General features: G+C 67.1%; 52 protein-coding genes and 1 tRNA gene. 22 read left to right on the top strand and 31 right to left on the bottom strand.

Going from position 1 to position 56,193, the window contains the following annotated elements; translation table 11 throughout:
- Positions 1 to 274 precede the first annotated feature (274 nt).
- Together ACP96_RS09860 and ACP96_RS19210 are read right to left on the bottom strand one after the other, a co-directional pair.
- On the bottom strand, positions 275 to 505 hold the full coding sequence (locus ACP96_RS09860) for a DUF7543 family protein (RefSeq protein WP_050025459.1): 231 nt from the start codon (positions 503 to 505) through the stop codon (positions 275 to 277).
- A 58-nt stretch (positions 506 to 563) separates the two neighbouring features.
- The gene (locus ACP96_RS19210; RefSeq protein ID WP_200895699.1) at positions 564 to 707 is read right to left on the bottom strand and encodes a hypothetical protein; all 144 of its coding nucleotides are present in this window, start codon (positions 705 to 707) and stop codon (positions 564 to 566) included.
- A 96-nt stretch (positions 708 to 803) separates the two neighbouring features.
- Between ACP96_RS19210 and ACP96_RS09855 the strand changes: the two genes are divergently transcribed.
- From ACP96_RS09855 to ACP96_RS09845, 3 genes are all read left to right on the top strand, one after another.
- A complete protein-coding gene (locus ACP96_RS09855) occupies positions 804 to 1,940 on the top strand; it encodes a M24 family metallopeptidase (protein WP_050033181.1) in 1,137 nt (378 codons plus the stop codon).
- A gap of 190 nt (positions 1,941 to 2,130) precedes the next feature.
- A complete protein-coding gene (locus ACP96_RS09850; RefSeq protein ID WP_050025460.1) occupies positions 2,131 to 2,427 on the top strand; it encodes a DUF5789 family protein in 297 nt (98 codons plus the stop codon).
- Between the two features lie 111 nt (positions 2,428 to 2,538).
- A complete protein-coding gene (locus ACP96_RS09845; protein WP_050025462.1) occupies positions 2,539 to 2,985 on the top strand; it encodes a DUF302 domain-containing protein in 447 nt (148 codons plus the stop codon).
- Between the two features lie 579 nt (positions 2,986 to 3,564).
- On the opposite strand, the gene ACP96_RS09840 is transcribed toward ACP96_RS09845, so the two are convergent.
- A complete protein-coding gene (locus ACP96_RS09840; RefSeq protein ID WP_050033184.1) occupies positions 3,565 to 4,764 on the bottom strand; it encodes a cation:proton antiporter in 1,200 nt (399 codons plus the stop codon).
- 78 nt (positions 4,765 to 4,842) lie between these two features.
- Entirely contained in the window at positions 4,843 to 5,322 is a 480-nt protein-coding gene (locus ACP96_RS09835; RefSeq protein WP_050025483.1) for a cation:proton antiporter regulatory subunit, read from the bottom strand.
- Positions 5,323 to 5,453: 131 nt separating this feature from the next.
- On the opposite strand from ACP96_RS09835, the gene ACP96_RS09830 reads away from it, so the two are divergent.
- The 5 genes from ACP96_RS09830 to ACP96_RS09810 all read left to right on the top strand — a co-directional run bounded on the left by ACP96_RS09830 (position 5,454) and on the right by ACP96_RS09810 (position 10,853).
- The gene (locus tag ACP96_RS09830; RefSeq protein ID WP_050025464.1) at positions 5,454 to 5,795 is read left to right on the top strand and encodes a DUF7562 family protein; all 342 of its coding nucleotides are present in this window, start codon (positions 5,454 to 5,456) and stop codon (positions 5,793 to 5,795) included.
- Positions 5,796 to 5,831: 36 nt separating this feature from the next.
- Positions 5,832 to 6,695 carry a hypothetical protein gene (locus ACP96_RS09825; RefSeq protein ID WP_050025466.1) on the top strand — a complete coding sequence of 288 codons (864 nt, stop codon included), beginning with the start codon at positions 5,832 to 5,834 and terminating at the stop codon, positions 6,693 to 6,695.
- A gap of 98 nt (positions 6,696 to 6,793) precedes the next feature.
- Complete coding sequence (locus ACP96_RS09820) at positions 6,794 to 8,095, top strand: ribonuclease catalytic domain-containing protein (RefSeq protein WP_050033180.1); 1,302 nt, start codon at positions 6,794 to 6,796, stop codon at positions 8,093 to 8,095.
- Positions 8,096 to 8,338: 243 nt separating this feature from the next.
- Positions 8,339 to 9,418, top strand: a complete 1,080-nt coding sequence (locus ACP96_RS09815; RefSeq protein ID WP_200895700.1) for a sensor histidine kinase — start codon at positions 8,339 to 8,341, stop codon at positions 9,416 to 9,418.
- 55 nt (positions 9,419 to 9,473) lie between these two features.
- The gene (locus ACP96_RS09810; RefSeq protein WP_050033179.1) at positions 9,474 to 10,853 is read left to right on the top strand and encodes an MmgE/PrpD family protein; all 1,380 of its coding nucleotides are present in this window, start codon (positions 9,474 to 9,476) and stop codon (positions 10,851 to 10,853) included.
- Between the two features lie 37 nt (positions 10,854 to 10,890).
- On the opposite strand, the gene ACP96_RS09805 is transcribed toward ACP96_RS09810, so the two are convergent.
- The 6 genes from ACP96_RS09805 to ACP96_RS09790 form a co-directional block, all read right to left on the bottom strand.
- On the bottom strand, positions 10,891 to 11,229 hold the full coding sequence (locus ACP96_RS09805) for a universal stress protein (RefSeq protein ID WP_235271488.1): 339 nt from the start codon (positions 11,227 to 11,229) through the stop codon (positions 10,891 to 10,893).
- Positions 11,230 to 11,390: 161 nt separating this feature from the next.
- On the bottom strand, positions 11,391 to 12,665 hold the full coding sequence (locus ACP96_RS09800) for an MFS transporter (protein ID WP_050025471.1): 1,275 nt from the start codon (positions 12,663 to 12,665) through the stop codon (positions 11,391 to 11,393).
- A gap of 23 nt (positions 12,666 to 12,688) precedes the next feature.
- On the bottom strand, positions 12,689 to 12,817 hold the full coding sequence (locus tag ACP96_RS19745; RefSeq protein ID WP_272913226.1) for a hypothetical protein: 129 nt from the start codon (positions 12,815 to 12,817) through the stop codon (positions 12,689 to 12,691).
- A 62-nt stretch (positions 12,818 to 12,879) separates the two neighbouring features.
- Positions 12,880 to 13,008 carry a hypothetical protein gene (locus tag ACP96_RS19740; RefSeq protein WP_268762300.1) on the bottom strand — a complete coding sequence of 43 codons (129 nt, stop codon included), beginning with the start codon at positions 13,006 to 13,008 and terminating at the stop codon, positions 12,880 to 12,882.
- A gap of 206 nt (positions 13,009 to 13,214) precedes the next feature.
- Positions 13,215 to 14,213 carry a ferritin-like domain-containing protein gene (locus ACP96_RS09795; RefSeq protein WP_082222498.1) on the bottom strand — a complete coding sequence of 333 codons (999 nt, stop codon included), beginning with the start codon at positions 14,211 to 14,213 and terminating at the stop codon, positions 13,215 to 13,217.
- Between the two features lie 554 nt (positions 14,214 to 14,767).
- A complete protein-coding gene (locus tag ACP96_RS09790; protein ID WP_050033178.1) occupies positions 14,768 to 15,535 on the bottom strand; it encodes a hypothetical protein in 768 nt (255 codons plus the stop codon).
- 247 nt (positions 15,536 to 15,782) lie between these two features.
- On the opposite strand from ACP96_RS09790, the gene ACP96_RS09785 reads away from it, so the two are divergent.
- From ACP96_RS09785 to ACP96_RS18655, 3 genes are all read left to right on the top strand, one after another.
- Entirely contained in the window at positions 15,783 to 16,247 is a 465-nt protein-coding gene (locus ACP96_RS09785) for a type IV pilin (protein WP_050033177.1), read from the top strand.
- Between the two features lie 723 nt (positions 16,248 to 16,970).
- Complete coding sequence (locus ACP96_RS09780; protein ID WP_050033176.1) at positions 16,971 to 17,978, top strand: tyrosine-type recombinase/integrase; 1,008 nt, start codon at positions 16,971 to 16,973, stop codon at positions 17,976 to 17,978.
- A gap of 626 nt (positions 17,979 to 18,604) precedes the next feature.
- Positions 18,605 to 19,309 carry a hypothetical protein gene (locus tag ACP96_RS18655; protein WP_154020447.1) on the top strand — a complete coding sequence of 235 codons (705 nt, stop codon included), beginning with the start codon at positions 18,605 to 18,607 and terminating at the stop codon, positions 19,307 to 19,309.
- Between the two features lie 461 nt (positions 19,310 to 19,770).
- On the opposite strand, the gene ACP96_RS18650 is transcribed toward ACP96_RS18655, so the two are convergent.
- A complete protein-coding gene (locus ACP96_RS18650) occupies positions 19,771 to 19,926 on the bottom strand; it encodes a hypothetical protein (RefSeq protein WP_154020446.1) in 156 nt (51 codons plus the stop codon).
- Between the two features lie 83 nt (positions 19,927 to 20,009).
- Here ACP96_RS18650 and ACP96_RS09775 point away from each other — a divergent pair, with 83 nt between their 5' ends.
- On the top strand, positions 20,010 to 20,642 hold the full coding sequence (locus ACP96_RS09775) for a hypothetical protein (protein WP_050033175.1): 633 nt from the start codon (positions 20,010 to 20,012) through the stop codon (positions 20,640 to 20,642).
- A 1,179-nt stretch (positions 20,643 to 21,821) separates the two neighbouring features.
- On the opposite strand, the gene ACP96_RS09765 is transcribed toward ACP96_RS09775, so the two are convergent.
- Positions 21,822 to 21,893 (bottom strand) — tRNA-Ala (locus ACP96_RS09765).
- A gap of 264 nt (positions 21,894 to 22,157) precedes the next feature.
- Here ACP96_RS09765 and ACP96_RS09760 point away from each other — a divergent pair.
- From ACP96_RS09760 to ACP96_RS09750, 3 genes are all read left to right on the top strand, one after another.
- Complete coding sequence (locus ACP96_RS09760; RefSeq protein WP_050033173.1) at positions 22,158 to 22,910, top strand: DUF120 domain-containing protein; 753 nt, start codon at positions 22,158 to 22,160, stop codon at positions 22,908 to 22,910.
- Entirely contained in the window at positions 22,910 to 23,641 is a 732-nt protein-coding gene (gene ribB / locus ACP96_RS09755; protein WP_050033172.1) for a 3,4-dihydroxy-2-butanone-4-phosphate synthase, read from the top strand. Before ACP96_RS09760 ends, ribB begins: the two co-directional genes overlap by 1 nt.
- A gap of 455 nt (positions 23,642 to 24,096) precedes the next feature.
- On the top strand, positions 24,097 to 25,026 hold the full coding sequence (locus ACP96_RS09750) for a branched-chain amino acid transaminase (RefSeq protein WP_050027136.1): 930 nt from the start codon (positions 24,097 to 24,099) through the stop codon (positions 25,024 to 25,026).
- Between the two features lie 25 nt (positions 25,027 to 25,051).
- On the opposite strand, the gene ACP96_RS09745 is transcribed toward ACP96_RS09750, so the two are convergent.
- Together ACP96_RS09745 and ACP96_RS09740 are read right to left on the bottom strand one after the other, a co-directional pair.
- Positions 25,052 to 25,774 carry a DUF502 domain-containing protein gene (locus ACP96_RS09745; protein WP_050033171.1) on the bottom strand — a complete coding sequence of 241 codons (723 nt, stop codon included), beginning with the start codon at positions 25,772 to 25,774 and terminating at the stop codon, positions 25,052 to 25,054.
- Between the two features lie 155 nt (positions 25,775 to 25,929).
- Complete coding sequence (locus tag ACP96_RS09740) at positions 25,930 to 26,769, bottom strand: proline dehydrogenase family protein (protein ID WP_050027134.1); 840 nt, start codon at positions 26,767 to 26,769, stop codon at positions 25,930 to 25,932.
- 125 nt (positions 26,770 to 26,894) lie between these two features.
- On the opposite strand from ACP96_RS09740, the gene ACP96_RS09735 reads away from it, so the two are divergent.
- Both ACP96_RS09735 and ACP96_RS09730 read left to right on the top strand, forming a co-directional pair.
- Positions 26,895 to 27,437, top strand: coding sequence for a CDP-2,3-bis-(O-geranylgeranyl)-sn-glycerol synthase (locus ACP96_RS09735; RefSeq protein ID WP_050033170.1), 543 nt, complete (start codon positions 26,895 to 26,897; stop codon positions 27,435 to 27,437).
- An 83-nt stretch (positions 27,438 to 27,520) separates the two neighbouring features.
- A complete protein-coding gene (locus tag ACP96_RS09730) occupies positions 27,521 to 28,534 on the top strand; it encodes an aldo/keto reductase (protein WP_050033169.1) in 1,014 nt (337 codons plus the stop codon).
- 10 nt (positions 28,535 to 28,544) lie between these two features.
- Here ACP96_RS09730 and ACP96_RS09725 read toward each other — a convergent pair whose 3' ends face one another.
- From ACP96_RS09725 to ACP96_RS09680, 10 genes are all read right to left on the bottom strand, one after another.
- On the bottom strand, positions 28,545 to 30,287 hold the full coding sequence (locus ACP96_RS09725; RefSeq protein WP_050033168.1) for a hydantoinase B/oxoprolinase family protein: 1,743 nt from the start codon (positions 30,285 to 30,287) through the stop codon (positions 28,545 to 28,547).
- Positions 30,284 to 32,419, bottom strand: coding sequence for a hydantoinase/oxoprolinase family protein (locus ACP96_RS09720; protein WP_050033167.1), 2,136 nt, complete (start codon positions 32,417 to 32,419; stop codon positions 30,284 to 30,286). The genes ACP96_RS09725 and ACP96_RS09720 overlap by 4 nt, the downstream gene beginning before the upstream one ends.
- 15 nt (positions 32,420 to 32,434) lie before the next feature.
- A complete protein-coding gene (hisH, locus tag ACP96_RS09715; protein ID WP_050033166.1) occupies positions 32,435 to 33,094 on the bottom strand; it encodes an imidazole glycerol phosphate synthase subunit HisH in 660 nt (219 codons plus the stop codon).
- A 120-nt stretch (positions 33,095 to 33,214) separates the two neighbouring features.
- A complete protein-coding gene (gene phnE / locus ACP96_RS09710; protein WP_050026975.1) occupies positions 33,215 to 34,303 on the bottom strand; it encodes a phosphonate ABC transporter, permease protein PhnE in 1,089 nt (362 codons plus the stop codon).
- Between the two features lie 22 nt (positions 34,304 to 34,325).
- Positions 34,326 to 35,111, bottom strand: coding sequence for a phosphonate ABC transporter ATP-binding protein (locus ACP96_RS09705; RefSeq protein ID WP_050033165.1), 786 nt, complete (start codon positions 35,109 to 35,111; stop codon positions 34,326 to 34,328).
- 28 nt (positions 35,112 to 35,139) lie between these two features.
- Positions 35,140 to 36,276 carry a PhnD/SsuA/transferrin family substrate-binding protein gene (locus tag ACP96_RS09700; RefSeq protein ID WP_050033164.1) on the bottom strand — a complete coding sequence of 379 codons (1,137 nt, stop codon included), beginning with the start codon at positions 36,274 to 36,276 and terminating at the stop codon, positions 35,140 to 35,142.
- A gap of 102 nt (positions 36,277 to 36,378) precedes the next feature.
- Complete coding sequence (locus tag ACP96_RS09695) at positions 36,379 to 36,993, bottom strand: uracil-DNA glycosylase (protein ID WP_050033163.1); 615 nt, start codon at positions 36,991 to 36,993, stop codon at positions 36,379 to 36,381.
- A 415-nt stretch (positions 36,994 to 37,408) separates the two neighbouring features.
- Entirely contained in the window at positions 37,409 to 38,851 is a 1,443-nt protein-coding gene (locus ACP96_RS09690; protein WP_050033162.1) for a glycerate kinase type-2 family protein, read from the bottom strand.
- A gap of 69 nt (positions 38,852 to 38,920) precedes the next feature.
- Positions 38,921 to 39,508 (bottom strand): endonuclease dU, encoded by a 588-nt coding sequence (locus ACP96_RS09685; RefSeq protein ID WP_050033161.1) that lies wholly within the window; start codon positions 39,506 to 39,508, stop codon positions 38,921 to 38,923.
- Between the two features lie 4 nt (positions 39,509 to 39,512).
- On the bottom strand, positions 39,513 to 39,695 hold the full coding sequence (locus ACP96_RS09680) for a DUF5786 family protein (protein ID WP_050025766.1): 183 nt from the start codon (positions 39,693 to 39,695) through the stop codon (positions 39,513 to 39,515).
- 122 nt (positions 39,696 to 39,817) lie between these two features.
- Between ACP96_RS09680 and ACP96_RS09675 the strand changes: the two genes are divergently transcribed.
- Entirely contained in the window at positions 39,818 to 40,459 is a 642-nt protein-coding gene (locus ACP96_RS09675) for an MBL fold metallo-hydrolase (protein ID WP_050033160.1), read from the top strand.
- Between the two features lie 422 nt (positions 40,460 to 40,881).
- On the opposite strand, the gene ACP96_RS09670 is transcribed toward ACP96_RS09675, so the two are convergent.
- From ACP96_RS09670 to ACP96_RS09655, 4 genes are all read right to left on the bottom strand, one after another.
- Entirely contained in the window at positions 40,882 to 43,800 is a 2,919-nt protein-coding gene (locus ACP96_RS09670; RefSeq protein ID WP_202593937.1) for a DEAD/DEAH box helicase, read from the bottom strand.
- Positions 43,801 to 43,907: 107 nt separating this feature from the next.
- Positions 43,908 to 46,526 (bottom strand): PAS domain-containing protein, encoded by a 2,619-nt coding sequence (locus ACP96_RS09665; RefSeq protein ID WP_050033159.1) that lies wholly within the window; start codon positions 46,524 to 46,526, stop codon positions 43,908 to 43,910.
- A gap of 209 nt (positions 46,527 to 46,735) precedes the next feature.
- Positions 46,736 to 49,420 carry a leucine--tRNA ligase gene (leuS, locus tag ACP96_RS09660; protein ID WP_050033158.1) on the bottom strand — a complete coding sequence of 895 codons (2,685 nt, stop codon included), beginning with the start codon at positions 49,418 to 49,420 and terminating at the stop codon, positions 46,736 to 46,738.
- A 111-nt stretch (positions 49,421 to 49,531) separates the two neighbouring features.
- Positions 49,532 to 51,781 (bottom strand): hypothetical protein, encoded by a 2,250-nt coding sequence (locus ACP96_RS09655; RefSeq protein ID WP_050033157.1) that lies wholly within the window; start codon positions 51,779 to 51,781, stop codon positions 49,532 to 49,534.
- Between the two features lie 187 nt (positions 51,782 to 51,968).
- Between ACP96_RS09655 and ACP96_RS09650 the strand changes: the two genes are divergently transcribed.
- On the top strand, positions 51,969 to 52,382 hold the full coding sequence (locus tag ACP96_RS09650; protein WP_050033156.1) for a hypothetical protein: 414 nt from the start codon (positions 51,969 to 51,971) through the stop codon (positions 52,380 to 52,382).
- 3 nt (positions 52,383 to 52,385) lie between these two features.
- Here the strand turns inward: ACP96_RS09650 and hisE are convergent, their stop codons facing one another.
- From hisE to ACP96_RS09635, 3 genes are all read right to left on the bottom strand, one after another.
- Entirely contained in the window at positions 52,386 to 52,736 is a 351-nt protein-coding gene (gene hisE, locus ACP96_RS09645) for a phosphoribosyl-ATP diphosphatase (protein WP_050033155.1), read from the bottom strand.
- Entirely contained in the window at positions 52,733 to 53,326 is a 594-nt protein-coding gene (pdxT, locus tag ACP96_RS09640) for a pyridoxal 5'-phosphate synthase glutaminase subunit PdxT (RefSeq protein ID WP_050025753.1), read from the bottom strand. The genes hisE and pdxT overlap by 4 nt, the downstream gene beginning before the upstream one ends.
- 107 nt (positions 53,327 to 53,433) lie before the next feature.
- Positions 53,434 to 53,598 (bottom strand): preprotein translocase subunit Sec61beta, encoded by a 165-nt coding sequence (locus tag ACP96_RS09635; RefSeq protein WP_050025751.1) that lies wholly within the window; start codon positions 53,596 to 53,598, stop codon positions 53,434 to 53,436.
- 160 nt (positions 53,599 to 53,758) lie between these two features.
- Here ACP96_RS09635 and ACP96_RS09630 point away from each other — a divergent pair, with 160 nt between their 5' ends.
- The 3 genes from ACP96_RS09630 (at position 53,759) to cysS (ending at position 55,950) form a co-directional block, all read left to right on the top strand.
- Positions 53,759 to 54,028 (top strand): thioredoxin family protein, encoded by a 270-nt coding sequence (locus ACP96_RS09630; RefSeq protein ID WP_050033154.1) that lies wholly within the window; start codon positions 53,759 to 53,761, stop codon positions 54,026 to 54,028.
- A 111-nt stretch (positions 54,029 to 54,139) separates the two neighbouring features.
- On the top strand, positions 54,140 to 54,289 hold the full coding sequence (locus tag ACP96_RS09625) for a 50S ribosomal protein L40e (protein WP_004049145.1): 150 nt from the start codon (positions 54,140 to 54,142) through the stop codon (positions 54,287 to 54,289).
- 164 nt (positions 54,290 to 54,453) lie between these two features.
- Complete coding sequence (gene cysS / locus ACP96_RS09620) at positions 54,454 to 55,950, top strand: cysteine--tRNA ligase (RefSeq protein WP_050033153.1); 1,497 nt, start codon at positions 54,454 to 54,456, stop codon at positions 55,948 to 55,950.
- Positions 55,951 to 56,193 lie beyond the last annotated feature (243 nt).

Below are 56,193 nucleotides of genomic sequence, written 5' to 3'. Positions count from 1 at the left end.
GGGGGGGGGGGCCCCCCCCCTCTCCCCCCCCCCCCCCCCCCCCCCCCCCGAACCCGCCGTTCCCGGGCGTGTCGTCTTCGCCGGATCCGCCGGTGTCGAGGGCGGAGCAGCCGGCCAGTCCCGCGACACTCGCGGTGCTCGCGGCACCGAGCACCCGCAGCCACTCCCGACGCGATCGTTCGGTCATGATGGGTTGCTACCCGCAGCGACAATAAAAAGCCACGCTCCTCGGCGTCGTGCTCGCGAGACGCTTTGGTGACCCCAATACTAACGGTCAGTCGTCGATGTCGCGGGCCTCGCGCCACGCCGCCGCGCGGTCGAGCGCGGCCTCGCGGTCGTCGAACCGCTCGCGCTCGTAGGCCGACTCGTCGTCGGCCTGTTCCATCACGTCGAGGCGGGCGACGAACCCGCCGTCGCCGCGCTCGCGGATCCGGACCGTCGCGTAGCCGTCGGAGCGCTCCCACTCGGTGATCACGTCGTCCTCCCGTCCCAGTGACCAGGGCATACCGGAGAGCGCGCGCGACGCGGCTAAAGCGGCGCGGTTTGCGGCCGGTTTCGATCGCTCAGGAATCGTCACTCGTCGGCGCCGTCGCGTGCGAGCAAACCGGACAGACCGCGTAGCCGAGGGCGTCGTACGGCACGGACGCCGAGGGGGCGGTCACGTCACACTCGGGACAGTCGAACGTCGACTCCGTCTGGATGCTCATACCGATCCGTGCGACCGCTTCGCATATCGTTATGCGGCGCTTGCCGTCCCCGCAACGAGTGCCTACTTATAAGCGACCGCCGGTCCGAGTGCGACCGTGACCGAAGACATCCACGCGGAACGGCGCGAGCGCGCGGCGGCGCGGCTCCGGGAGACCGGCGCCGACGGGCTCGTCTGTTTCCCAAGTCGGAACCTCCAGTACCTCACCGGCTTCGCCGAGGAGCCGGGCGAGCGACACCTCCTGCTCGTCGTGCCGGCGGGCGACCGCACTACAGACGCGGGTACCGCCACCGAGCCGACCCTCCTCGTCCCGGCCCTCTACGAGACGCAGGTTCGCGAGGAGACCACCGTCGACGCGGTGCGGACGTGGGCCGACGGCGACGACCCGACCGCCGCCGTCAGGGAGCTGCTCGGCGGCCTCGGGCTCCGCGAGGGTCGGCTCCTCGTCGACGACACGATGTGGGCGACGTTCACGCAGGACCTCCGGGCCGCCGCGCCCGACACGGAGTGGGGACTCGCGAGCGAGGCGCTCGCCGACCTCCGCGTGCGCAAGGACGAGGCCGAGCTGGACGCGATGCGCGCGGCCGCGGCGGCCGCCGACGAGACGGTCCGGGACCTCCGCGACCTCGGCGCCGACGCGGTCGGGATGACCGAGCGCGACCTCGCCGACCGGATCGCCGACCGGCTGGCCGCCCACGGGGGCGCAGGGACTTCCTTCGGGACGATCGTCGGCGCGGGGCCGAACGGGGCGAAGCCCCATCACGGCTGTGGCGACCGCGAGATCCGGGCGGGCGAACCCGTCGTGCTCGATTTCGGCACGCGGGTCGACGGCTACCCCTCCGACCAGACGCGGACGCTCGTCTTCGACGGCGAGCCGTCGACCGAGTACGAGCGGGTTCACGAGACGGTCCGGGAGGCGCAGGCCGCCGCCGTCGACGCGGTCGAACCGGGAATCGCCGCCGAGGCGGTCGACCGAGCCGCCCGCGAGGTCGTCGAGGACGCCGGGTACGGCGACGAGTTCTTCCACCGTACCGGCCACGGGGTAGGGCTCGACGTTCACGAGGAGCCGTACATCGTGGCCGGTAACGACCGGGAGCTGGAACCGGGAATGGTCTTTTCGGTGGAACCGGGAATCTACCTCGACGGGCGGTTCGGCTGTCGGATCGAGGACCTCGTCGTCGTCACTGAAGGCGGCTGCGAGCGGCTGAACGACACCGACAGGGGCTGGCGGTGAAGCCGAGTGTTCTCGAAAAAGCAACGCGGGAACCCCGCGCGCCGATCCGACACGCGGTTGCGGGAGTCGTGTGCGTGATCCCAATCAAAACACACTGTCGGATCACATAATCCTAGTCCCGAATTATTTCGGGTGAACTGATCCGGTTCGCATCGAAACCATTAGTGTCGCCGGAGCGAAAGCGCGGGGTATGAGCGACACCGACGAGTCCGATGCGGAGGAGGCGGAGGAGCCGGCCGTCGAGCTGGGCGAGGGGCCGGACGTGGCGGGCGAGCCGATCGCTCGCGTCGCGTCCCGGCTCACGTGGCCCGCGAAGCGCAGCGACCTGCGCGCACAGGAGGGCGACGCGACGATCCGGACGCCCGAGGGCGCCCGGGACCTCGACGACGTGCTCGCAGAGTCGGACGTTCCCCTCTTCGAGAGCCGGAGCGAGTTCGTGACCGAGGTCGAGGCGGTCGTCGGGCGCGGCCCGGTCGCGACCGAGTAACCGTCCGGTTCTCTCTTTCGTCCTTCCGCTTTCGCTCCGCTCTCACCGCCTTCTTCCGTTCGGTCTCCCGACCGCCGCGGGCTTTTTGTCCGGGCGACGCGCATTCGGCGTATGACGATCCCCTTCGATCCGCACGAACTCGACCCCGAGGAGTACGGCGAGACGCAGACGACGCTCGAAACTGACCACGAGTCGGCGATCGAGCGCGTCCGCGAAGTGTGCCTCGACGAGGGGTTCGGAATCCCCGTGGAGTTCTCCCCGTCCGACATGCTCAACGAGAAGGTGGATGCAGACCGCGACCCCTACTACGTCCTCGGCGCCTGCAATCCCGAGATGGCGAACCGCGCGCTCGACGCCACCGACGAGCGGATCGGCGCCCTGTTTCCCTGTAACATGATCGTCCGGCAGGAGTCGCCGGATGAGCAGGTCGTCTACCACGTCTCGATCATGAAGATCGCCCGACTCCTCGGGCTTCCGACCGATGACGAGGAGATGGACGCGATCATCGGCGATACCGGCGAGATGGTCGACGCCGTGTTCGCGGAGCTAGAGAAGTAAGCGACCGCTGTCAGCGAATTTCAGAAGTAAATTCGATACCGACGGCGAATGCTTATAAATAAACGAGGCGGTGGGGCGTGCCGCCGAGCGCCCTGATAAGGGCGCGAGGGGCACACGCGAGGGAGTCGGTGGTCCGGAGCAACGCGGAGGACCACCGACGAGGCTGGGGAGGCGTGAGGCCGTGCGGTTGCGGTCCCGCGAGCGATAGCGAGCGGGAGCACGGAAGTCGCAGCGCCGAGCGTTGCGAGACCGACGGTCTCGCAGGCAGCCGGGCGAAGCCCGGCGACGAAGCGAGGTGACCGTCTTCCGGCGGTGCGGGGTGGGACTCAAAGGGGCAGTCGTGATCCCCGCGAGCAACGCGAGCGGGGGCACGGGAGACGGAGTCTCCCGGAGAGACGAAGGCGGCCGCAGCAAGCACCGCAGGGAAGGAGCGTAAGCGACTGACTGAGGAGCGCAGCAAGGCCTCCGAGTCGTCGCGACTGGGGCTTTGGAGGTGTTCGCCGTCGATCCGTCAGGAGTCACTTAAAAGCGATCGACAGTGGCTTTGGAGGAATTCACCGCCGACTCGCCGTCAGCGACTTATAAGCGATCACCCTCGCCACCATCCAGCCACGAGGTCGCGATCGACTCGAACGGCTCGGAGTACTGCATCAGCGTCGTGCCGAGGATCGCCATCACGAGCACGTAGCCGACCGCGAACGCATTGATCGTCTGCGCGACCGCCGGGTCGAACGCGCCGGCCTGGCCCGCGGTCACTGCGATCGTCGCGATGATCAGCGAGAACTCCCCGCGGGTGGTCATCCCGAGCGCGACGCGGGTCGACCGCTTGGTGTCGAGGTCGAACGCGCGCCCGGCGAGGAAGCCGGTGACGAACTTCGTCGGCGTCGTCACGACGACCGCGAGCGCGACGAGCGCCGCCACTCCGCCGAACAGCAGCGGGTCGGTGACGAGTCCGATCCAGAAGAAGAACACCGCCGCGAACGTGTCGCGGACGGGTTCGAGCAGCGCCTCGATCTCGTGGGCGTACTCCGTCGAGGCGAACGCCATCCCGACGAAGAAGGCCGCGACCGCCTCGCTGACGCCGAGCGCGAGTGCCCCGCCAGCGACTAACACGACGGCCGCGATCGACCGGAGCGCGACGAACTCCCGGTTGTCGGTCTCGACGAGCTTGGCGAACCCGGGCGTGCCGTACCACACGAGCGCCAGGAGGGCGAGGATGAACGCGATCGCGATCCCGATGTCGACAACCGCCGCCCCCACGTCGCCGCCGCCGAGCGCGATCGCGGACGCGACCGCGAGGTACACCGCGATGAACAGGTCCTCGTAGACGAGGGTGCCGAGCATCGGCTCCGCCTCGTCGTTGGCGATCCAGCCGAGGTCGATGAGCGACTTCGTGATCACCGCCGACGAGGAGATGTACACGATACCGGCGATCAGGAACGCGGGCAGGAACGCGCCGAAGACGAGCCAGCCGAGGACGAGCCCGGCGCCGAAGTTCGCCAGATCGATCGTCCCGGCGATCCCGATCTGGCGCCGCCGGGCGAGCAGCCGGTCGAGGTTGAACTCCAGTCCGAGGAAAAACAGGAGGAAGACGATCCCGAGCTCCGCGCCGATCTCGATGAACTCGGACTCGGGGATATACGTAGTCCCGAGCACCGGCAGCGAGAGGCGTCCGAGCACGAACTCGCTGAGCGCCATCCCGCTCACGATGTAGAAGGGGATCACCGACTGGCCGAGGCGATTCGCGAGCGCGCCGACGCCCGCGATCGCCGTGAACATGATCCCCAGTTCGAGGAGGGCGTCAGCCACCGGCCGGTACCTCCGCGGCGGTCGGTGAACTTGCGGGGAATCCGCCGCTCATCCGGTGAGAATTTCCTCGAACGCCTCGCAGTTCTCCGGCGTCCCGACCCCGATCAGCGTGTCGCCCTCGCGGAGAGTGGTATCGGCGTCCGGACTGTCGATGACCTCGTCGTCGCGCTGGATCGCGACAATCGCGAGGCCGGTCCGGTTCCCGATGTCGGCGCTTTCCAACGTCTCGCCGATGAGCGGGGAGCCGGGGTACAGCTCGTACCACTCCAGGAGGATGCCGCCCGGCAGCGTCGTCTCCTGCGTCTCCGGTTCGATCGGCTGGAAGTACGCCCCCTCGATGATCGACCCGATCGTCCGAGCGAGGTCGTCGTCGAACTCGAACACCTTCTCGGAGTCGGCGTCGGAGTCCGGCCGGCGGAACACCTCGCGTTTCCCGGTGTTGTGGATGACGACGATCATCTCGCCGTCCCTGAGATCGATCTCGAACTTTTTCCCGACGCCCGGGAGGTCTGACTCCGTGATCGGCATACCGGGGAACAACGGGCCCACGGTATTAGTAGTGTAGTTCGGCGGAGACCGATCGGTTCGAAGCCGTTCTCCGTCCGACGGGCGTCTGCCGCGCACCAAACGCTAAGTACGCCGGGCCCAAGGGAACGGATATGTGGCGCTCCCGGAAGAGCCGGGACCGGCGAACGGTGATCTGCATCGCGTGCGGCGACTCCGTGCTGCGCGAGGACGCGCGCGAGTACGACAAGGAGGGGAACCGCTGGAACCGGCGCGACAAGGAGTTCGAGTACCTCTGTACCGACTGCGACGACGAGATCTGTCACCAGCCGCGCGACGGGCTCGAATCGCTAATCACCTCGATCGAGTCGGACGGGCTCTCTCGCGAGGAGTTCCTCGACCGCTACGCCGACGCCGTGGTCGACGCCGACGGCCGGACCGGCGAGGGCGGCTCGGGAAGCCGCTCTGACTGCGGCCGCTCGGACCGCGACCGATAATTCTACCAGTCGGGGCTCGGTACCGCGACCGTACGCATGTGCGCCCTCCACATAGCGGCCGCGGTTGCCGCCCTCGTCCCGACCGCGATCAACGGCAACGGAACCGTCCCGACCGCCATCAGCACCGTCGATCCCGTCACGACCGCCGCCGGCGCCGGCGCGCTGCTCCTCGGCGTCACGTTCCTCGCACGCGGCGCGAGCGGCACCGTCAACGCGGTCCGAGTCCTCCGAACGACGGCGACGAGTCCGGGCGAACTCGACGGCGCGGAGCGACAGATCCGAGTCACGGGCCGCGCCGCCGAAGTCGACGGCGAGACGCTCCCCGCTCCGTTCGGCGGCGAACCGTGCCTCTGCGTCGAGTACGACGTCTCCGAGCTCCGCAGTCAGGGGAAAGGCCAGTCGTGGGTCACGATCGACGGGGGCGAGGCCGGCGTCCCCTTCCGGGTCGACGACGGCGGGATCGGTGTCCGGGTCGATCCCTCGGCGGCGACGTTCTCGCTCGACGTCGCCGAGAAGGTCAAGCTCGACGCCGGCGAGGAGCCGCCCGAGCGCGTTCGGGGGTTCATCGACGCGGTCGACGAGGTCGACGACACGGAGACGGGGTACGAGATCGGAGCGCTCACGATCGGTGACGACCCGCGGCGCCGGTACGTCCAGCGGACGCTCCGCCCGGGTGACGAGGTGACGGTCGTCGGCGACAGCGAGGCGTTCCCGGACGCGCCAGTCGGCGAGGTGAAATCGCGGATCGCGGGCGGCTCGCCGTTCGTCGTCTCGGACGCGAGAGCGCGCTCGACCGCGCTCCGACTGATCGGCCCGTTGGCGATCCCGATCCTCCTCGGCGCCGTCGCGTTCGGCATCGGGGCCCTGCTGCTGTCGCCGACGATCGCGACGCTCGTTTGAGGCCGCTCTCGCGTCCGCGGCCGCTCGTCCCGGCCGCGCGCAGAGCGCAGGTCTCCCCGCCCGACAGGCCTTTCTAACGGACCCGCGTTGGTGGAGGTATGTCAGACGACGAGCCGAAACCGGGGTCCGCGGAGGACCAGGGTCCCGTGACGATCACGCCGGAGCTGGCCGACCGCCTCGCCGAGAAGCGGGAGGAGCTGTTCGAGGAGTTCGAGATCCGCGACGAGTTCCCGAGCGAGGTCCTCCGCGAGGCGGAGACCCGGACCGAGGACGTGTACGAGGAGATCGAAGCCGAGATCGACGAGCGGGAGGACCTCCGCGACCTGACGACGTGGACCACCGACCCCGTCGACGCGCAGGACTTCGACGACGCCATCTCGATCGAGCGGGAGGAGGGCGCCTACCGGCTGTGGGTCCACATCGCCGACGTGACCCACTACGTCACTCCCGACACCGCGATGTGGGAGGAGGCGGTCGAGCGGGCTAACACCGTCTACCTGCCCGACTACACGATCCACATGCTCCCGCCGGTGCTGGCCGAGACCGTCTGCTCGCTCGTCCCGAACGAGGACCGGCTCGCGCACACCGTCGAGATGGAAATCGACGACGAGACGCTCTCTTTCGAGGACATCGAGATCTACAAGTCCGTCATCAACTCCGACGAGCGGCTCACCTACTCGGAGTGTGAGAACCGCCTCGAAGACCCCTCCCTCCCCCTCGGCGAGGAGAACGCGCTCGCCTTCGAACTCGCCGACCGCATGCACGAACAGCGCAAGGCGGACGGCTCGCTCGTTCTCAACCCCCGCCGCGACCGCGCGCACACCATCATCGAGGAGTCGATGCTGAAGGCGAACAAGGCGGTCACGCACACGCTGATGTGGGACCGCGGCGTCGAGGCGATGTACCGCGTCCACCCGCAGCCGACTCCCGACCAGTGGAACGAGGCGTTAAAAGAGATCCAAGAGCTCGACTCGGTCTCCATCCCCGGCGACGCGTGGGGCGACGACCCGCGGAAGGCGGTCAACGCCGCCTTAGAGGAGTCGCCCGGCCGCCAGCTCAACAAGATCCAGCGCGCCGTGCTGAAGGTGATGCCCCGCGCGAAGTACATGAACGACCCCTTCGGCGGCCACCACGCGCTCAACTTCGACATCTACGGACACTTCACCTCGCCCATCCGGCGGCTCTCGGACACGATCAACCACTGGATCGTCCACGAGAACGACGTGCCGGAGAACATCCTCGAGCTGTGTGACCACGCCAGCGATAAGCAGAAGGACGGCGAGACCGCGGAGCGGCTCTACAAGCAGTTCCTCCAGGAGGTCGGCCTCGATCCCCACGCCGTCAACAACCGCGGCGTCGAGGTCGTCGACGACCCCGAGGAAGCGAAGCACACGGTCTGAACGGGACGCTGAACGTTCGCGACCGCGGTCGACGACGCCAACGAGTTCCCCGCGAGTGAGCAGGCGATGCAAACACACCAGATGTCTCACTCCTCTCGGAGCGACGATCGCCGCCACGAGTAGATATCAGGGAAATTATTAGAAAAGCGGATTTTTGCGAGATGATAAACGCACAGACTCGTCTAAATATACATCTGACATTTCCGAAAGTACTTATATACTGGTGGAGTTGACAGGACACGCATGAATACGGAAAGGCGTTCGAAGTGGCTTTATTTGCCTTTCGTAGTCCAAGGGGTAGGATCATTATTCCTCTTCATATTTCTTTTCACCTCTCTTTTCTTTCATGACTTTGAATTAAATATAGTAATTACCAATAACTTTATTTTCAGCTTGATTACGTCTTTACCTTTTATTATAGTGATCGGATATTCCGGCTATTGGCTCGACGGAAGTCAACTGTCGACGGAGCGATATCCGCGCATCGGAAAGTGGTTCGCGAGCGGACTCGCCGGATTTCTGGCCCTGAATACGCTCATGATCCTGGTGTGGCCCACCGGTTCCACGTACAACGATCTCATGTGGGGACTGTTCGCCGCGGCCGTCGGCGGTGCGGGTGGCATCACGATCGGCCTGTTCGAGGCGCGTGCGATCGATCGGGCGATCGCCACCGAACGACAGGCGATGAAACGGAGACGCGTCGAAGACCGTAACGACCGTCTCAACGAGTTCGCGGACACCGTCAGTCACGATCTGCGGAATCCGCTGAGCGTCGCCTCCGGACGCCTCGAACTGGCGCGTGAAGAGCACGATAGCGAACACTTGGACGCGGTAGCGAGTGCGCACGACCGAATGGAAACGCTGATCGACGGTCTGCTCAGGCTCGCGAGGAGCGGAAAGGATATCGACGAACTGGAGCGAGTCCGACTGCCGGATGTTCTCAAGACGTGTTGGGGAAACGTCGCGACCGCGAACGCGGCGATAGCGATCGACATTGACCAGACGATCCGTGCCGATCGGAGCCGTCTCCGACAGCTGCTCGAGAACCTCATCCGAAATAGCGTCGAACACGGCGGTGAGAACGTGACCGTCGGTCGTCTGAACGACGGATTCTATTTCGAGGACGACGGTCCGGGGATCCCGGCCGAGGACCGAACGGGGGTGTTCGACACGGGGTACTCGACCTCAGAGGAGGGGACTGGGCTCGGCTTGAATATCGTTAAACAGGTCGCGGAGGCCCACGGATGGCGAATCCGGGTGACCGATGGCACCGATGGCGGCGCACGGTTCGAGATCACGAACGTCGAGTTCGTCGAGCGGTAACACGCCTCTCTGCCGTCAGCCGAACCTTGATGCGGTCGGCCGGCCACCGATCGGCATGGTAACTGACCGCATCGTCGCCCACTGCGAGACCGTCGACGGCGACCGCCCGGACCTGCCGGCACACCTCCTCGACTGGTTCGCCGTCGCGATCGGCGGGGCGGCCCACGCCGACTCCTCGCCCGCGATCCGCGACGGGATCGACCGGATCGCGGGGCCGACCCCCGACCCGGCGACCGACGAGACGGCTACCGTTCTCCTGACCGGGGAGCCGATGACTCCCGCGGACGCCGCGTTCGCGAACGGCGCGCTCGCGCACAGCCTCGACTTCGACGACACGCACCTCCCCTCCTCGCTGCACCCGGGCGCGCCGACGGTCGCGGCCGCGCTCGCGGCCGCCGAGGCCGCCGACGCGAGCGTCGACCGGTTTCTCGCGGCGGTCGCGGCCGGCTACGACGTGGCCTGCACCGTCGGCGAGGCGGTCGGCCCCGACTCCCACTACGACCGGGGGTTCCACGTGACCGCCACCTGCGGGACCTTCGGCGCGGTCGCGGCCGCGGGCGTGGCGCGCGGGCTCGACGCCGACGCGCTCCGGAACGCTCTCGGGATCGCCGGAAGTCAGGCGGCCGGCTCCCTCCAGTTCCTCGCGAACGGCGCGTGGAACAAGCGGCTCCACCCCGGTCTCGCCGCCCGCCGCGCGATCGAGGCGACCGATCTGGCGGCCGCCGGCGTCGTCGGCGCGGCCGACCCCCTCGACGGCGAGCACGGCTTCTTCGCGGGGTACAGCGACGACCCGAACCCCGCGGCGTTCGATCGGCTCGACGAACGCGACGCGGTCGCGGAGACGGGACGCAAGCCGTACCCCTGCTGCCGGTACCTCCACTCCGCGATCGACGGCCTCCGAGATATCGCGTCCGCGGTCGACCCCGTCGACGTGGAGGCGGTCGAGATCGCGATCCCGAGCGCCGGCGTCAGGCTCACCGGCGACCCGATCGCGGCGAGGCGGCGCCCCGAGAGCTTCGTCGACTGCCAGTTCTCGGCCCCCTTCGCGGCCGCGCTGACGCTGACGGAGGGGACCGCCGGCGCCGAGCCGTTCCTGCGGGCCGTCGGCCGGTTCGACGACCCGCCGCGCTGGGACGACCCGGAGCTGCGCCGCTTAATGGACGCTACGAGCGTGACGACCGACGAGACGATCGAGCGTCGGTTCCCGGCGGAGTGGGGCGCCGAGGTCGCCGTGACCGCCGCGGGCGAGACTCACGAGCGCTCCGTGAGCGTCCCGCTTGGCGAGCCCGAGAAACCGATGTCCGACACCGACGCGCGGGCGAAGACCGAGGGGCTGCTCGCCGGGACCGGCGTCGACGCCGACCGCCTGACGGCGGTGATCGAGTCGCTCGGTGACCGGTCGCTCGCGGAGCTGGTGGACGCGGCGACGGCGTGAAAAGGGGCTAGCTCGGCAACGTCGCGGGCGGGGAGCGCTACTCGTCCTCGCTCGGCTTCCCGACGATCACCGGGCGGTCGGCGTTGAGCAGGACGGTCTGGCTGACGCTGCCGAACAGCGCCTTCCCGACCGGCGAGCGCTTGCGCATCCCGAGGGCGATCGCGTCCACGTCCCGGTCGGCGGCGACCTCGAGGATCGCCTCGGCCGCGTCGCCGACGTGGAGCTCGCGGTCGTGAGCGATTCCGAGTTCGTCCAGTCGCGTCTCCACGTCAGTGAGCGAGTCGGGGATCCCGCGGAGCTCCTCGATCGACTCGTTAACCTCGTCGATGACGGACGACCCGGCCTCGTCGGCCGGCGCGTCGACCGACTCGTACACGTGCAGCAGCGTGACCTCGATCTCGCCCGGATCGACGGGGAGCGATTCGAGGATGCCGACCTGCGAGAGCGCGCGTTTCGTCTCGATGTCGACCCGTAACAGGACGTGGTACGTACCCCACGGTTTATCACGGGTACTCTTAAAAGCGGCCGTCGGCGCAGTCAGTCCCGACGCGTCGCGAACCGCGAGACCGCGGCGGCCGAGAGCGCGCCCATGACCGCGATCCCCGCGAGGACGAAGAACAGTTCCCGCGGTCCCGCCCGAGTGAGGACCGCGCCCGAGAGCGCGGCGCCCAGCGATCCGACGCCGAAGATCCCGAGGTACGTGTAGCCGAACGAGATGCCTCGCGCCTCGCTCGGGGAGTAGGCCGCGACCGTCGCCTGTGAGAGCGGCTGGACCGTGAACAGCGCGACCCCGAGCGCGAGCGAGGCCGCGATGAACGTCGCCGTGGTCCGTCCGGCGGGCACGAACAGCAGCGCGAGAGCCGCCAGGATCCCCATCAGCGCCATCAGCCCGCGCTCGGGCGGCACGCGGTCGGCGATCCGGCCGCCGAGGTACTGGCCGAACACGCCGACGGTGAGGACCGCCACGTACAGGTACCGGCCCACGTCGAACTCCTCGGCGTACGGGCTCTCCGGGTCGATGAGCTGCACGTCGATCAGCCCGCCGAGCACGTCGCCGAGGAGGTCCGGCAGGAACGTGAGGAACGTCCGGTAGTAGAGCCCGCTGAACGTGACGAACGCGAACACCAGGAGGAAGCCGCCGGCGAGCAGCACGCGGGTGTCGTCGGCGATCGTCGAGACGGATATCTCGCCTTTGGTGCCGCCCGAGCCGGCGTCACCGTCGCTGTCGCCGTCACCAGGTTCGCCCTCCCCGTCCGGCATCGCGTCGCCGACGTCGACGGTCGCTCCGTAGGCGGCGACGACGACCACCGGGGCCGTGAGCGCGGCCGTGACGATCCGCCAGTCGAAGGCCAAGAGGAGGAGCGCGGTCGCCAGCGGCCCCAACGCGATCCCGAGGTTCCCGCCGATCCCGTGGTAGCCGAGCGCGGTCCCCCGCTGGTCCACCGCCTTCGAGAGCAGCGACAGCCCCGCGGGGTGGTAGACGCTCGCGGTGAGGCCCCACGCACCGATCGCGACCGCGAGCGTGAGAAGGTTGGGCGCGACGCTCACCAGCAGGAACGAGCCGGCCATCCCGGCGAGACACGCGAGGATGAGCGGCTTCGACCCGAAGCGGTCGACGAGGATGCCGCCGGGCAACGCCCCGACGCCGAACAGCCCGTAACCGATCGTCACGACGAGCCCGAGGGCGGCCGCCGTCGTCGAGAACTCCCCGATCCACACGGTCAACAGGATCGGGATCGACAGCTCGTAGGTGTGGACGAGCCCGTGGGAGCCGGCGGTGAACGCCACGATCCGTCGTTCGGCGCGGTCCATTGGAGACGGTTCTCCATCGTCCGTCAAAGGTCCGGGGGTGTCCGCCGGGATTGCCGCGAGACGGCAGCGCGAATGACGGGGGCGAAGGCAGTGCAGGTGCGAAGCGACGCGCCGATCGACTCGCGGTCGTGTGTGTCGCTGTCGCGTGCCATACGCCCTCAGACAACGAACGGCTAGAAGAGGATTGCGTTCGCGGCCCCGTCCGCCGGATCGGCTATAACGCCGACGTGTACAGCAGTAGTCCGACGGAAATGATCGTGACGAGCAGGATCCACCCGACCATGATGGCCCCCATCTGGCGGTGTGTGAGGTTCTGGCCCTCGAGTATCTCTGAGACGCCCATATGACGCCCAACTGACTCGGAGCATATAAGCGGTCTGGGTCGCCGGACGGCGAAGGGCGGTGCGGCAACCCCTTTCGCTCTGGTCGGCGACCATCCCCTTCCCGCCATCGACGGATCTGGAACGAGACGGCGCAGACGATGAACGAGCGCAACGGGGGCAGGTGGGCTTCGAAAAAGTGGTACCCGAGGATCACCTCGGCCGGGCGTTACTGATCGCCGAGGACGCTGCTGTTGGCGGAGTCGGAGCCGTTGACGGGGTCACTGCCGTTGACGGGATCGCTTCCGTTGACGGGATCGCTTCCGTTGACCGGGTCAGTGCCGTTACCGGGATCCGTGCTGTTGCCGGAGTCGGTGCCGTTGTCGGGGTCGCTGCTCCCATCCTCACCGTCGTCCCCATCCTCGCCTTCGTCGTCACCGTCATCGCCCTCGTCGTCTCCGTCGTCGCCATCGTCGTCCTCATCCTCATCGTCCGACTGGATGAACGGAGCGACGGCGTCGAGGACCTCCTGCTGGGAGAGGGACGAGTCGAACGCGTCCGGGAAGGGGGACTCACCGTTGATATCGTTGAGGAACGCGGCGTGGCGCGCCTCAACGCTGTGGATCGAGAGGGCGACGCTCTGGAGGTCCGGGCTCTCGATGAACGGCGCCGCACCGGCGTAGGCCGCGACTCCCGTGTTCTCCAGCACCTGCGCCGTCGCCAAGAAGTCCTCCACCGTTTCGAGTCCGAAGTCGTAGGTGGCTTCCGGCTCGGGATCGCCACCGAGCAGGGTGATCGCCTCGCCGAGGACCTCGGCGTGGGTCGTCTCGTGTTCGCCGAGCGTCTCGACGTGGTCGTAGACCGACTGGTCGTCCCCGGTGTCGTACTCCGAGACGACGTCAGACTCGGCGAAATCCTCCTCGCTGAACGTTTCCAGCCCTTCGCGATAGAACGCGTTCTCGAGGTTCTCCAGCGTGAGCGCGTAGTTCAACACGTCGAGGTCGGTCCCGTCCACGTCGTCGAAGTCCGCGGCCATCTCGTCTTCGTCGCCGTCTCCGTCGTGTGAGGAGGCAAAGCCGGTGCCGCTACCGAGTGCGAGCAACGCCCCACCGGCCAGTACCGAGCGATTCAGAAACTTTCGCCGGGAACTGCCTCCGTCTTCCACCTGTTCTTTCACCGATTCCGCGATACGTCGTGCGCGCGCCTTTGGGTCGTCTGTGTCTGTCATCGTTGTGCCGGGATATCCCAGCGTTTCCATCGTCGATCCTATTACCGATAGTAATAGATTAGATAGAAATAGTATCTTTGAATTATTCTCTATTTGAACGGTATTATTGTGATAACGCACCGTGTCACCGGCGACTTCGCGGCGCCGCCGACGCGATCCGCGGTATCGAGTGATTCAACGGACTGATCGGCCGGTAGCCCGCCGTATCGACTCGGCTCGGAGCGAGCTATGATCGACTTAAGGAGTATAAGCGAGCCGTATCTGGCCATCTCTCAGTGACGTGTGTTACCAAGTTTTGAGGGAAGCGAGCGCTCCGCGAAAGAGACGCCGTCAGCCCTCTCGGTGTCATGACGATCCAGATCTGTTCGGCCACTTCGATGCGGCCCTGCGCAGCTGCACGCGTGCCCTCTCCGCCGCGAAGTACCGGACGACTCCGCAGTTCTCGTTCCGATCCGCGGGTGGAACCACGGTCCGCACCCCCTCCCCTTCGGTCAGATCGAGCACGAGCCCGTGGAGCGCGTCGCCGGGGGCGAGCTACGAGAGACCGAGCTCGCCTACGACAGGCCGAGTTCGCGAGCGGCGTCCGCGGAAATCGTGAGTCCGCGAGGACCCCGTGAGACGGTACCGGTGACGCACTCGTCGATCAGCTCGTGGAGGTCGGTGAGGTACGACGCCGGGCGTTCCTCTTGGATGCGCGTCGTCGCTTTCGTCTCGAAGTGGATTCCGCGGTGGGCGACGTAGCACTCCGCGAACCGGCGTCGGATCGGTTCCGGGCTCTCCCAGACGATCGCCGGAACGGCGTCGAGGTCCGTTTTGACGCCCTGCGGGGCGCCCATCGCGACGAGACAGCGCCCGAGGACGGACGCGTCCGCCGCCGGGTAGAGCTCGGTCGTCCGCCCGTCGCTGTCGGCGTGCCGGCTCTGGGAGTCGACGCCGACCGCCGCGAACGCGGCTTCGATCGCCTCGCGATCGATCCGGCGCCCGGTCGAGATCGCGGGGACGAACATGTCGTTGATGCTCCCGCCGGCGAGGACGTGCGCGAGCAGCCCGACGAGCGCGCCGGCCATCTCGCAATCGGGGTCGAGCCAGCCGTTCGCGCTCGCGACCTCGATCCCGCGCACCGGATCGGGTCGCCCGCCGTCGAGCCACCCGCGGACCCGCGAGGGTGGGAGTTCGAGCGCGTTCCCGACCGCCGTCCGGCCGGCGGTCGGGTGCTCGGCGGCGTACGCCCGCACGCGCCGGTAGTCCTCAACCTTCGCCCACGGGTCGGGGTAGACGCGGTCGGAGTAGGTCCGCGCGAGCGCACGCGCCGTCGGTTCCATGTGTCGGATGTTGACAAGCTGATAGATACGTCTTCCGGGATTATTCTCAAACCAGAGATTCGGGTCGGAGTGTTTATGCCCGCGCTCCCTGTTAATACAAGCATACCAACGGACAAAGCGGGGTTCAGGGTGGCGGGACCACCCGACTCGGATCTGCGTGATGCAGGACGCCTCGAAAGGCACCTGTCTCTCTGCGCCCGAGTGTCGTTAACCTTCGTATCTGTCCCGTTGGCGACACAACACAACAATGAACCTCAAAACAGCAAATCAGGGCGACGATCGGGCAGTCAGTCCCGTAATCGGAGTCATACTCATGGTCGCTATCACTGTGATTCTGGCGGCCGTGATCGGGACGTTCGTGCTCGGACTCGGTGACCAGCTCGGTGATAGCCAACCGAGCGCACAGTTAGAGATGAGTGTCGATGACTCTACTAGTAATATTGTGATTGAACACACCGGTGGAAATGAGATCGATCTCTCCGAGTTCACTATTCAGGCCCGTGGTGGTGGCGACGAACATGCTAATGCGACACTATCAGCGACAGTAGCCGATAAGAATACCCTCGGAGTTGGTGAATCGGCAACTGTTAGAGTCACTACTGGGGGAGGTAACAGCGTAGATAATGTACGCCTCATTCACAACCCGTCCAATTCGATCTACGCGGATCGGACCCTCACGATCGAGGACTTCACAAGCTTCGATACCTCGTAAACAACTGAATCGGCCCGACGCCGATTTTTTCTCGCGCTACAACCGCAACCACCCAGACACGTCTATTCCTCGGCTCGGAGCAGCACCTCCTCCTCACCGTACGGCCCGGAGTGAACGACGACGATCGTGCGGTTCGAGCCCGCGCCGTCGACCGTCACCGAATCACCCTTCGCTACCTCTCCGTACTCGCCCCAGCGCTACGACTGGCTCGCGTCGCCGTCGATCAGCAGGCCGTCGACGGTGACGGCGTTACCCTCGGTCTCTCTGGTCATTTCTCAGCAGGATGGGACCGTACAAGGTTGCGGTTCATCTCTGGATGACGCGTATTTTGAGAAGATAGCGCCTCAGCTGACGAGTTTGAGAATCTTCGAGAACATAACCAACAATTATGGACTCGCGGGGGTCCCGTGAGCAGAGAGGGACCGGAGGTCCCTCTTGCAGCCGGCGGCTTCGCCGCCGGCGACGGAGCGAACGGGACCACGCGAGGGAACGCCTGAACGAACGAAGTGAGTGAAGAAGTGGACTCGCGGGGATTGTGAACCAGAGCCAGACGTGCTCGCTCGCTTCACTCGCTGCGCGCGACTGGCAGGGTTCAAATCCCGCTCGTTGCAGTGTTGCGCCGCTCGCGATTTGCTCGCGGCGCAAAAACATGGACTCGCGGGGATTTGGAACTCCCCGGCTAAGCCATGCGAGGAGGCCGCTTACGGGTGACTGGCACCAGCGATGAACCTGAAGACCACACCCCCGACCGACGCCAAGACCCGATTCCTGAACAAGAAGCGTAGCCACGTCACCGACAAGACGATCCACAACTACGACGCCACCCTGAGGCAGTTCCTCGACTTCCTCGACAGCGAGGGAACCGACGACATGCGTGACGTGACCAGCGACACGATCGCCCGGTTCGAGGAACACCGCCTGCGGTCGGTCAAGCCGATCACCTGCCGCAACGACATGCGGATTGTCAAGAACTTCATCCAGTTCTGCGAGTCGATTCAGGCCGTCCCCGCCAGACTACACGAGCTGATCCAAGTCACGAAAATCAAGCCCGGCGACGAAGTGTGCGACGACTTCGTGACGCGGGAGGAAGCCGTGGCGATCTTAGACAGGCTCTCGAAGTTCGACTACGCCAGCACCCGACACGTCGTCTTCCTGCTCCTCTGGAAGTGCGGGATGCGGATCAGCGGCCTCCGTGCGCTCAACGTGGAAGACTTCGACGAAGGACGGCCCGCCATAGAGATCCGACACCGACCCGGAACGCGGACGCCACTCAAGCGGAAGCTGGACAGCGAGCGGGACGTGTTCATCACTTCGGATACCGCCGAGGTGGTCGCCGACTACATCAAAGCGACGCGCCCGGACGTGATCGACGATTACGATAGAACCCCCCTGATCGCCACGACACACGGTCGGGCAAGCCGTACGACCATCACGAAGCACGTCTACCTGTCCACGTCACCGTGCTTCTACAACGGCGGAACCTGCCCGTTCAACGAGGATCCGCAGGAATGTGAAGCGACCAGTTGGGGCGATGCCTCGAAGTGCCCGGGATCAGTCAGTCCCCACGCGCTTCGCCGGGGCTACGTGACAGCCGCGCGCAACGCGGGTCAGCCGAAGGACGTGACTGGTGACAGGGTGAACATGAGCGGGTCGATCTTGGATCGGCACTACGACAAGGGGTCACACGATGAGAAGGCCGAGCGACGGAAGGATTTCTTGAAAGATATATAGTCGTAAGGCGAAACGACAGATGAGATTCTTATTGTATTATTTTTGGCTTTGAGATTGGAGAATAATAATCCCAACCAGACCGAAACTGATTCCCAGAATAGCGGCAGTCCCTACCAGAACAAACACCCGCTGCGGGGTAGTAGTCAACGGAAATATGCCCCGACCAAATTCTGCATGATATAGATAATATAATGAAAAGCCGAATGCGGTTATCATCCCAACTACGCTTCCAAAAAGTGTGAACAGCGAGAGGATAGCCGACAGAGAGGAATCATCGTCAAAATCAAAATTTAGATTGTTTGTGAGTATAGCGACGGTAGCAATTCCAATTGACACGGCTGTAAGGAGTGCCGTAGCGGATTCAACAGAGGCCATTCTGTTGACAGGAAATGACATATTCGACTTACATAAATGTATGCTATATTGAACAAATACAGTTCTCTACTTACTGTTCTAAATTGATCGACTATAGGGAGTAGCCAAGGCATGTGCCACAGGGGCCGGTGAATGATTCTGGTTACTCGTTGCGGGCGAGCGCTTCGATAGAACCCCCGGATCGATACGACTGGTACCGTCTTGAGGAGATAGACCGTGGTCGTTATGCTCTCTTACCGCTATTTCTCCCTATGAACCCGACCTATTTCACCGACTGGAAGAATGTGAGTCGGGACCCCGAGCCAACTTCTCCGAAAAATTATCCGTTCAATCCCATCCCTTTGGTAGAACGGTCGGATGGTAACGACATCGAGTGGATCAGTCATGGAAGGTACGGCTGCGTTGTGAACACCGGGAAGGCTGGCAAGCGTTCGTGGACCTACACCCCGGGAGTGAACGCCTCAAGGTGGCTTCTTCGTGAAAGCAGAGGGTATTGGAATAGATCTCGGAACCTCCCAAATTACCCGATTGATAAGCGAATGATGGCGATCAACGACGATACAAGGATTCACAAATGGCAAAACAAGAAACTGGTCCGGAGCCAATACCGGTGGCGTGATTGTTCGGTACTCTGTTCAAGGCTTGAGCTAACTCCGTATCAAAAACTCCGTGTTCACTACCTCTATGAGGAATCACGAGCGGAGAATTTGGGGAAGAGAGGTGAGTTCATCATCTTTATGCTCGCAATTCTTGTTTGTCGAGAGGATGGTAGACAGTTTACACGACACCCGAGTTCCAAGTCAGAAGACCCGATCTTTGAGGAGGTAGCAACGGAGTATAGCTTCAAAAATAAGATGATCCGAAGATGGATCAAGAAGCTTCCAGCGATGCCATGGACAGAGGGGGTACTCGGGAATCGTCCAAAACGCGATACGCCGAAACGAATTCAAAATTAGAGCCAGCCTCTTGACCCTACCTTTATATACCCCGTCTATTCAAGTGTGTGTCGTTCGTCCCCTAACAGGTCCCCATACAGGCATCGAGAATTCAGATAGAACCCGCCGCCCACAAGGAAAGATCCCTCCTCTCACCACAAGTCAGATTCAAGACTGGAACGTGTTAAGCCGACATTCCCCCGAAATTAAGGTAGACCTTTCTCATGACTCCACGAGGCATACGAGTGTCTGTCGAAATATACGGCCTTGAGTCCATCTACCGTTACCGGCGGCTTCTCTCGCTCGCAGGGCCAACGGTGAGCCTGTGGTGCGCGCCGGACCAGCAACAAGCACCTTCCATACGCCCCGTTCCCCGAAGCCCGTACGGGGCGCCCTCAACCGTCTGAGGCTCCGTTACTCATCACTCGTTACCGCTGTACATACAGTAGAGGAACGCACAAAATATCGACTCTTGGTTGTACCTATTGCGTGTTCAGGTAGAATACAACACCAACGATGAGCGTCAAGAGGAAGTACGCAAGATGGACTTCCCCGTTAAGCTGTACCGGGACTGTACTCGGCAGGACGTTTAGGAAGGCAATCACGAGTATCGCACCGATTGCGCTGATGACGGACATACGAGTTAAGATAGCACCCCTAAACATTTAGTTCGATTGACCATTAGTTACATAACTAAGCCGATTAGTGTATGAACTAAGCTATGAACGAAAATGATAAGTACATCAGTAGGGACCGCGGGATTCTGACAGAACGTGACCGAGAGTACCTTTTGGGCAGGATAGATGACGAACTATCAGAAAACGCTGAATATCAGAAAAGGTATCAAATACGTCAGCGGATCCGAGATGCGATGTTCGATTTCTGGTTGATAAGTCGGCATCTACCAGCTAAAGATACAGGCTTGTTGTGGGGAGAAACGGACAACTGGATCTATAAGTCAAGACGCCAGCGAGAGCGAGGAGAAGCTCCTCCGTACCCCGAAAAGCCATTTCTCGCCAAGTGCTGGCGTGACATAATTGGCTTATTTGTATACAGCCAACTTACCGTTGATTTGCCCGAGGCTGAAAGACTGGTTGAGTGGACGATCGAACAGGGCGTCGCGATAGGGGTTCGACGGAAGTTCTTCGACCAATTACGGATGTACCAGACAACAGAGCCAAGCCTCAATTGGGGGATCGGAGATCGGTACCGTCTGATTGATTTCTTAGATCATATTAAACAACAGGTCCCTGATGATCCCGACGAAGCCGAGTCATATCTTCAAGACCTCATCGATCAGGGCCACTTACAGCGGTCCCACGCCGTGACGATCTACCAATCAAAATTTGGGTGACAAGCTCTGTGTTAGTCATTCTTGACCTATCTTCGGAGGAACGCGGCTCTGTGTAGAACTATGTCGACGTATTCTGAGCCGTATGGGTGGCTACGTGGGCGTTCTGTCGGAACACGGTCCGCAAAGTATCCCATTCAAGAACAGGAACATATCTATACCATCTCGCAACGGGCGGTGTATTGTGACGAACACCGGACAAGTCCTTCAGGTCGTGGCGCTCTCGCTACCGGCGGTAGCCTTGTATATGGGCGTACTGAGTGACGTGTACGAAGATGCTGCTTTAGCTCGGTCACGGTATCCAGATCCGGATAGTGATGCTTTCGAGGGACCCGGTCCAGCATCGGGTAAAATGGAACACAAAGTCCACCGAGAGTATGTCACCCTCACGACCGTGATGGATGGCCTCGATTTTCGATTAGCTACTTTGAGTCTGGTGGCTCTCGCCCTGTCTGTGGTAGTCCTTCTGCCCACGCTCGTGAGCATGATTCAGGTGCTATATTGGGCCGGTGTGGGAGTTGCTACAATCGGGTTCGGATTGCTCGTTGTCGCTTTGTCCTACACCGCGTATGCGAGTTTCTATGAGATGTTCCCGAGAAGTTAGTTGACCGGTATGGTATCGCCGGGGAGTTCTGTCGCAACGAAGTTCCCACAAGAGACCGACGACTATCTGGCTCGATACTCGGGATTCCCGAGCCCGGCCCACGAGAGCATTCTGTTGTTCGGACAGCCGGGATTGGGATAGAACCCGCCGCGATTGTTCCCCCTCGGCCCGCGATCAGTCCTCGGTTCTTCGCGAGGAGTCCTATAGAGCCAGCGCAAAATCCGAAATCGATTCTTGGCCTAACACTATACCGCACACACAGGTCGCCTGACCGTGTTCTAACCGGCCCCGGGGGGAGGGTGGGTCAAGCGGCGTCGCCGGGACGTTCTATCGCAACGAGGACCCACGTGAGGCTGCCAGCGATTGGACCCACGCCTGAAGCCCGCCCCGAATCCGGTTACTTTGCTTAGACCGCACCACGGCTCACCCGCGACTCCGTTACCGAATCAAATGTTGGCGGCAATCCAGTCCGCGAGAAGGGTTCAAATGGACTTATTGGAGAGTGTCAGAATACGAGTATTGATGTAGGAGGGCCTCTAAGGTGTGAATACAGTCATTCGGCGGCTTCCAAAAATGAATGGACTCGCGGGGATTTGAACCCCGGGCCTCTTCCTTGCGAAGGAAGCGATCTGCCGCTGATCTACGAGCCCGCACCCGGAACCAATCGCCGTTCGTATTTGTACCTTACCTTTCGACGACCCGCACGCGGGTGCGTCCCACTCTCACGCCGGCTCGGCGGCGCCCCGGCTCGCGACGACGACCGCCGATACCGATGGGGTTAGGTGTGAGGCCGCACGACATTTGGCAACGTCGAGGACGCCCGATCGACGGCGTCCACTCTCCACCCGAGTAACGTTTCTGGGACGTGTCTCATTCCCGTTACCCTTTTGCGTGCGGGCGACCCAGATCCGGACATGGCAGAAGCGACGTCGACGGCGGACCCCGACCCGGCCGCGATCGCGGCCCTGAAACACGTCGGGCTCGTCGGCGGCCTGACCGAGACGAAGGTGTCGTGCGCGGCCCTCGGCGACCGGCTCGACGCCTCGACACAGACCGCCTCCCGGCGGCTCCAGACCCTCGAATCGGCGGGGTACATCGAGCGCGACGTGGTCGGCGACGGCCAGTGGGTGCGCGTCACCGACGCGGGCGAGGCGGCGCTCCGCGCCGAGTACGCCGACTACCGCCGGCTGTTCGAGACGGACGTGGAGCTCGTGCTCCGCGGCGCGGTCACCGGCGGGATGGGCGAGGGACGCCACTACATCACCCTGCCCGGCTACGCCGAGCAGTTCCGAACGCGGCTCGGCTACGAGCCGTTCCCGGGCACGCTCAACGTCGACCTGAGCGAGGAGAGCGTCCGCCGGCGCGGCGAGATGGCCGGGATCGACGCGGTCCCGATCGACGCGTGGGAGGACGAGGACCGCACCTACGGCGCGGCCTCGTGTTACGGCGTCACGCTCGTCGCCGACGGCGAGCGCTACGAGGAGGTCCACGCGATCGTCCCGGACCGGACCCACCACGACGACGACCAGCTCGAACTGATCGCTCCCGAGCGGCTCCGCGACGCGCTCGACCTCGCCGACGGCGACGCGGTCGAGGTCCGCGTGGCCGCCACGAGCCGGGCGGATACGCCCGAAAACGAGGCGGAGATGGAGACGGAGGTCGCCTGATGCGCGCCGACACCGACGCCGAGGTCGACGCCGACGCTGTCGGATCCGCGCCGGACGCCGACTCCGCGAGCGACTCCGTCCGGCGCGCCCTCGACGCGTTCCGCGCGGGCGAGCCGGTCTGCGTCCACGACTTCGCGGACCGCGAGGGGGAGACGGACATCATTTATCCGGCCGGCGCCGTCGACGAGGCGGCCGTCGCCCACATGCGCAACGACGCGGGCGGGCTGATCTGCGTGGCCGTGAGCGACGCCGTCGGCGACGCGTTCGACCTCCCGTTCCTCGCGGACGCGCTCGACCACCCCGCGGTCGACGACGACCCCGAGTACGACGACCGCTCCTCCTTCTCCCTGCCCGTGAACCACCGCGAGACGTTCACGGGGATCACCGACGAGGACCGCGCGCGGACCATCGTCGAACTCGCGAGCGCGGCCGCCGCAGTCGACGCCGATCCGGGGAACTACGGACCCGAGGACTTCGCCGCGGAGTTCCGTGCGCCCGGTCACGTCCACGTGCTGCGGGGCGCCCGCGACGGGCTGCGCGGCCGGACCGGGCACACGGAGCTCGGGCTCGCGATGGCGGAAGCCGTCGATGCCGCCCCCGCCGCCGTGGTCTGCGAGATGCTCGACGACGAGACGGGCGCCGCGCTGACGCCCGCGGACGCCGAGGCGTACGCCCGCCGGCGACAGATTCCCTACGTCGAGGGCGCCGCGCTCGTCGAGGCGCTCGAATAAGAGACTTCCGTGCCGTGCGGTGGCGCGCGCCTCCGAGCGGCCGCCAAGGGCGGCCGCGAGGAGCGCCGCGCGAGGGAGTCGGGCGGCGCTTATAAGCGCCGCCCGACGAGGCTGGGGAGGCGTGAGGTGCGGGGCAGTGCGGTGCGGGGTGGGACTCAAAGGGGCAGTCGCGCTCGACGAACCCCAGCGACGCAAGGACCACAGGGAGCGAGCAACGCGAGCGACCGAGGACCGCAGCGAGCTGTGGGAGTCGAGCGCGACTGGGGCTTTGGAGGAGTTCGATGTCGATCTTTCAGTGGCCACTTATAAGCGAGCGACTGGAGCTTTAGGAATCCTCACCGCGGTAACAGCGCCGAGTCAGAAAGTTGGTCTCACGTACCGATCCGACGCCGACCGTTCCGGCAGCCCCCGCCCGGTTGTTACAGTTTTAAGCCCGCCGACCGCAACCTCCGGGTATGGGATTCGACGAGATGGACGTCGACACGATCTGGAAGAACGGTGAGTTCCTCGACTGGGAGGACGCGACCACTCACGTTCTGACCCACGCGCTCCACTACGGGAGCGGCGTGTTCGAGGGCGTCCGCTGTTACGACACCGAGCAGGGACCGGCGGTCTTCCGATGGGACGAGCACCTCGACCGGCTGTTCGACTCCGCGAAGATGTACGACCTCGACATCGAGCACTCCCGCGAGGAGATCACCGAGGCGACCCTCGAACTCCTCGACCGGCAGGACCTCGACTCCGCGTACATCCGACCGATCGCCTACTACGGGTACGACTCGCTCGGCGTCTCGCCGAAGGACTGCCCGACCGACCTCGTGCTCGCGGCGTGGCCGTGGGGCGCGTATCTCGGCGAGGAGGCCTTAGAGGAGGGCGTCGACGTGATGGTCTCCTCGTGGCGGAAACACGCCTCCTCGCAGGTGCCGACCAACGTCAAGACCACCGGGCTGTACGTCAACTCCATGCTCGCGGGCGAGGAGGCCCGCCGAAACGGCTACGTCGAGGCCATCGTCCTGAACAAGGAGGGCAACGTCGCCGAGGGGCCGGGCGAGAACATCTTCATGGTCAACGACGGCGAGATCTACACCACTGGTCCCGCGCAGTCGATTCTGGAGGGAATCACCCGCGACACCGTCATCGAACTGGCGGAGGAGCGCGGCTACGCCGTCCACGACGAGGCGATGATCTCCCGCGGCCAGCTGTACACCGCCGACGAGCTGTTCTTCACGGGCTCTGCGGCCGAGGTGACCCCGATCCGCTCGGTCGACGACACGGAGATCGGCGCCGGCACCCGCGGCCCGGTCACAGAGGAGCTGCAGAGCGCCTTCTTCGATCTGGTGGAGCGCCGGACCGACGCGCACGACGACTGGTTCACCTACTTATAAACAGCGACGCTGTTGTCGCCCCCGATCAGTCCCCGTCGCCCTCGGCGTCGCTGCCGCCGTCCGTGGACCGGCGGTCGGACTCGCCTGGGGTGCCGTCGGTGCGGACGCCGCCGACGCCGCCCGGGCGGCCCGTGCCGCCCTCCGGGGGCTGCTCCTCCTCGACCGGGACCTGATGCGCCGACTCGGCGAAGCCGGCCGAGAGGACGCGCGTCATCCCCTCCTCGACGGTCTCGCCGGTCTCCTCGATCTTCTCCGGTTCGACCTCGATGACGAAGCCGGTGGTGATGTTCGGGGCGGTCGGCATGAACAGGACGATCTTCCCGTCGCGGGTCTTCTTCCCGGTCCGGAACGCGGTCATGCGGATCCCCGGCCACGTCTCGATGTACACCGGGCTCTGTAGCTCGTCGGTCCCGGAGACGGCCGTCTCGATCGCGAGCTTCGAGGCGTTGTACACCACGCGTAGCGCCGGAATCTGATTTATCGCGCCGTCGACGGCCGACTCCGCCAGCCGGCCGAGCGTCGTCCGCATGAAGTAACCGACTGCGAGGACGACCGTCGCGAACACAGCCATCGCGATGATCACCCGGGAGACCGGTTCGAGGGGCGCAGGGATGATCGCCGGTTGGAGCCCGTCGATCAGCGGGATCGACGCGATGTACCGGTAGATCCACTGGAGGACGAGGAGGAGGACCAAAAGCGGCGCCAACACGATGAGTCCGCTGGCGAAGTCGCGTTTCCACGTGGACATCTATCGAGTCGATGTCTGTCGGCAATGCTTAAAGGGGCTTCTACGTTTCGGGCGACTTCAGCGGGCGCTCGACGGTCCGCAGTCCGTCGTCACCGACTCGTTACCGACTCATTACCGACTCGTTACCAACTCGTCACCGATCCGTCATCGGCCCGTCACCGACCCACGACCGCGCGGGCGGCGAACGTCAGGTTCTGTCTGCGTTCACGGACCCGCCGGTAGAAGTACGAGAGCCACTTGGTCCCGTACGGTGCGTATTGGGCCACGTCCACTCCCTGTGCGGCGAGGTCGTGCTGGGCCTCGTCGCGGACGCCCATCAGCATCTGGACCTCGTAGTCGGTCCCGTGCTCCCGAGCGAGCCGGTCGGCGAGCGCGATCATCTCGGGGTCGTGCGAGCCGACCGCGATTCCGCGGTCTCGGTGCTCGAACAGGAAGCGGAGGTCCTCGCGGTACGCCTCGTCGACCCGCGACTTCTCTTTGTAAGCGAGCGACTTCGGCTCGTCGTACGCCCCCTTCACGAGCCGGAGCGAACCGGGCACGTCCCGGAGCCGATCGAGGTCCTCGCGGGTTCGTTTGAGGTTCGACTGGAGACACTGGCCGACGCTCCACGGGTACTCCGCGGCGATCGACTCGAACGCGTCGAGGGTCGCGTCGGTGGTGTCGGCGTCCTCCATGTCACACCAGACGAACGCGTCCAGCTCGTGGGCGCGGGCGACGATCTCGCGGTAGTGCTCCTCGAAGAGGGCGTCGGACACGTCGAGTCCGATCTGGGAGGGCTTGACCGAGACGCAAGCGTCGAGGCCGCTGTCGGCGATATCCTCCAAGAGTGCGAGGTACGCGTCGGTGTCGGCGCGGGCGTCTTCGGGGTCGTCGTAGTGCTCGCCGAGCAGATTTAGGATGACGGCGACGCCGTCCTCGTTGCGCGCTCGGGCGTGTTCCAACGCTTCCGGGACGCTCTCGCCGGCGACGAACCGCCGCGCGATCGGGAGGATCATACGCCCTACTCGCGGCGGTAGCGACTTGACTGTTGCCGACCCGGTGTGTTTCGAGAGCGACTGTTGACTCCCGGGTCCCACCGCGATCCGGGATTTATATACCCCCAACGGGCGCAGAGTCGGGTATGATCGGTTCGCTCGTCGCGACCGCGTTCTGGGCGATGTTGCCCGCCTACGTGCCGAACAACGCCGCGGTGCTGGCCGGCGGCGGTCGCCCCATCGACGGCGGCCGCGAGTGGCGCGGCGCCCGCCTGCTCGGCGACGGGAAGACGTGGCGCGGCACCGCGGTCGGCACCCTCGTCGGCGTCCTCCTCGCTCTCGCGCTCAACCGTCTCGCCGAGCCCGCGAGCGCCGCGCTCGGGGTCGATCTCCCGACGTTCGCGCTCCCGGCCGCGTTCGCGCTCGCGTTCGGCGCGATGTGCGGCGACATCGGCGCCTCGTTCCTCAAGCGCCGGTCGGGTCGGGAGCGTGGAGCGGCGTTCCCGGGGCTCGACCAGCTCGACTTCGTCGTCGTCGCGCTCGCGGCCGTCTTCGTCGTCGACACCGACTGGGCGCTCGCGGTGTTCACCCTCCCCGTCCTCGCGGTCGTCCTCGTGATGACGCCGATCCTCCACGTCGTCACGAACGTCGGCGCGTACGCGCTCGGGCTGAAGAACGAGCCGTGGTAGGCCTCCCGCTTCCTCGATATTTGTTCGCACACCACATCCGCTTGCTGTAGGTTTTTGCGGCGACGAACACTATCGATCGACAGATGACTCCCGACCTCGACAATATCGACCTCGATACGGTCCAGATCGGACGAACCGGTCTCCGAACGAGCGAACTCCAGCTCGGCACGTGGCGGTTCGGCCGCGTGACCGAGGCGGGCAACGTGGAGATCGACGAAACCCGCGCCCACGAGCTGCTCGACGGGTACGAGGCCGCCGGCGGGCGCTACATCGACACCGCCGACGTGTACGGCGGCGGCGACTGCGAGCGCTGGATCGGCGACTGGCTCGCCGAGCGCGACCGCGAGCGCTACACGGTCGCCTCGAAGGTGTACTGGCAGATCCGCGACGGCGACCCGAACAGCCGCGGCACCAACCGCAAGAACGTCCGCCACCGCGTCGACGCTCTCCTCGACCGGCTCGACACCGACTACCTCGACGTGCTCTACATCCACCGGTGGGACGACGAGACGCCGGCCCGCGAGCTGATGAAGACCTTAAACGGGCTCGTCGAGTCCGGCAAGGTCCACTACCTCGGCGCCTCGACGCTCCGCCCGAACGCCTGGAAGGTCGCCCGCGCCAACGAGATCGCTCGTAGCGAGGGGTGGGAGCCGTTCACGGTGCTCCAGCCGCGCTACAACCTCGTCGACCGCGAGGTCGAGGGCGACTACCTGGAGTTCGCACGCCAGCAGGATCTCGGGGTCTCCCCGTGGAGCCCGCTCGGACAGGGCTTCCTGACCGGGAAGTACGACCGGGACGAGGACCTCCCCGAGGAGTCGAAGGCCGCCGAGTCCAGCCGCTTCCAGGAGGCGTACCTCACCGAAGAGAACTTCGACGTTCACGACGAGCTCGACGCCGTGGCGGAGGCGGTCGACGCCACGCCCGCACAGACCGCGCTCGCGTGGCTCGCCCACCGCGACGGCGTCACCGCGCCCATCGTCGGCGCGCGCACGACCGACCAGCTCGCTGAGAACCTCGCGGCCGCCGAGATCGATCTGTCCGCCGAGCAGGTCGACCGGCTCACCGCCGCGAAGCCCGGCCCGTACGACGGGCTGTAAGCGCGCGTCGTCAGTCCGCTTTCTCCTCCTCCGTTTCCTCCGACCGTTCTCCCTCCTCCCCCAACTCACCCGTCGCCTTCCCGTCCGCACGGTCCCGTTCTCTCGCCGCCGGATCGCGCTCCGCGGGGTCGCCGTACCCGCCGCCGCCCGGCGTCAAAATCGTCACCGTCGTCCCCGGCTCCACGTCGACGGTCGCCTTCGCGGGGACGGGCTCGCCGTCGATCAGGTTCTCGCCGAGGGCGCCCGGCTCGCCGCCCTCGCGGCCCGCGGGGGCGTGTCGCCGCCGCTCGGTCAGCAGCGAGACCGTCGCCGCGGTCTCGACGCGGACGCTCCGCTCCAGTCCGAGCCCGCCCCGGTGGCGACCGTCGCCGCCGCTGCCCGGGCGGAGCGCGTATCGCTCCACCCGGAGCGGGTACGCAGCCTCCAGCGCCTCGACGGGCGTGTTGAGCGTGTTCGTCATCCCGACCTGCACGCCGTCCATCCCGTCGGCGTCGGGGCGTGCGCCGAACCCGCCGCCGATCGTTTCGTAGTAGGTGAACGACGCGGCGGAGTCCGAGTCGGCGTTCCCGCCACCTCCACCGCGATTCCCGATCGTGAGGTTGTTCATCGTCCCTTGGCTTCCCGCAGTCACCCGATCCGGGGCCGCCTCGCCGAGCGCCGCGAGCACGACATCGAGCGCGCGCTGGCTCGTCTCGACGTTCCCCCCGACGACCGCGGCCGGCGGCTCGGGGTTCAGGATCGACCTCGCGGGCGCCGACACCGACACCGGCTCGTAACAGCCGTGGTTCGGCGGGATATCCGGGTCGGTCACGCAGCGCACGGCGAAGTAGACCGCGCTCTTCGCCACCGCGAGGGGCGCGTTGCAGTTCCCCGCGACCTGATCGGCGCTCCCCGCGAAGTCGACCGCGAGCGACCCGCCATCGACGGTCACCGTCGCGCGGATCGGGATGTCGGCGTCGGTGACGCCGTCCCCCTCCAAAACGTCCTCGGCCTCGTAGGTCCCGTCCGGCAGGTCCCGGATCGCGGCGGTCATCCGCTCTCTAGAGTAGTCTATCACGGCGTCGAAGGCGGCTTCGAGCCGATCGCGGCCGTGCTCGTCGGCGAGGTCGCGGAGCCGATCTCCGGCTCGCTCGTTGGCGGCGAGTTGCGCCTCGAAGTCGGCGCGCCGCTCCGCCGGGTTCCGCACGTTCGCGAAGATCAGGTCGAATGCGTCGTCGACGCGGTCGCCGCCCTCGCTCTGGTCTCCACCCTCGACGAGCCGGATCGGCGGGATACGGAGGCCCTCCTGGTAGATCTCGCGGGCGCCGGCCGGCATGCTCCCGGGTGTCATCCCACCCACGTCGGCGTGGTGGGCGCGGGAGACGGCGAAGCCGACCACGTCGCCGTCGAGCGCCAGCGACGAGACGAGCGTCACGTCCGGGAGGTGCGTCCCGCCCGTGAACGGGTCGTTGAGGACGAACACGTCGCCGGGGGCGGGGTCCCGCTCTCTCACGGCCGCGACCGCCTCCGGCATCGCGCCGAGGTGGACCGGGATGTGCTCCGCCTGCGCGACCATCCGCCCGTCGGCGTCGAAGAAGGCGGTCGAGCAGTCCCGCCGCTCCGTGATGTTCGGCGAGTACGCCCCGCGGATCAGGACCGTCCCCATCTCCTCGGCGACGCCCTCCAGCTGATTGCGGAGGACTTCGAGCGTCACCGGGTCGATAGCGGTGTCGGGGACGCCGTCGGCGTCGCTCTCGGGGTCGCGATCGCTCATCGCCCGTCACCTCCGGACTCGACCGCGTCCCGCTCCAGCACCACCGTCCCGTCTCGCCGGACGCGACCGCCCCACCCGGGCGGGACGACGGTCGTGCTCTCGGTCCCCGCCAGCACCGCGGGGCCGTCGAGGGTCGCCCCGGGAGCCAGCGCGTCGCGGTCGTGGACTGTCGCCTCGACCCCGCCGGCGTCGGGGAAGACGACCTCCCGGGTCCCCCGTTTCGCGTCGAGCACACCGGTCCGCGAGACGACCGGGGGATCGACGTCGACCGTCGCCGTGACCCGGAGCGTGACCGCCTCCACCGCGGCGTCGAGCCGGTAACCATAAGCGCGCTCGTGAGCCGCCGCGAAGCGCTCGGCGAGGGCGGCGGGGTCGGCCGGGGAACCGGGCTCGCCTTCATCGCCCCCGGCGTCGACGGTCAGCTCGAAGCTCTGGCCGGCGTATCGGCAGTCGGCCGCCAGTTCGATCCCCGCCATCTCGGAGTCCGAGACGTCTGCGAGGACGCGGTCGGTGAGTTCCGCGAAGGCGTCACGGAGGTCGGTCTCGGCCGAATCTCTCAGCGAGAGCCGGACGGTGCGGGCCGCGTCGTGGGTCTCGTCGGCCGCGAGCAGCCCGTACGCCGACAGCACGCCGGCCGGCCCCGGGACGAGCACGCGCTCCATCCCGAGCCGGTCGGCGAGGGCGGCCGCGTGCATCGGACCGGCGCCGCCGAAGGCGACGAGGTCGAACGCCCGGGGGTCGCGGCCGCGCTCGACCGTGACCGACCGGATCGCCCGCGCCATCGTCGCGTTGGCGACGCGGTACACTCCGCGTGCGGCCGCGGTGGCGGCGTCGAGGGCGTCGTTGTTCCCTTCCTCACCCCCCTCGATCCCCGCTTCGTCGGCGAGTCGTTCGAGCGCCTCGCGAGCCGCGTCGACGTCGAGCGAGAGATCCCCGCCGAGCGCCGCGTCCGGGCCGATGTAGCCTAAGAGTACGTCCGCGTCGGTGACCGTCGCCTCGGTTCCGCCCTTCCCGTAGCAGGCCGGCCCCGGTTCCGCGCCGGCGGACTCCGGGCCGACGCGGAGCGCGCCACCGGCGTCGGTCCACGCGATCGAGCCGCCGCCGGCGCCGACCGTCTCCACGTCGACCGCCGGGGTGCGAAGGGGGACCCCGGCGATCGTCGTCTCCGCAGTGCGCTCGGCGCGCCCGTCGCGTACGAGGCTCACGTCGCTCGACGTGCCGCCCATGTCGAAGGTGACGGCGGCGGTTCGCTCTTCCGCCTCGTCGCCCTCACCGTCGCCCCCGAGCGTCGCGCCGCCCGCGACCGCGGCCGCGCCGACGACGCCGGCGGCGGGTCCCGACAGCACCGTCGTCACGGCGCTGTTCCGGACCGTCTCCGCGTCGGCGACGCCGCCGTTCGAGCGCATCACCCGCGGCTCGGGGAGCCCGAGGTCCGCGGCGCCGGAGACGATCCGGCCGAGGTAGTCGTCCAGCTCCGGCGTCAGGTACGCGTCGGCGGCGGTCGTCGCCGTGCGCTCGAACTCGCGGAACTCGGCGAGCACGTTGTGGGAGGCGGAGACGGGGACGTCGAGTTCCTCGCGGAGGAGTTCGGCCACCGCGGCCTCGTTCTCCGGGTGCGCGTACGCGTGCAGCAGCGAGACGGCGACGCTCTCGGCGTCGCTCTCGGCGATTTGCGTCGCCAGATCGCGGACCGTCTCGGGGTCGACCGCGCGCTCGATCCCCTCGGTCGTCGCGCGCTCCTCGACCTCGAACCGCCGTCGTCGGGGAACGAGCGGCTCCGGCTTCTCCGCGTCGAGGTCGTAGAGGGCGGGCCGAGCCTGCCGACCGATCTCCAGTACGTCCCGGAAGCCGGCGGTGGCCACGAGCGCGGTCCGCGCCCCGTCGCGTTCGAGGAGGGCGTTGACGGAGACCGTGGTCGCGTGCGCGAAGGCGTCCACGTCGGCGGGGCCGATCCCGGCCGCGTCGCACGCCTCGCGGACCCCGTCGAGGACGCCGGCGTGTTGCGGGGTCGTCGTCGGCACCTTCGCGGTCGCGAGGTCGCCGTCGACGACGAGCGCCACGTCGGTGAACGTGCCGCCCACGTCGACGCCGAGCCTGACGATCGGGCTGTCGTCGCCGTCGTCTGCCGTCATGGCGATCTCGGTCTCCTACCGGTCCGCGCAGTACTCGACGAAGTTCCGGAGGATGCGGAGCCCCGTCTCCCCGCTCTTCTCGGGGTGGAACTGCGTGCCGAACACGTTGCCGGCCTCGTTGGCGACGACCGCCGGAAAGTCGACGCCGTAGTCCGCGGTGGCGACGACCGCGTTCGGGTCGGCGGGCTCGGCGTAGTAGGAGTGGACGAAGTAGGCGTACTCCCCGTCTACGCCCTCGACCAGCGGGTGGTCGCGCTCGACTTCCAGCTCGTTCCACCCCATGTGCGGGACCTTGCGGTCCACGTCGAACCGGACGTTGGTGCCGGGGATCAGATCGAGGCCGGTCACCTCGCCTTCCCCCTCGTGGTCGGCCTCCTCGCTGGAGGTGAGGAGCATCTGCATCCCGAGACAGATCCCGAAGAGGGGACGGCCGGCGTCGGCGTGGTCGGTCAGCGCCTCGCGCAGGGGACCGGCGTTCTCCATCCCTTCGCGGAACGCGCCGACGCCCGGGAGGACGACGCCGTCGGCGGCCGCGAACGCCTCGGGGTCGTCGGTGATCTCAACCGACGCGCCCGCGCGCTCTAACCCGCGGGTCGCGGACCGGAGGTTCCCGAGGCCGTAGTCGACCAGAACCACGTCCGCCAGCGTCTCCGCGGGCGGTTCGAAGGTGCTCATACGTCCCCTCCGAGGGGGACGGAAAAGTCGGTTTCCCTTGTGGCAGTTCGGTGGACGGCCGTCCACTCCGACGCCGCGGTCCGCCTCAAGCGGGACGCGGCCGGCGGTGGGCGGCAGCGTTCACTTCATCGCCGACTCCATCATCCGGCGCGGGAAGCCGGTAACGAGCTCCCAGATACTCATCTCCACGTCGTCAGAGCGCAGCCGCGACCGGAGCCGCTGGCTGAACAGCTCAACGGAGATGATGAGCAGGAAGATGGCGATCAGCGTCGCCATCATCTCGGTGAACCGCAGCAGGTTCTGCTGCGAGGTGAGGACGTAACCGAGCCCCCCGGCGCCGATGACGCCGACGGTGACGGCGGCGCGGACGTTGATCTCGAAGATGTACAACGTCCACGCGATGAACCCGGTCCGGACCTGACTCAGCATGCCGAAGAAGACGATCTGCGGCTTGCTCGCCCCGGTCGTGCGCATCGCCTCGATCGGCCCGTCCTCGATCTCCTCGAGCTCGTCGACGAACAGCCGGCCGAGGTTCCCGATCGTGTCGAACGCGATCGCGATCGCGGCGGAGGCGGGACCGAGCCCGAGGAACGGGATGAAGATGAGCGTCCAGATGATCGCGGGAATGGCCCGGATGAAGGACATCGTCCCGCGGAAGATGAAGTTGAACGGGAACGGAGTGACGCGCTCGGATCCGAGCGTCCCGAAGATCAGCGCGAACGGGAACCCGAGGATCGTCCCGACGAAGCCCATCGCGAGCGTGATGCCGGCCTCCCCGAATATCTGGAAGATCCCGAGCTCCTGGAAGAAGAACGCGTAGATGTCCACCGGATTCGGGGGGAACTGGAACAGCAGCCCGCCGATCTCGGGGTCGTACAGCAGGTTCTCCTGTCTGATGAACCCGACGTACTGGCCGATGTCGAGGAACGGGATCACGCCGAAGTGGTCGGTGATCGGGAAGAACCCGGTCAACGACTCGGTGAACGTCTCGAGGCGCGCGTCGGGGTTCAAAAGCTCCGTCGCGGCGAACGCCTGCAGCGTCGTGAACGCGAGGAAGGCCGCGAGCCCGAGCCACCCGAGCGCCCGACGGCGACGGGTCTGTTTGATGTTCTCGAACTGTTCGGCGATGCGGTCCGGAACGTCGGCGGCGTCGTCGACGCCGACCGCCTCCGAGCGCGTCCCGTCTGAATCCGTGGTTTCTGTTGTCACTCGTAGATCAGCTCCGTTCTCGTCACGTCGTCACGACCTCGTCGGTCGCGCCGCTACCGTCACCGTCGTCGCGGACGAACATCCCTTTGGTGTCGATGTCGCCGTAGAGGTCGTCGATGACGTCGATCGTCAGGTCGTCTCGGTACCCGTCGAACACCTTCTCGCCGTCCCTGAGACCGATGAACCGGTGTCCGAACTTCCGGGCGATGTTCACCTGATGGAGGCTACAGAACGTCGTCAGATCGCGGTCGTCGGAGGCGGTCCGGAGGTAGTCCATCACGCTCTGTGCGCTGCCAGGGTCGAGGCTCGCGACCGGCTCGTCGGCGAGTAAGACGTTCGGCTGCTGGACGAGCGCGCGGGCGATCCCGACGCGCTGCTGTTGGCCGCCGCTCATGCTCCGCGCCTTCTGTTCGGCCTCGTCCAAGAGGCCGACCGTATCGAGCGCGTCGAGGGCGCGGTGTTTCTCCTCGGTATCCTGAAGCTGCAGCACGCTGGAGACGAATCCCGATCGGTGGACGCCGCCGGAGAGCGAGTTCGAGTACGCCGTCATGTCGCCGATGATGTTGTGCTGCTGGAAGATCATCGCGACGGACGGGCGCGGCTCGATCATGGGCTCGCCGTCGATCCGGATCTCGCCCTCGGTGGGCGAGAGCAGCCCGCTCAGCGTCCGGAGCAGCGTCGACTTCCCGGACCCGGAGACCCCGAGCACGATGACGAACTCTCCGGCGGGGACCTCGAAGGACACGTCGTCGAGCGCGACTGTGTCGCCAAACCGTTTCGTGAGACCGTCTACTTCGATGTAAGTCATAAAGAAGGCGTGTGAATGGCCGCCCGATCTACAGCTGGCTCCACTCCAGGCCGAGCTCCTGACCGAGCTCCGCGACGGGGTCGTAGTCCTCGACGCTCGCCTCGACGACGCCGCTGAACCAGAGCGAGTGGGCCTCGACCAAGTCCAGATCGGCCTGCTGGTCCTCGTTGAGTTCGGACTCGTCCATGTCGAGGATCGCGGGATCGACGTTGAGCGCCTCGGCGATGTCCGCCTGCGACTCGTGTTCGAACGCCTCCTGTGGCGCGTCGATCATCAGCTGACGGAGGTCGTCTTTGAGCGACTCCTCCCACGCGGCGTTGCTCACGATCGGCGCACGCGGGATCGGGTCGGAGACCGCGAGGAGCTGGAGTTCGGGGTCGCTTTCGCCGGCGCCCTCGTACTCGGCAGAGATGTCGACGAAATCCTGCGACATCTCGTCGAACTGCTCCTGCGGGACGTGCGCCGCGGTGGAGAACGCGCCCGTCCCGGCGGCCGCGATCCGGTCGTCCTGAATCAGCTGTTCGCGGGCCGTGGTGTGGTCGGAGGTCCGGAGTTCGAAGTCCTCGGGCGAGCCGGAGGGGGCGCTCCCGATGTCGAGCCCGGCGTTGCTGAGCATGTACAGCGGAAACAGCGTCCCGGAGACGGAGGTCGGCGCGGCCGACGCGACGACCTCGCCCTCCAGGTCCGAGAGCGACTCGATGCCGCTGTCGGTCGTCGTCGTGATGAGCGAGAAGTACTGCTCCGCGCCGTACGCCACCCGCATCCCCGTCACGTCGAGCTCGCCGGGGATCTGCGCGACCGCGCCCGGAGACACGTCCGCGAAGAGCCGGTCTCCCTCCGCGGCGCGTCGGAGCTCCTGTGCGGTGCCGGAGTAGCTCGCGGTCGGCTGTTCGACAATCTCCACGTCGAGCTCGGACTCGAGGTACTCGAACAGCGGCTGGTACTGCACCTGGATGTCGATCTCCTCCTCCGCGGGGTTCAGCACCCACGTGACCTCCGTCACGGAGTTCTCGGAGTCGCCCGCGGTGCCGCCGTCCGAACCGTCGCTCCCGTCCCCGCCCTCCCCGCCGCTGCCGTCGGAACAGCCGGCGAGCCCGACCACGCCGGCCGCGCCGGCCGTTTTGACAAATTTACGCCGATTCGCCGACCACCTGTTGTCGGACATACGGTTGTGCGTTCGACTCGCATGGTATATTATTTTCTATGTTTCATACCCAGAGCTACTGTGACGGACGTTCGCACGAGTTTTCACGGCAATCCGTTCGTTTCAGAACTCTCCCAGCCGCGACTGTCCGTCCGTCCCGTCGCCGACGGCCCCGCTCAGTTCGCCCGCCCGCGCGATGGTCTCGAAGAACCCGTCGCGCTGGCTCCGGTCGTATAGCGTCGCCGCCGGGTGGACTGACAGCAGCACGCGCCGGGACGCCCCCGCGATCCGCGCGTCGACGACCTCGCCCGACTCCGCGGTGATCGCCACGGACCGGTCGAGCAGGTGTTCGCTCGGTACCTTCCCGAGGGTGACGATCAAGTCGGGGTCGAGTCGGTCGATCTCGGCGTCGAGGTGGCCGCGGCAGTTCGACAGCTCCTCGGTCGTCGGGTCTCTGTTGTCCGGCGGGCGGCACCGCACGCAGTTGGTGATCCGCACGTCCGCCCGCGCGAGCCCGGCGTCGCGGAGCGCGTCGTCGAGCACGTCGCCCGACCGCCCCACGAAGGGCTCGCCCTCCTCGTCCTCCTGTGCGCCCGGTCCCTCACCGACGAACAGCAGGTCCGCGTCGGTCGGGCCGACGCCGTCGACGATCCGGCTCCGCGACTCGACGAGCGCCGGACAGCGCTCGCAGGACGGCACTCGGAGGTCCCCGTCGAGCGCGTCCCCGTTCTCGGTCATGGATCGAGGTGTGGTCGGGGCCGACATAAGTCCGTCCGCCTCGCGACGACGGTTCGCTTTGACGGCGTCTCGATCGTGTGACCGGTGTCAGCCATTTATAAGCGGTTGCCGGCGGATCGGCGTCGAACACCTCCAAAGCCCCAGCCGGCGAGGCGGGGCGCACGCTCGCTGCGGTCCTCGGTCGTTCGCTTCGCTCACTCTCTGCGGTCCTTACGTTGCCTGCGCCCCGCCTCGCCGGCTACCCCTTTGAGTCCCACCCACAGCACCGCAACCGCGCCTCACGCCTCCCCAGCCTCGTCGGTCGCCCTCGCGTTGCTTCGGGCGACCGACTCCCTCGCACCGGCGGCTCGCGGCCCACTGGGCCGCGAGCCGGCGCGCGCCACCGCAGTTTCATTTATAAAGTACGTCCCTCCTCTCAGCCCCGCTTCTCTACCACGATCGCTCGCAGGTCGTTGACGTTCGTCCCGGTCGGACCGGTCCGCAGGAGCGCGCTCGCGTCGTCGAGGAGCGGGTACGCGTCGTGGCGGTCGAGGGCGTCGCGAGCGGCGTCGGGGTCGAGCGTCGTCGCGTCCGCGATGGCTCCGGCGGCGTCGGTCGGGCCGTCGATCCCGTCGGTGTCGACGCTCGCGACGACCACTCGGGGGGCGCCCTCGCCGTCGCCGCCCGCGTCCCCGTCCACGTCGCCCACCGGCCCCTCTGCGAGCGCCAAGCCCGCACTCGCGGCGAACTCCGCGTTCGGGCCGCCGGTTCCCGGCTCCGCCGCGTCCGAGAGCGTCACGGTCGTCTCGCCGCCCGAGAGCAGCACGGCCGGCGGCTCGACCGGCGACCCGCGGGCGGCACACTCCTCGGCGATCGCGGCGTGGGTCGTCCCGCCCTCGCGCGCCTTGCCTCGGATGCTCGCGGAGAGCACCAGCGGCTCGTACCCCCGGTCCGCCGCGGCGCTCGCGGCCGCGTCCAGCGCGGTCCGCCCGTTCCCGACGACGAACGCCGCGCTCCGGTCGAACGCCGGATCGCCCGCGGTCGGCGTCTCCGGAAGCTCCTCGTTGACGCCCGCCGAGAGTCGCTCGCGCACGCTGGCGGGAACGTCGAGGTCGTACCGGTCGAAGACCGCCAGCGCGTCGGCGTACGTCGAGGGGTCAGGGACGGTCGGCCCGCTCGCGATCACGTCGAGCGGGTCGCCGATCACGTCGCTGACCGCGAGCGTGACGGTCGTCGCGGGGGCGGCCGCGCGCGCCAGTTGTCCGCCTTTCACCGCCGAGCAGTGCTTCCGGACCGCGTTGATCTCGTCGATCGACGCCCCCGACGCGAGTAGCTCCGAGGTGAGCGCGCGGAGGTCGTCGACCGAGATCGGGTCCGCGGGCGCGGCCAGCAGCGCGCTCCCCCCGCCGGTGATGACCGCGAGCACGAGGTCGTTGGGGGCGGCGCGCTCGGCCGCGTCGAGGACTCGCCGAGCGCTCTCGACGCCCCGTTCGCTCGGGAGCGGATGGTCGCCGGGGAGGACCTCGACGCCCGCCGTCGACGGTCGAGTCTCGAGGTTCTCGGTGACGACGACCCCCTCGGAGATCTCGTGGCTGCCGTTCTTGAGAACTCCGGCGAGCGCGGCGGCGACCTCGGCGGTCGCCTTCCCCGCGCCGAGGAGGACCACCCGGTCGTACGCGTCGAGATCGTACTCGCCGACCCCGCCGTCGGCGTCCTCGATCCAGAGGGTTCCGTCTTGGACCGAGACGACGTCGCGGATCAGCCGCTCCGGGAGCGCGGCCTCGATCCCGGCCGCGAGGCAGTCGAGGGCCGTCTCGTGCGCCGGTGTCCGGGCGAGCGGGTCGCGGTCGCGGAACGTCACGCGGCGGTCGTCGCTCATAGCGGTGGCTCGCGGCGGAGCGACATATATCCGGCGCGGGACTCGCACATTCGAAAGCGAGGACAGCAGCTATGCCTCCGCGGTCGCCTCTCGATGGGCGCTCGCAGCGATCGCGGCGATCCGGAGCGGCTCCGGGCGGCGGAACCCCTCGCGGACCAGCCCGCGGACCGCGGCGGCGGCCTCGTCGGCGTCGATCCCGACCGCGCGGACGAACAGCGGTTCGGCGGTGTCGCTCGCGGCCGAATCGGACTCGTCGCGTTCCACCCGAATTCGGGGCGGGAGGGATCGGTAAGTCCCGAGCCGCCGCGAGAGCGCCTCGCCGTCGAACGCCTCGCGGAGCGCCGGTTCGAGTCCGGGGCTCTCCTCGTAGCTCACGGCGTACACCGGTCGGTCGAGGGCGTCGTGCAACCGCGACAGGTCAAGGAGATTGAACCACGCCGGCGCGACCCCCGCGACGGCGACGTGACGCACGTCCTCGCGGCCGAGCCGGTCGAAGAGCGCGATCGCGGCGTCGGTCGCGTCGAGCCCGCCGACCGTGCAGGTCTCGAACCCCAGTCCGTCGAGGGTGCCGTCGTCTCTGACGACGGCCCCGGCTAGGCGGCCGGTTCGGTCGCCGTCTGAGAACGCGATACCGAGCGTCCGGCTCGGCGGCGTCACCCGATTACGTCTCCTCGGACTTGATGTCCTGGAGTCGGTCGAGCAGCTCGTCGTTCGACGCGCCGGGCTCGTAATCGACTGACCCCTCGTGTACCTCTTCTGCCGCCTGGACTCCGTCGTCGTCGTCGAAATCCGCATCCAGGTCTTGGTTCTCCTGTTCGGATTCATCGTAGCTTCCGAAGCCCATATGTGAGTGTAACTAACACGCCGCGACGGATAAATCCCCGGGCGCTCGGGGGTGAGAGGTTCCGGCGGGCTCGTCTCCGCGGGACTGCACGCTTTTACCCATTCGGCGCTCTTCGTGCGCGTATGGAGCCGATCACCGTCACCGCGGACGCGGAGGAGTTCACCTGTAACGCGTACCTCGTGCCCGGCGAGGCGACGACCCTCGTCGACGCCGGCACGATGCCGGGCGTCGAGGACGTGATCGCCGACGCGCTCGACGAGGCGGGCGTCGAGGGACTCGACCGGGTCGTATTGACTCACCAACATTACGACCACGTCGAGGAGCTCGATGCGGTGCTCGACCGCTTCGACGCGACGGTCTACGCGAACGCCGCCCATCCGCGACGCGACGTGGCGATCGTCGACGGCGACGAGATCCTCGTCGGCGACGAGCCCTGCGAGGTCGTCGAAACGCCCGGTCACGCCGACGACCACGTCTCGCTCGTGGGCGACGAGCGGCTCTACTCCGGCGACGTGGTCGTCTACAACGACGGCGCGTTCGACGACGGCTCGTTCGGGCGCACCGACATGGCGGGCCAGTCGCGCGAGGTGCTGATCGAGAGCCTGCACGCGATCCTCGACCGACTTCCGGACACCGTGGCGGCGATGTACCCCGGTCACGGCGACGTGTACCACGCGAGCGACAGCCACGACACGGTCCGGGAGGTCGTCGAGCGCGCGACCGAGCGCGCCGAGCGCCGCGAGCCGAAATACCCGGACGAGTAGCGGGCGAATCGGCCGAACAGCGTCTGCGACTACTTATAAGGAACGTGTGGTGGCGCGCGCCTCCGAGCGCCCCAAGGGCGCGAGGAGCCCGCGCGAGGGAGTCGGTGGTCCGGAGCGAAGCGGAGGACCACCGACGAGGCTGGGGAGGCGTGAGGCGCGGTTGCGGTGCTGTGGGTGGGACTCAAAGGGGCAGCCGCGAGGACGAAGCACGGCGACGCAAGGACCGGAAGGAGCGAGTGGAACGAGAGACTGAGGACCGCAGCGAGCCGCGCGAGTCCTCGTGGCTGGGGCTTTGGAGGTGGTTACCGTCGATCTGCCGTCAGCAACTGTTTATAAGTGAGCGGCTGAGTCTTTGGCGGCGATCACCGTGTCGTCGACGACGACAGCCGATAAACAACTGACCGAATCGTGCGAGTCCCGATCTAGTCCCAGAACGATTGCGTCCGCGCGTACTCGCGCTCCTGCCGGAGCACGTCGCGGTAGAACTCGTCTTCGTCCTCGCGCAGCTTGTTGATGATCCGCGCGGCGTTGTGCGGCCCGACGCCCCGCGCCGCTAACGCGATCACGGCCCGTTTCCCGTGGGTCTGGACGAGGCTCGCCGCTCGATGTGCCCGTTCCGTCCGCCGCTCCTGCTCCTCGTCCTTCTCGGTCGCCCGGACCGCCGCAATCGTCTCGTCGTCCCACGGGTTCAGCGCGGCGATCCGCGTCGAGCCGCAGTCGGGGCACTCCGGCTGGTCGGGGACGCGCCGCACCTTCGTCGTGCGCCGCCAGTCGGCGCAGTGGAGACAGAAGAGGATGACGCGGTCGTTCCGGATGCGCTCGCGGATCGTCTCGATCACGTCGGCGTCGGCGTTCTCGGGGACGAGGAACTCGGTACCGGAGGACCGCCCGGCGGTCCCCAGCGGCGTGCGCTCGCGGGCGATCTCGACCGCGAGCGACCCGTCCTGCACCTCTCTCAGCACCTCGGCCGTCTCCCCGACCGCGAGGTCGGCGTGGAACACCTCGCGGAGCGCCTCGTCGTAGACGGGGGTGCCCTCCAGCGCCGCGAGCAGGCGGTCGCCGCCGAACCGCCCCCGTCCCTCGCGGTAGCGCTTGACCGAACCGAACTTCGCGGCGACCTGCGCGAGCGTGAACTTGAGCGCGTCGGAGTTCTTCAGGGCGAGTTCGAGGTACGCCTCCAGTCGGTCCGGGTCGGTCGTTTCCAGTACCTCGCGGAACGTGCCGGGGTCAACGTCGTGGGGCACCTCGAACTCGATCCGGTACGGGTCCACGTCCATCCCGATCGACGAGCCCGCGCGCTGGCCCACGAGCGCCGCGAGCAGGCGCGCGAGCGTCTCGTTGACCTCGTGCCCGAAGGCGGCGTTGACCGCGACGGTCCGCGCGCTCCCCTCGATCACGACCCGGCGGTCCGTGGGGACCGGGTGCCCGGCGTCGACGTGGTCGACGACCGGCTTCAGCGCGGCCGCGATCGTCCCCTGGTCGGCGGGATACCGTTCCGCGAGGTCGCCGGCGACCGCCTCGGGCGTCGAGCCCGCCGAGAGGGCCTCCGCGACCTCGCCGCGAAGTCTCCCCACTTCCTCGGCGACGGGCTTCGGGACGGGAATCTCCTGGCCGATCCACGAGGGCACCTCGCCCGCGGGGTCGGCGATGGGGGTGACGTTCACCTGCTCCTCCTCCTCGTCGACCTCGGTGATGCGCCACATCTCGCCGCGCTGGATGAACGTCTCCCCGGGTCCGGCGAAGTTGACGACGAACCGCTCGTCTAAGGTCCCGATCCCCCGCCGCGAGGACATGTCGTACACCTCGTAGGTGGACTCGTCGGGGATCATCGAGAGGTTCGCGTAGAAGTACTGCCACGTGCCGCCCGACTTCTCTAAGGTGTCCGACTCCTCGTCGAGCCACAGCAGGCGGTTGCCGTCGAGTTCGCGGACGATCTCCTGAAACGTGGGCTCGGAGAGGTCCGCGAACGGGTACGCGTTCGTGACGGTCTCATACGCCTCGCGGGCGTGCACGTCGCCCTCGTCCATCACGACCCCGACGATTTGGTTCGCGACGGTGTCGAGGCTGCCGTGGTGGATCGCGGCCGGCTCCACGAGTCCGGCGCCGGCGCGCCGCGCGATCGCCAGCGCTTCGAGCGTGTCGTCGCCGCCCTGCGTCACGACGGTCCCCTCCGACACGAGGTCGCGGCGGTGGCCCGCGCGCCCGACGCGCTGGAGCAGGCGGGCGACCTCACGCGGGCTCCCGTACTGCACCACGTGGTCGACGCGCCCCACGTCGATCCCGAGCTCCATCGAGGAGGTGCACACGAGCCCGTCGAGGTCGCCCGCCTTGAACCGGTCCTCCACGTCGATTCGCACGTCCTTCGAGAGCGAGCCGTGATGGACCTCGATCTCGGTGGGGTCGTCGATATCTCCGGTATCCGCCTCCCGCTCCGCGAGCGTCTTGAACCGCGATCCGAGTGCCTCCGCCGTCTGTCGCGTGTTGACGAAGATCAGCGTCGAGTCGTGGTCGGCGACGATCTCCCGGATCGTCCGGACGTGGCTCGCGGTCGTCTCGTCGACCGCCAGCTCCCCGGCGAGGGTCGTGTCGCGGTCCGCAATCGGCGGGTCGAGCACCCGCACGTCGGTCCGGGCCCCGGCCGCGACCTCGACGATCTCGAACTCGCGGTCGCCCTCGCGGTTCGGATCGCGCTTGCCCGAACCGACGAGGAACTTCCCGACCTCTTCCGGGGCCCCCACCGTGGCCGAGAGCCCCACCCGCTGGAAGGGGCCGGCCACGCGGCGGAGGCGTTCGAGCCCGATCGTCAACTGGGCGCCGCGTTTCGCCGAGGCGAGTTCGTGGACCTCGTCGATCACGACGTGTGCGACGTCTTCGAGGGCGATCCGCATCTTCGAGCCCGTCAAAATCGCTTGCAGGCTCTCCGGCGTCGTGATCAGCACGTCCGGCGGGTCGTCGGCCTGCTTGCTTCGTTCGTACTGCGTGGTGTCACCGTGGCGCACCGCGACCTCCACGTCGAGGCGGTCGCCCCACCACTCCAGCCGGTCCATCATGTCGCGGTTGAGCGCGCGGAGCGGCGTGATGTAGAGCGCGGAGATGCCCTCGCGGGGCTGGTCGCCCGGAGCGCTCCGGGCGTCGACGATCGCGTCGAAGACGGGGAGCATCGCCGTCTCCGTCTTTCCGGTCCCGGTCGGGGCGAGCACGAGCGCGTTCTTCCCGTCGGCCAGCGGCGGGATCGCCTCGCGCTGCGGCTCGGTAGGGGTGGAAAAGCCCTGCTCGGAGAGCGCCTCGCGGACCTCGCTCCCGAGGTGCGCGAACGCGTCCATGCCCGACGGTTCCGCCATTATGTGATCGTCGGAGGTTGGGCGCTCAGGCGATTAAGGCCGTCGCTGCGTGAGATCCGTGCGAGGGCGGCCGCTGTCTCGTCGGCGTTGCAAGCGCCCGCACGGGATCAGTCGGCGAGGGGCAGTTCGACGACGAACACGCTGCCCGTCGGCTCGTTGTCTTCAACCCATACGTCGCCGCCGTACTTGTCGACGAGCGTCTTGACGAGGTAGAGCCCGATTCCCGTCCCACCGCTCTCGAGGCCCTTCTCGCCTTCCAGGAATATCTGTTCTTTGTGTTTATCCTCGATACCGGGGCCGTTGTCGGCGATCGACACGCGCACCGCGTCGTCCACGACCCGCGCCGAAACCGCGATTTCGGCCACGTCCTCGTTGTTGTGGACCACCGCGTTCGTCAGCAGGTTCCGGAACACCGACTCCAACAGGTCGTCCGCCAACACCGCCACGTCGGGGATCGGCCCCTCGACGGAGACCGTCGCCCGGTCCTGATCCGAGCGAACCCGCTCGATCTGCTCGGTGAGCTCGTCGCGGAGGCGCATCGGGGTCCGGTCGCTGCCGACCTGTAGCAGCACGTCGGTAACGTCTTTGGCCGTCTCCGTGATCTCGGCCGCCTGCTTCGCCGCCTCGATGACCGTCCGCGCGTACGTTCGACTCTGATCGTCTGGGAGCGAGTCTTCGAGCAGCTCGGTGTACGACTCCACGACCATCAGCTGGTTCCGGATGTCGTGGCGAACGACCTGGTTGAGTAGGGTGAGGCTGTCCCGCTGCTGTTCGAGCGTCCGCTCGTACTCCTTGAGTTCGGTCACGTCGCGGGCGTATCCCAGAACGGCGTCTTCCCCCGTTTCCGGCATCTTGTAGGGAATTTTCACCGTCTGCAGGATGCGCGTTTCGCCGGCCGCCGTCGTCAACGTCTCCTCGCCGATCGCCTTCGGCTCGCCCGACTCGATCACCTCCAAGTCGTCCTGACGGAACTCGGTCGAGTCCTCGGCGTCGGGGATGATCTCGCCCTCCGAGCGCCCCTCGACCTCCTCGGGCGTCTTCCCGTACGCCTCCGCGGTCGCCTCGTTGGCCAAGAGGTACTCGCCGTCGCGGTTCTTCACGAACACCAGGTCCGGCACGAGATCGATGATCTTCCGAAGCTCCTCGCGGGTCGCCTCAAGGGCGATCTCGTACTCCTTCCGCTCCGTGATGTCTTGGAACAGCCCTAACGCCCCGACGACATCCCCTGCGTCGCCGAACTGCGGGTCGCCGATCGCCCTGATCCACCGGGTCTGCCCGGACGCCGTGACGATCCGCAGTTCGAGGTCGTACGGCTCTCCCTCCTCGGTCAGTCGATCGAACGCGGTCCGGATGGCCTCCCGGTCGTCCGGGTGATAGAACTCCATGGCCTCCTCCAGCTCGACCGACTCGTCCATCGGAACCCCGTGGATGCGATACACCTCGTCGCTCCACGTGAGCGACTCGTTGACCAGATCGACCTCCCACCAGCCGATCGACGCGCTCTCTTGGGTCCGCTCGATAAGCTCTCGAGTGCGTTCCAACTCCCGTTCTCGCCGCTTTCGGTCGTCGATGTCGAGGTGGATGCCGACCGCCCGCACCGGCTCCCCGTCCGCGTCGCGCTCGACGACTTTCCCGACGTCGCGGATCCACTTCCACTCGCCGGACGCGGTACGCATCCGGTGTTCCGTGTCGTAGTACTCCGTCTCGCCCGCCATGTGCTCCGACAGCGCCGCTTCGCTCGGCTCGAGGTCGTCGGGGTGGACGCGACGCACCCACGCGTCGAGGTGCGGGTCGATCTCGTCGGGTTCGTGTCCGAGCATCCGCGCCCACTGCTCGTTGAACTCGACTTCGTCGGTGGTCATGTCCCAGTCCCAGATACCGAGTTGGGCACCCTCGACCGCGAGTTCGAGGCGGTCTTTGAGCTGCTGAAGCGCTCGCTCTCCCGCTTTCTGTTCGGTGATGTCCGTCGAGACGCCACAGACGGCCACGATCTCTCCCTCGTCGTCGTACACGGGCGACTTCCGGGTGAGGCGCACGCTTTCCCCCGCTGGAGTCGGGATCGTCTCCTCAAGTTCGATCTGCGCTCCGCTCTCGAGGACTCGTAAGTCGTCCGCCCGGGCCTGTTCCGCGATCTCCTCCGGGAAGAGGTCCTCGTCGGTCATCCCGACGGGGTCCGCGTCTACGTCGAACAGATCGCGGCACGCTTGGTTCATCAGGAGATACCGACCGTCGGCGTCCTTGAGGAACACCGCCGCCGACATCGTCTCCAACACGGTCTGGAACCGGCGGTACGTGCGCTGGTGCTCCCGCTCTCGTTCCTTTTGCTCCGTGATGTCCCGGGCGACCCCGACGATCCGCGTTATCGTTCCCCCTTCGGCGATCGGCGTCAGCTTCGTCTGCCAGTGGCTCGTGCCGCCGGGAAACGTGAGTTGCTCTTCGTACTCGATCGTTTTGCCCTGTTCAATACAGCGGCGATAGTTCTCGGCGACGACGGCACCCTGCTCGTCGCCGAGGAGTTCCCGCGGCGTCTGCCCGCGCATCGTGTCTTCGGAGAACCCCGTCTGCTGCTGGTGCGCGGTGTTGTTCTGTTGAAACGTAAACTCGTAGCCCCCGTCGGTCCGCGCGACGTCAATCAGAAAAACAGCGTCGTCGATCTCGCGAAAAATCGCCTCGTAAACCGTGTCAGATTCGCCGCCGTTGTTGTTCGAACGTGAGTTCCCATCCATTGCTTCTCTCACCGAGCAATACGTTTAGTCAGCTGATAAGAGTACGGATGCGAACGCACAAAACCCATATCCGACGAGTCGCTGGACACCCGAGAGACGTGGGGTCTGCACCGGCGGCGCGTCGCTCGCCACACGCGTGTGCGGCGGGGTCGGTACGTCACGCGGCTCCACGCTCGCGGCGTCGGACTATTTAAAAGAACCGGGAAGCGCTACTCGACGATGTCGATCGCGGGTCGACCGGGTTCCGCCTTCCGGACCACCGCGTCGTCGGTGTCTTCGGCGCGCTCGACGCGGACGGGGGCGTTGAACTCGCGCTCGATGAGCCACGAGGCCGCGCGTAGCGCGTCGTACTCCTCGTCGCCCGACAGCGTCTCCTGGAGCGCCTCGCGGTTCGCCTGCAGGTCCTGCCCGTAGGAGGCGGCGTCGTCGCCCTGCTCTCGGATGTGGTTCTCCCCCATCAGCTCCGAGATGAGGTTGTCGGCGTCGCTGCCGATCGCGATCGCCAGCGCGTCGTACTTCCAGTCGGGCGCGACGACGACGTCGATGCGCTCGGGGTCCTCGATGCCGGCGACCTCGACGATGTCGCGCACGTCCTCGCGGGTGTTCGCGACCAGCCGGCGGCGGCGTTCGACCGTCTCGCGGTCGACCGTCGCGGTCGGCCACTCGGCCTCGACGACGAACCCGTCGCGGTCCAAGGTGTCCCACAGCTCCTCGGCGAGGTGCGGGACGACCGGCGCGAGCAGGCGGACGGCCACGTCCAGTCCGCGCTCGTAGGTCTCCGGGTGCGGATCGGCGTGGCCACGGTAGCTCCGGAGCGTCCCCACGAGGTCCTGCGCCTCGCGCAACGCGACGTTGAAGGTGAGGTCGTCGTACTCCGCGCCCGCGATGGCGACCGCGGCGTCGATCTCGTCGGCGACGTAGTCGTCGATTTCATCGTGGTCGGCGGCCTCGAGGTCGCCGTCGCCGGCCAGCGCGACCTCGCCCGCGGCGTACTCCTCGACCAGATCGGTCAGCCGCGCCAGGAAGCGGTGCGTCGACTTGACGCCCTCCTCGGCCCAGTCGAAGTCGCGTTCGGGCTGGGCCGCCTGCATCATGAACAGCCGGGCCGTGTCGGCGCCGTACTCCTCAACGATACGCTGCGGGGAGACGGTGTTCCCCTTCGACTTGGACATCTTCTCGCCCTCCAGTTGGACCATCCCCTGCGCCAGCAGGTTCGTGAACGGCTCGCGGTGTTCCAGCCCCTCCTCGTCGGCCAGCACCTTGGTGACGAACCGGGAGTACAGCAGGTGCATCACGGCGTGCTCGATGCCGCCGACGTACTGGTCGACCGGCATCCAGTCGTTCGCGCGGTCCAGGTCGAAGGGCGCGTCGTCCAGTCCCGGAGAGACGTAGCGCAGGTAGTACCACGAGGAGTCGACGAACGTGTCCATCGTGTCCGTCTCGCGGGTGGCCGGTCCGCCGCACTCCGGGCAGGTCGTCTCCTTCCACTCCTCGGCGGCGTCGAGCGGGTTCCCGGTCGTGTTGATGAACTCCGGCAGCTCGACCGGCAGCTCCTCCTCGGGCACCAGCACCGAGCCGCAGTCGTCGCAGTGGACGACCGGGATCGGGGTCCCCCAGTAGCGCTGTCGGGAGATCCCCCAGTCGCGCAGCCGATACTGGGTGGTCGCCTCGGCGCTCTCGATCTCCTCAGTCAGTCGCTCGCGGGCCGTCTCGCTGTCGAGGCCGCTGTACTCGCCGGAGTCGATGACGACGCCGTCGTCGGTGAACGCCGCCTCACTCACGTCGGGCGCGTCCGGGACCGTCTCGCCGTCCCAGTCGTCGGGCTCCGGCGCGATCACGGGCTCGATGTCGACGCCCATCTTCTCGGCGAAGGCGTGGTCGCGCTCGTCGTGGCCGGGCACCGCCATCAGCGCGCCCGTCCCCACGTCCGAGAGGACGAAGTCGGCGACGAAGACGGGGATCTCCTCGCCCGTGGCCGGGTTGGTCGCGGTGAGGCCGGTCGCGACGCCGTTGGGCTCGTCGCCCTCGGGGTCGGCCTCGTGGTGGACGAACTGGTGGATATCGTCGTTCTCGGCGGCCAGCTCCTCGCTGATCGGGTGGTCCGGCGCGAGCGCGAAAAACGTCGCGCCGTGGATCGTGTCGACGCGGGTGGTGAACGCCTCCACGGGGCCGTGGCCATCGATATGGAAATCGAGCGTCGTCCCGTGCTGGCGGCCTATCCAGTTACGCTGCATCTGCCGCACGGAGTCGGGCCAGCCCTCCAGCCCGTCGATCGCGTCGATCAGCTCGTCGGCGTACTCCGTGATCTCTAAGAACCACTGGTCCAGGTCGCGGGTCTCGACGGGGGTGTCGCAGCGCCAGCACAGCTCGTCGTCGCCCTCCACCTGCTCGTCGGCGAGGACGGTCTCGCAGGAGGGACACCAGTTCACCTCGGCGTCGCGGCGCTCGACGAGCCCCGCCTCGTGGAACCGCCGGAACAGCCACTGGTTCCACTGGTAGTACTCGGGAGTGCAGGTGGTGACCTCGCGGTCCCAGTCGTAGCCGAACCCCATCGACTTCATCTGGCCTCGCATCGTGTCGATGCAGTCGAACGTCCAGTCGCGGGGGTTGGTGTCCCGCTCCTTGGCGGCGTTCTCGGCGGGGAGCCCGAACGCGTCCCACCCCATCGGGTGGAGCACGTCGTCGCCGCGCATCCGGCGGTACCGGGCGTACGCGTCCGTGATCGTGTAGTTGCGGACGTGACCCATGTGGAGCTTCCCGGACGGGTACGGATACATCCCCAGCACGTAGGTGGGGTCGTCCACCTCATCCGGCGTGCGATACACGGAGGCGTCGTCCCACGCCTCCTGCCACCGTTTCTCGACCGCGGTGTGGTCGTAAGCCTCCTGAGACATCTGCTTATATACTCGTGGAGGGGTCGGCGTCGTATAGCTTTCCATCCAGTGGTGCGGCGTGGCACACCACCTCGTGGGCGTCGGACGCGACGCCGAAAGGGGATCGTCGCCTTACAGCTTCTCGGCGTTTTGCGCCTGCTCGACGCGCCGCACTGCCTGCTCGACACGCTTGTCGGTCGCGTTCGCGAGGCCGGGCGGGAGCCCCTCTCGCGCCGCCGCGAGCCGCTCTTGGATCCGGACGATCCGATCGAGCACGTTCTCTAGTTGGCGGTTCGTCCCTTCGCCGTCGCCCTCGCGGGCGCGCTCCTCGGCTCGCTCCGCCTGGTCGACCGCGGCGGCGAGGGCGCGTTCAAGGCCGTTCACCGCGTTCGACGGGCCGCCCCCGGAGCCACCCGGCCCGTCGCCGGAGCTTCCGCCGTCATCGTCGTCGCTATCGCCGTCATCGTCGCCCCCGCCGCCGCTTTCGGCCGCGGCCGCCGCCACCTCCGCCCGCGTCTCCTCGGCGATGTCCGCCACGAACCCGGCGAGCGACGCCGCGCCGGTCTCGGGCCGATCGATCCGGATCGGTTTGCCCGTTTCAGGGGACTCTGAGTCCGGATTGACCCGGTACGCGCCGACCTCGTCGGCGGCGTCGCGCACCTCGGTCGTGTACGCGCCGCCCGCGTGGACGTACACCGCGTCGCTTCCGTCGACGGCCGAATCGTAGATCCGGCCGGCGAAGTCGTCCTCGATCGCGTTTCGGGTCACGTCGACGTCGCTCTCCGTGTCGTCGATCTCCACCTTCGTCGCGTTCTCGCGGGCGACGAGGGGGATCTCGCCGTCGACGCCGGCGGTCGTCAGAGGCTCGTCCGCGGAGACCGTCAGCTCCTCACTGTGCGGCGCCTGTCCGGCGCCGTTGACCGTGAGCCGGTGGTCGCCCTCGGGTACCCCGTTCGCGACCGCGACCCCGCCGGCGAACGTGGGGACCGCTTCGGGATCGCTCTCGATCAGGACGAACGACTCGGTGACCGCGTCGGTCGTCGTCAATCCCTCGCCGGCGGGGGCGTCGTCGCTCCCGGTCGCGCGGGTGACGCGGGCGACGACCGCGTCGAGCTCGCCGGTCGCGGCGTCGCCGAACGACTCCTCGTCGGCGATTGCGTCGTACCGCGCCGCGAGCTCCGACCGGTGGTTGCCGGCGGTCACGTCGAGCGCGGGGTTCTCGTAGCGCGGCTGCTCCCACGGGACGCCCGTGGTCGTGATGTGGCCGGCGACGGCGTCCTCGACCGCCTCCGGAACCGCGAACTCGAAGCTCAGCTGCGGGCCGGTGAACGCCGCGATCTCCTCCAGCTCGGCACTCTCGACGAGCTCGTAGCCGATCACCTCCTCGGCGGTCTCGTCCGCGACCGGGTCCTCGCGGTCGGCGTGCCTAAAGGCGATCCCCGTCTCCCGGAGCGGGAGGTCGGTCGGCGGCGAGCGCAGCGCGTCGAGCGACCGGATCGTGAGCGCGCCGTCGACAAGCGACTCGGGGGTGACCGAGGGGAGATCCGGGTGCTCGTAGATCGGCGCGCCCTCGTACTCGGGGACGACGAACGGGAGCCGCATGTCCTCGTCGCGGGGGAGCCCGTACGCGAGCGGGATCCCGAGGAGGTCCTCGACGGTGTCGATCGTCGTGTTCGTGATGTCGGCGAGCAGCCCCTCCTCGCCGACCCGCTGGAACCGGTCGTGGTTCTCGTTGACCGAGAGGGTGCTGGAATGCGAGCCGAGCTCGGAGAGGATCCGCGGGACGGCGTCGGGGTCGGGATCGAGGAACTCGTTGTTCGGCACGCTGCGGGAGTGCGAGCTGGCGACGTACAGCTGCGGGTCGCCCGTGTCGAGGTCGACGAAGACGTGGAGCACCTCCCAGTCGTGCCAGTGGAAGTTGGCGGTGAACTGGTCGAACGCGGAGTACAGCCAGAACTGGACGACCGCGAGCGGAGAGTCCTCGTACCGGACCCCGTTGTAGAAGACGGTCGGGTTCGGCGGCCCGCCCGCCTCGTCGTACCGCTCGTGGTAGCCGTCGAACGCCGCGAACCCGTCGACCACCGTCTGGCCGTCCTCCTCGGTCGCGTACGGCCGGGGATCGGTCGGGAACCACGGCTCCGCGACGTCGAAGTACAGCGTCGGCGCGAACCGGGCCGCGAGCTCGTCGAGCCGTTCCGGGTCAAGCTCGCCGGTCGCTGCGTCGCTCGGCGCCGAACCGGAGCCGGAACCGGAACAGCCCGCGACCGCGGCGCTCCCGGCCCCCGCGAGCGCGCCGAGGACGGTCCGGCGGTCGACGCCGGTTTCGGACCGGTTACCGTCGGAGTCGAACCGACCGTCGTCGGGGGCGGCGCGATCGGTCACGGGCGCACCTCCCGGTCGTCCGTGGACGGGGCGTCCGTCGAAGACCGCGGCTCCGGATGCATTTCACTAGGTCACGACCGCAACGGCGAATAAGTCTTCTGACGGACGGATCGATCTGCCGGGTGAACACAGACGGAGTGATCCGCCGGGAGAAGGTATTTGCGCCCGGACGCGCCATATCCGGTCGATGGCTCTCAAAAAGGCCCTCTACTACGGCGCGATCGGGCTCGCGATTCTGATCGGCGTCAGCGTCGTCGTCTCCGTGGTCTCGGCGATCCTGAGTCTCGCGTGGGCGATCGTCTCTGGGATCGTCTCGCTCGCCGTGTTCGTCGGCATCGTTTACGTCCTTTATAAGACCGGGGCGTGGCTGTTCGGCGGCGACGACGCGAGCGACTCGCTCGGCGGGTCGCGGTCGTCCTCCGCGTCGGCCGGCGGCGCCTCGGAGAGCCGGCAGGACCGGCTCCGCCGGCAGTACGTCGAGGGACATATCAGCGAAGACGAGTTCGAGCGTCGGATCGCGAGCGAGCTGGAGACCGAGGAACCCGACGACATCGATCGGAAGCTCGACGATATCAACCGGGAGCTGGAACGGGAGCGGTAGAGACTAAAAGCGCTCTCGCAGTTCTTCGCGGAGGTCGTCGAGGTCGAGGTCCTTCATCGCGAGCAACACCAGCAGGTGGTAGACGAGGTCGGCGCTCTCGTAAGTGAGTTCGTCGAGGTCGTCGTCTTTCGCCGCGAGGATCGTCTCCGTGGACTCCTCACCGATCTTCTCTAAGACGGCGTTCTCGCCCTTCTCGTGGGTGAACAGCGAGGCGGTGTACGAGCCCTCGGGCAGCTCCGCCTTGCGCGACTCGATGGTGGCGAACAGCTCGTCGAGGACGGCCTCCGGGGGGACCTCCGGACTTTCGTGGCTTTCGCCGCCCGCGCTTTCGCCGCCTGCGTCCGGATCGCTCACGCGATCACCTCCCGCCCGGGGAAGAAGGCAAGGTCGTGGATCCGCGGGTCGTCGGTGAGCTCCGGGTGGAACGCGGTGGCGACGACGGGGCCGTCCCGGACCGCGACCGGGCGACCGTCGACGGTCGCGAGCGTCTCGACGCTCTCGCCAATCTCGTCGATGAGCGGCGCGCGGATGAATACGGCGTGGAACGGGTCGTCGAGTCCGTTTACCGGGACCTTCGCCTCGAAGGAGTCCTTCTGCCTGCCGAACGCGTTGCGGTCGACGGAGGCGTCGACGAGCCCGAGCGCGTCGACTCGATCGTCCTTCGCGTCCTGCGAACAGACGATGAGCCCGGCGCAGGTGGCCAACACGGGCTTCCCGTTCGCGACGTGTTCGCGGATCTCCTGGTCGATCCCCTCCCGGCCGATCAGCCGCGAGATGGTCGTCGACTCCCCGCCGGGCATGAGGAGCACGTCGCAGTCGGGAACGATCCCCGCCTCCCGGACCTCGACCACTTCCGCGGGCTCGCCGTGGGCGGCCGCGGCGTGCTCGACGGCGGCGGCGTGTTCGGCCACGTCCCCCTGGACGGCGATGACGCCTGCTTGCATGGGAGTCGGTCGGTGGGGGACGGGCAAAAAGGGCGCGTTACGGAGTCGGGAAGCGGGACGCTGGCGAAAGCGGGAGGGCGGCGAGCGGAAGATCCGGGGCGATCGATCTACGCGACGGTCAGCGAGAGGATCTGCACGAACACGCCGAAGAGGACGCAGAACGCGAGGACGGTCTTCGGGTCGATCGTGATCGCGTCCCGGTCCTCCGTGTCGAAGTAGCGGACGAGGCCCGCGCTGGACATCAGTCCGCCGGAGTTGGAACCACTGCTCATGTCCGTTCGTGCGTCTCGCGCCGTTCTAAACGTTTCGTTCGGTGCTCGACGTGGAGCCCCCTCGAAGCGTCGACTCCGAGAGCGACCGCCGCGGTTCGAGTCAGAGCGTGCACAAGTGGGAAACCCTTATGCGCCGCCCGGCGGTAGGTTGCGCCGGATAATGACTGTTCGACTGCTGGATTTTCACGCTGACTGGTGCGGCCCGTGTAAGACGCAGGACCCGATTCTGGAGGAGATCCAGGAGGACCTCGGCGACGCCTTCGAGCTGCAGAAGGTGAACGTCGACGAGGAGCAGGACGTCGCCAACCAGTACCAGGTGCGCTCGCTCCCGACCCTCATCGTCGAGAACGACGACGGCGTCGTCGACCGGTTCGTCGGCGTCACCCAGCGCGAGGACATCGAGGCCGCGCTCTCCGAAGCGGGCGCGTAACGGCCCGAGTCGCGTCCTTCTGAGAGAACGGGTGCGCAGGGCGCTCAGCGGGGACCGACCCGACCCGCCGCGTCTCGCAACCTTTTACAGCGTCGGCCCGACAGTATTCGTATGGCCAGTTTCGACGCCGCGGAACGCCGCAACCTCGACCGACACATCTGCATGCGCTGTAACGCCCGCAACTCCCCGGACGCGGACCGCTGCCGCAAGTGCGGCTACACTAAGCTCCGGCCGAAGGCGAAGGAACGCCGCGCGGCCTAGATAGATCGCCGATCGGCCCTTCGTTTCTCCTGCAGATCACTCCCGCAGAGCGACCGGTTCGAACGATCGGAACGGCCAGTGCGTGAACCCGACAGTCGAAAACGGGCGGCTTCGGTCTGCCCGATCCGACGGGTTAAAACTCTCACCGTAGCAACGCCACGGTAATGAGCCTCGTCGTTACCGACACCCTGGAAGACGAGCGCGTCGAGTTCACGGCCGACGGCGACGTTACGCTGTACGTCTGCGGCCTGACGGTGTCGGACGATCCCCACCTCGGACACGCCCGCCTGTGGTTCCACGCCGACGTGCTCCACCGGTGGCTCGACCACGTCGGCTACGACGTGCGCCACGTCGAGAACGTCACCGACGTGAACGAGAAGATCACGGCCCGCGTCGGCGAGCGCGACGACTGGGCGGCCGAGCGCGACGTGGCCGAGACGTTCACCGCGACCACCTTCGACGCGATGCGGGGGCTGAACCTGAAACGCGCCGAAGTGTACCCCCGCGTCACCGAGCACGTCCCGGAGATCCGCGAGCTCGTCGAGACGCTGATCGAGAAGGGGTACGCCTACGAGTCGAACGGCTCCGTCTACTTCGACGTGACCGCGTTCGACGACTACGGGAAGCTCTCGAACCAGAACGTCGAGGACCTAGAGGCGCAGGGCGAACCGGACGAGCGGTCGGAGAAGCGAAACCCGTCGGACTTCGCGCTGTGGAAGGCCGACGGCGTGAGCGAGGCCGCCGCGCGCGAACACGCGAAACACGACCACGGCGCGGAGACGCCCTCGGGCGAGACGTGGGAGTCCCCGTGGAGCGAGGGACGCCCCGGCTGGCACGTCGAGTGCTCGGCGATGTCGACGACCCATCTCGGCGACACGCTCGACATCCACATGGGCGGGCGCGACCTGGTCTTCCCGCACCACGAGAACGAGATCGCGCAGTCGGAGGCGGCCACCGGCGAGACGTTCGCGCGCCACTGGCTCCACGTCGGCCTGCTGGAGATGGAGGGCGAGAAGATGTCCTCCTCGATCGGCAACTTCTGGACCGTCCCGGACGCCCTCGACGAACTCGGTGTCAACGTCGTCCGGACCTTCTACGCCGGGGCCGCCTACCGCTCCGAGCAGGCGCTCACCGAGGAGACGATCGCGGAGGCCGAGGAGCGCTGGGAGCGCCTCTCGCGGACCTACGACCGCGCGGTCGAGGCGCTGGACTCCACCGAAGCCCGCGCGAAGGCCGAGGACGCGGAGCTCCGCGCGGCGGTCGAGACCGCCCGCGGGGACTTCGCGGCCGCGATGAACGACGACCTGAACCTCCGGGAGGCGACCGCGGCGCTCCTGGACCTCACCGACGCGGTGAACCGGCACATCGACGGCGCGGACGACGACGACGGGGCTTCGGACGCCTACGACTACCGCGCCCTCCGCGAGGCGGTCGAGGCGTTCGACGACCTCGCCGGCGACGTGCTCGGGCTCCAGTTCGAGTCGGCAACCGACGGCGACGTAGACCTGGCCGGCGAGCTGATCGAACTCGTGTTAGACGTGCGGGAGGCCGAGCGCGAGGCGGGCAACTACGAGCGCGCCGACGACCTGCGGGACGCGCTTCAGGAGGTCGGCGTCGAGATCGAGGACGGCCCGGACGGCGCGACGTACCGGTTCGAGTAGGACGGAAGCGCGTGTTTCACCGGCAGGGTCGTCGATGTGGTGATAGTAGCGGAAATCGCGGCCGCTCGCTTATAAACAGTTACTGACGGATCACCGGAGAGCACCGCCAAAGCCCCAGCCGCTTACTTATAAATAGCTGACAACGGATCCACCACGAACACCGCCAAAGCCCCAGTCGCGAGGCGGGCGCACACTCGTTGCGCGCTTCAGTCGCTCGCGGTGCTCGCCCCTTCCAGTGCTTAC

It is taken from the genome of Halorubrum halophilum (genome assembly GCF_000739595.1).
Lineage (GTDB): Archaea > Halobacteriota > Halobacteria > Halobacteriales > Haloferacaceae > Halorubrum > Halorubrum halophilum.
This window is presented reverse-complemented; position numbering and strand designations above follow the sequence as displayed.

Coding starts and splice junctions, on each gene's coding strand:
- ACP96_RS09725 (WP_050033168.1), bottom strand. CDS start 30,287: ATGAGCGATCGCGACCCCGAGAGCGACGCCGACGGCGTCCCCGACACC.
- ACP96_RS09780 (WP_050033176.1), top strand. CDS start 16,971: ATGAACCTGAAGACCACACCCCCGACCGACGCCAAGACCCGATTCCTG.
- ACP96_RS09670 (WP_202593937.1), bottom strand. CDS start 43,800: ATGGCGGAACCGTCGGGCATGGACGCGTTCGCGCACCTCGGGAGCGAG.
- ACP96_RS09785 (WP_050033177.1), top strand. CDS start 15,783: ATGAACCTCAAAACAGCAAATCAGGGCGACGATCGGGCAGTCAGTCCC.
- ACP96_RS09740 (WP_050027134.1), bottom strand. CDS start 26,769: ATGATCCTCCCGATCGCGCGGCGGTTCGTCGCCGGCGAGAGCGTCCCG.
- ACP96_RS19210 (WP_200895699.1), bottom strand. CDS start 707: ATGAGCATCCAGACGGAGTCGACGTTCGACTGTCCCGAGTGTGACGTG.
- ACP96_RS18650 (WP_154020446.1), bottom strand. CDS start 19,926: ATGTCCGTCATCAGCGCAATCGGTGCGATACTCGTGATTGCCTTCCTA.
- ACP96_RS09825 (WP_050025466.1), top strand. CDS start 5,832: ATGTGCGCCCTCCACATAGCGGCCGCGGTTGCCGCCCTCGTCCCGACC.
- ACP96_RS09680 (WP_050025766.1), bottom strand. CDS start 39,695: ATGGGCTTCGGAAGCTACGATGAATCCGAACAGGAGAACCAAGACCTG.
- pdxT (WP_050025753.1), bottom strand. CDS start 53,326: ATGCAAGCAGGCGTCATCGCCGTCCAGGGGGACGTGGCCGAACACGCC.
- ACP96_RS09795 (WP_082222498.1), bottom strand. CDS start 14,213: ATGACAGACACAGACGACCCAAAGGCGCGCGCACGACGTATCGCGGAA.
- ACP96_RS09820 (WP_050033180.1), top strand. CDS start 6,794: ATGTCAGACGACGAGCCGAAACCGGGGTCCGCGGAGGACCAGGGTCCC.
- hisH (WP_050033166.1), bottom strand. CDS start 33,094: ATGAGCACCTTCGAACCGCCCGCGGAGACGCTGGCGGACGTGGTTCTG.
- ACP96_RS09695 (WP_050033163.1), bottom strand. CDS start 36,993: ATGACCGAGAACGGGGACGCGCTCGACGGGGACCTCCGAGTGCCGTCC.
- ACP96_RS09625 (WP_004049145.1), top strand. CDS start 54,140: ATGGCCAGTTTCGACGCCGCGGAACGCCGCAACCTCGACCGACACATC.
- ACP96_RS09630 (WP_050033154.1), top strand. CDS start 53,759: ATGACTGTTCGACTGCTGGATTTTCACGCTGACTGGTGCGGCCCGTGT.
- ACP96_RS09745 (WP_050033171.1), bottom strand. CDS start 25,774: ATGTCCACGTGGAAACGCGACTTCGCCAGCGGACTCATCGTGTTGGCG.
- ACP96_RS09690 (WP_050033162.1), bottom strand. CDS start 38,851: ATGAGCGACGACCGCCGCGTGACGTTCCGCGACCGCGACCCGCTCGCC.
- ACP96_RS09650 (WP_050033156.1), top strand. CDS start 51,969: ATGGCTCTCAAAAAGGCCCTCTACTACGGCGCGATCGGGCTCGCGATT.
- ACP96_RS09730 (WP_050033169.1), top strand. CDS start 27,521: ATGACTCCCGACCTCGACAATATCGACCTCGATACGGTCCAGATCGGA.
- ACP96_RS09850 (WP_050025460.1), top strand. CDS start 2,131: ATGAGCGACACCGACGAGTCCGATGCGGAGGAGGCGGAGGAGCCGGCC.
- ACP96_RS09775 (WP_050033175.1), top strand. CDS start 20,010: ATGAACGAAAATGATAAGTACATCAGTAGGGACCGCGGGATTCTGACA.
- ACP96_RS09675 (WP_050033160.1), top strand. CDS start 39,818: ATGGAGCCGATCACCGTCACCGCGGACGCGGAGGAGTTCACCTGTAAC.
- ACP96_RS09840 (WP_050033184.1), bottom strand. CDS start 4,764: ATGTTCACGGCGATCGCGGGCGTCGGCGCGCTCGCGAATCGCCTCGGC.
- ACP96_RS09635 (WP_050025751.1), bottom strand. CDS start 53,598: ATGAGCAGTGGTTCCAACTCCGGCGGACTGATGTCCAGCGCGGGCCTC.
- ACP96_RS09860 (WP_050025459.1), bottom strand. CDS start 505: ATGCCCTGGTCACTGGGACGGGAGGACGACGTGATCACCGAGTGGGAG.
- ACP96_RS09735 (WP_050033170.1), top strand. CDS start 26,895: ATGATCGGTTCGCTCGTCGCGACCGCGTTCTGGGCGATGTTGCCCGCC.
- ACP96_RS09800 (WP_050025471.1), bottom strand. CDS start 12,665: ATGGACCGCGCCGAACGACGGATCGTGGCGTTCACCGCCGGCTCCCAC.
- ACP96_RS09760 (WP_050033173.1), top strand. CDS start 22,158: ATGGCAGAAGCGACGTCGACGGCGGACCCCGACCCGGCCGCGATCGCG.
- cysS (WP_050033153.1), top strand. CDS start 54,454: ATGAGCCTCGTCGTTACCGACACCCTGGAAGACGAGCGCGTCGAGTTC.
- ACP96_RS09720 (WP_050033167.1), bottom strand. CDS start 32,419: ATGACGGCAGACGACGGCGACGACAGCCCGATCGTCAGGCTCGGCGTC.
- ACP96_RS09815 (WP_200895700.1), top strand. CDS start 8,339: ATGAATACGGAAAGGCGTTCGAAGTGGCTTTATTTGCCTTTCGTAGTC.
- ACP96_RS09665 (WP_050033159.1), bottom strand. CDS start 46,526: ATGGATGGGAACTCACGTTCGAACAACAACGGCGGCGAATCTGACACG.
- ACP96_RS09790 (WP_050033178.1), bottom strand. CDS start 15,535: ATGGAACCGACGGCGCGTGCGCTCGCGCGGACCTACTCCGACCGCGTC.
- ACP96_RS19745 (WP_272913226.1), bottom strand. CDS start 12,817: ATGGCACGCGACAGCGACACACACGACCGCGAGTCGATCGGCGCGTCG.
- ACP96_RS09700 (WP_050033164.1), bottom strand. CDS start 36,276: ATGTCCGACAACAGGTGGTCGGCGAATCGGCGTAAATTTGTCAAAACG.
- ACP96_RS09810 (WP_050033179.1), top strand. CDS start 9,474: ATGGTAACTGACCGCATCGTCGCCCACTGCGAGACCGTCGACGGCGAC.
- ACP96_RS09835 (WP_050025483.1), bottom strand. CDS start 5,322: ATGCCGATCACGGAGTCAGACCTCCCGGGCGTCGGGAAAAAGTTCGAG.
- ACP96_RS09845 (WP_050025462.1), top strand. CDS start 2,539: ATGACGATCCCCTTCGATCCGCACGAACTCGACCCCGAGGAGTACGGC.
- leuS (WP_050033158.1), bottom strand. CDS start 49,420: ATGTCTCAGGAGGCTTACGACCACACCGCGGTCGAGAAACGGTGGCAG.
- ACP96_RS19740 (WP_268762300.1), bottom strand. CDS start 13,008: ATGGGCGTCTCAGAGATACTCGAGGGCCAGAACCTCACACACCGCCAG.
- ACP96_RS09750 (WP_050027136.1), top strand. CDS start 24,097: ATGGGATTCGACGAGATGGACGTCGACACGATCTGGAAGAACGGTGAG.
- ribB (WP_050033172.1), top strand. CDS start 22,910: ATGCGCGCCGACACCGACGCCGAGGTCGACGCCGACGCTGTCGGATCC.
- ACP96_RS09705 (WP_050033165.1), bottom strand. CDS start 35,111: ATGACTTACATCGAAGTAGACGGTCTCACGAAACGGTTTGGCGACACA.
- ACP96_RS18655 (WP_154020447.1), top strand. CDS start 18,605: ATGAACCCGACCTATTTCACCGACTGGAAGAATGTGAGTCGGGACCCC.
- ACP96_RS09830 (WP_050025464.1), top strand. CDS start 5,454: ATGTGGCGCTCCCGGAAGAGCCGGGACCGGCGAACGGTGATCTGCATC.